The organism is Mesorhizobium sp. WSM4844 (assembly GCF_055811775.1).
Genome location: NZ_JBVVQB010000007.1, coordinates 112,732 through 168,986 on the forward strand (window position 1 = coordinate 112,732; position 56,255 = coordinate 168,986).

The following is a 56,255-nucleotide window of genomic DNA, read 5'->3' on the forward strand; positions in this document are numbered from 1 at the left end:
ACGTGCAGAGAAGCATGGCCGAGCTGACGCCCGAGGACCGGGCGGCGATCGCGGCCTATCTGAAGGCCGTCCCACCGCACCCCGACGGCTATCCCCCACGCAAGCCGGCGAATTAGTTAGCACCCGTCAGCCGGCTGGCTCTGGCCCATTCTCAGGCCGGCCAGCCTTCATCAGGTCGAGGATCTTATCAAGCCGGGCGACGACATCGCTGGTTTCCAGAAGCTGCTGCTTCTGTTCGATACTGATCGACAGCAGCGGCGCGAGCGTATCGGCTAGGACACCGGGATCGCCGATGGAGGGCAGGCCGAGTCGCGCCTTGGCCCTTCGTGGAAGCGAGGAAAAATCGATGTTGGCATAGCTCTGATATGTATCGAGAACCGCGCTCGAACGTGCTACCGCCTCCGCCGATTGGCGACGCTGCTCTTCGACTGGCGCGACCTCCGCCGCCAGAAAGTCGGCGTTGACCAGGTGAAGGATCGCGGCTCGCTGGAGGCCGGAGACCGAGACCTTGAGTACCCCATCCACCTGCGTCTGGCAGTTTATCACGCTAGCCGTGACACCCACCGGATAGAGAGAATCGAGGTTGCCGGGATCCTCGTCGGTCGCCTGCCTCTGTGCGACCACAAGAACGCGGCGGTCGCCTGCCATCGCGTGCTCCACCGCGCGCCGCGTTTTGTCGCGGCCCACGAAGACCGGAACAGTCATTTGCGGAAAGAGCACGAAATCCCGCATTGGAAAAATCGGCAGATCCGCGCCGGAGGACGGGGGCGGGCTGGCCTCGGGCGCCGGGTTTCTGGGCCCAGCTCCGACTGGTTGGCTCGCCTGAATCCTTGCAGCCAATACGTTCCAGTCGCGCAAGCCGAGGACCCTAGCAATGAGCTCGAGGCTTTCGCTGTGGGACAGCGAAACGGATTTGGCGCTCAGTGCTTCGGACAGCGTTTGCGCCATGGCTTTTGCATCGCGGAAATCGCGCATGGAATCATCCTTTGCTTCGAAGAACGGAAGACGTCAGAGCTTGCGTTACTGACCCGTTCGTTCGGGCAAAGGGAGCCTGAAGTGGCTCGATACATTCACCTTACCCGGGAGGGCGCAAGCAGCAGGTTGTATCCACCTGTTTGGAAGGTGCGCTGAAGGTCCGTTGTTGTCAATCCTGCCCGCGCTGCATTCCACGCTCCCGATTTACAGGTGGCGGTCGCCGAGGAAATCGAAGCCGGTTTCAAAGAAATGATTGTAGTTGCAGGTCATTTCCTCGCCGGGCGCGATGTCGCGCAGTGCATAAGTCTCGTCGGGCGAGGCGACGTCGCAATTCGGGTCATCGGCATGGTTCATGAAGCGGGCGTCGTCGGCTTCGAAGACGACGAAGTTCGGGTCGCGCCGATCGGGATAGGAATAGCGATCGAGATAGGCTCTGACCGGCCCGGTTTCGCGCTCATAGACCTCAACAGGGATGCGCCGGTCGTAATTGGGATGGAGCTTCCAGACCAGTGTGCCGCGGGGAATGTGGTTCTTGGCAAAGACACCGATGCCCTGGATGGGCGATTTGTCGAGATAGACGTCGACGAGCAACATTGCGGACCCTTGCCGTGACTGAATGATTTTTGGGTGGCGCGGCTGCGAGAAGCCGCGCATTGGCTAGCGCGCAGCTATGGCAATTGCGAGCGGAAAATCGACCTGACCTGACCCGGAATCGATTTTCCGCTGGTGGGGATGGTGCGCAAGATCAAGCTCCTACAGCGCCGTCTGTGCGTCCAACAGGGTCGGCGGCGCTGTGGTGGCAAGGTCGGCCTTGCCCGCCACCTTCAGCGCAAACGCATAGGTGAAGGCGATTTCCTCGAGCCGGGAAAACCGGCCGGATGCACCGGCATGACCGGAGTCCATGTTGATCTTGAACAGCACCGGATTGTCGCCGATCTTGCGGTCGCGCAGCCGCGCCACCCACTTGGCCGGCTCCCAATAGGTGACACGCGGGTCGGTGAGGCCGGCAAGCGCCAGGATCGGCGGATAGTCGAGCGCGGCGACATTGTCATAGGGCGAGTAGGCGGCGATCGTTCGGTAGTCCTCCTCCGAGGCGATCGGATTGCCCCATTCGGGCCATTCCGGCGGCGTCAGCGGCAGGGTCGCGTCGAGCATGGTGGTGAGCACGTCGACGAACGGAACCTCGGCGACAACACCGCCGAAGCATTCCGGCGCCATATTCGCGACGGCGCCCATCAGCAGGCCGCCGGCCGAGCCGCCCTGAGCGACGATGCGGTCATGTTGCGTATAGCGTTCGGCGACGAGGTGGTGGGCGACTGTGATGAAATCGGTGAACGTGTTCATTTTGTGCGCCCGCTTGCCGTCGTCGTACCAGCCATAGCCCTTGTCCTTGCCGCCGCGGACATGGGCAATCGCGTAGACGAAGCCGCGGTCGACCAGCGATAACAAATTGGTGTTAAAGGCGGCCGGGACCGTGATGCCGTAGGAGCCGTAGCCGTAAAGCAGGCAAGGCGCTGATCCGTCGAGCGGCGTGTCGCGATGGTGGATGAGCGAGATCGGCACCAGTTCGCCGCCGGCTGCGGGCGCCATCAGCCGCCGCGTCACGTAATCGTCCGGGTCGTGGCCGGACGGAACTTCCTGGGTCTTCAGCAGCACGCGCTCGCGGGTCCGCATGTTGTAGTCGAAGACCTGCGCCGGCGTTGTCATGGACGAGTAGGAAAAGCGCATGATCTCGGTATCGTATTCATAGGATCCCGACAGGCCGAGCGAGAAGGCTTCCTCATCGAAGGAGATGAGGTGTTCCTCGCCGCTGTTGCGGTCATGCACGACGATGCGCGGCAGGCCTTCCTTGCGTTCAAGCCTGACCATGTGGTCCTTGAAACCGATTACCGAAAGGATCAGCCGGCCCGCTTCGTGCGGCACCAGCTCCTGCCAGTTGGCGCGCACCGGGTCGCTCGCCGGCGCAGTCATGATCTTGAAATCCTTGGCGCCGTCGGCATTGGTGAGAATGAAGAAGACATCGCCGCCTTCTTCGAGGTCGTATTGCAGGCCGGTCTCGCGCGGCGCAACCAGCTTCGGTTCGGCGAACGGCTCGCTGGCGCTCATGATGCGATATTCCGAGGTCTCGTGGTCGTTGATGCCAACCATGATCCATTCGTTGGAGCGTGTGCCGCCGACATTCATGAAGAAGCCCGGATCGGTTTCTTCGTAGATCAGCCGGTCGTTCTCAGGACTGTCGCCAAGGGCATGGAACAGCACCTTGGAAGGACGGTGGTTGGCATCGAGGCGGGTGTAGAAAAATCCATCATTTCCGGCATCCCACACGCCGCCGCCACCGGTATCCGGAATCCTGTCGGCCAGATCGTTGCCGTCGGCGAGATCGCGGACGCGAAGCGTGTAGAATTCGGAACCCTTGTCGTCGAAGGCCCACAGAAGCTTGCGGTGGTCGGTCGAATGGTCGACACCGCCGAGGCGGAAATAGGCCTTGCCTTCGGCCTCGAGATCGCCGTCGAGCAGGATCTCTTGGTCGCCGCCCTCGCGCGGCGTGCGGAAATAACGCGGCTGCTCGCCGCCAAGCTTGAAAGATGACCCATAGGCGTACGGCCCATCCTTCATCGGCACGGACGAATCGTCCTCCTTGATGCGGCCCTTCATCTCCTTGAAAAGCTGCTTCCGCACCTGGGCGGTCTCGGCCATGAGCGCTGCCTGATAGGCGTTCTCGGCTTCGAGATGGGCGCGGATCTGCGCGTCGAGCAGCGACGGATCCCTGAACATCTCTTGCCAGTTTTCGGCTCTCAGCCAGGCATAGTCGTCCGTCCGCGTCACTCCATGGTGCACATCGAAGACCGGCCGCTTCTCTGGTTGCGGCGGGCTGGCAGTTGGAAATGCTGGGGTTCGGGTCATTGCGTCTCGCTGTGGAAGTTACTTGTATGGAGAATGAACACGCCGATCAGCGCAGGTTCAAGAGCCGGAGTATATGTTTGCGCCGGGCTCCAGAAGATGACCCGGAGGAGAGGGAAAATGAAGTTCCGTTTTCACGCTGCTGCGGCTTTCGCCGTCGCTTCGACAGTCTTGGCCTTTATCGGCCAATCTCATGCAACCGTGTTCGCAGCTTGGCAAGTGACCAACCTTCCGTTTGGCGACACGCTCAACGTGCGCAAGTATCCGGCGGGATCGTCCCAGAAGCAGGCGGCCTATCCCAACGGCGCCGTTTTGCAGATGACCGGGAGATGCACCGGCGGCATAAACCTGCTCGACATCGCCAAGCAGCCGGTTTGGAAGCAGGAACAGAAGATCCGCTATCGCTGGTGCGAAGTCTGGCACGATCCGGCACACAACGGCAATTTCGTCACCGGCTGGGTCTACGGAAAATACATAACCCCACATTGATGGACGGTGCCGGTCCGCAGGCTGATTTCTGGCTTGCTTGCAACAGCAAATCGCAACCTATGGTTTTGCGGACTCTAAAAACAACCAGATAGCCTGCACCACAACCAAGCATAGCCAAGCATTGAGATTTTTTTACTGGCTCTCATGGATGTAACGGCAGCTTGACTGGGCGTCCGCCGCCGCTGGTCTGCCCAGAAAATATCGCAAAGTTACAGAGTGCACGAAAGGTTGAAGCTGATCGTCGAATATTTTATTGCCATCGATGAATACAGCGCAAGAAGCGAATTGACTTACTTGGTTGAGTGGCTCATTAGGATGCTGCGACGCGAATCGCAGAGGCTCTTTCCTGCAAAAATTTCGCGCGATGCCCGACCTATCAAAAATAGGGCGCAGGTAGAAACAACTCACGTTGGGGCCAGGAAGCCATGGATATTATCGAAACACCTTCCAGAAATAGTGATGCGCTGATCGAATTGACGGCCGATGTCGTCGCCGCCTATGTCAGCAACAATCCGGTGCCGGTCGGCGAGCTGCCTAGCCTCATCGCCGATGTCCATGCCGCCCTTGGGCGCGTGGGCGGGGCCAGTGAACAGCCTCCTGCCGACAAGCAGAAGCCGGCAGTAAACCCGAAACGCTCCGTCCATGACGACTACATCGTCTGTCTTGAAGACGGCAAGAAGTTCAAGTCGCTGAAGCGTCACTTGATGACCCACTACGGTCTGACGCCCGACGAATATCGTGAAAAATGGGGCTTGGACGCAAGCTACCCGATGGTTGCTCCCAACTATGCTGCCGCCCGCTCACAGCTCGCCAAGAAGATGGGTCTCGGCCGCAAGCGCAAGGGGCGCTGATACCGGCTCTCTTCCCAACCTGGGTTAGATGATCAACGGCGCCTCCGGGCGCCGTTTTGGCCTTGGGGCGATGCGCGAGCAATCGATATGCGTCGCGACTTGTGCGGCTCCGATCATGTCGGGCCATCGCGCGCTGTTCGTCTGATCAGGCGGTCTGCTTCAAGGCCGCCTCTGCGTCGCGCTTGATGCGCTTGACCATGGAACGAAGACCATTGGCGCGTTGCGGCGACAGGTGCTCGTCGAGGCCAAGTGCCTTCAGCGTGGCTTCGGCGTCGGTTTTCTGGATCTCGCTGGCGAGTCGTCTGGAAAACAGCGCCAGCATGATAGCGACGAGGCCACGCACGATATGGGCGTCCGAATCGCCGGCGAAGGTGACGACTGGGTCGGGCCCCGGACCATACTCGGTGGTCAGCCAGACCTGGCTGACGCAGCCGGGCACCTTGTTGGCAGGGTTGCGTTCCTCATCGGGAAATGGCGGCAGGGCCTCGCCCAGTTCGATCACATAGCGATAGCGGTCTTCCCACTCGTCAAGCAGGGAGAAGTCGTCGCGGATCGTCTGGATCGTCGTAGTCATCACTCCGGATATAGTCATCCGGCGACGCCGCGTCACGGAAAAAGAGGAAAACACCATAGGCGTCAGAGCGTGGACGGTGACAGATGCGCTGAAAATATCTCAGTTTTTCGCCGGCAAATCGACTTTCGCCGGCAACACGATGTCTTCGGGCACGCTGCCGGTCGTTGTCGCCGTGTCGGGTTCGGCGGTCTTGTCGTCCAACATGGCGGCCGCGATCTTGGCTGTCTCCCTGGCCCGGGCGGTGATCGTGTGCATTGCGGACTTGCCGGTCTCGCAGACGTCGGGCTTGCGCTCGCATATGCCGGCAATGTCGCCGACCGCTTCGCGTGCCGCAAACAACGCCTGGATCGGCCCGACGCTTTGGTGGCCGGTCTCGTCGGAGCCGACATTCAGCGGCAGCGCCAGAAGCACCAGCGAAAACCAGAAAGCCATTCTGATCAGAAAGCCCATCTGTATGCCCTCATTCGTGACCGGATCATGCGTTCATGCGACATGACCTCTTTATGGATACGATAGTGGCATGGACGCGCAAAGGACGGCTTGCCCGGTCAGCGAAAATTTTCCTCAAATTTTAGGCAAATTCGAAACGAAGCATTTGCAATGGATTCGTCTCAAATCCAGGCGCTTTTCTTCACTTAAGGTTAACCATCTATCCAACTGTTTTCCTTATGTATTTCCCAGAAGTTCGGCTTACCGAGGGCGACTGTCAAAGGCGGGAGGGCGGTTCGCCCGGATAACGCTCCATTTACTATGGCCGCAATTGCCAAGGTTTGGCTGTGCCGGCCTCCCAATATCTGCCTCGGACCGGGCATTGATCGGTCCTGCCTTATCCATTCCTTAAACGCTGGATGCGAGTTTCAGATCGACAAAAGCATCTGCGAAGCAGGGCTGTTCACGACCAGGTGCGAGTGCGTTGAGTTGAGTTCGATAAGGGCCAGATACGTTGAGTTGCCCGGCGCGATGGCAGCCGGTTGCGAACGTATGGTTCATCCGTCGATCCTCGGACAGAACGACCGCCGGTGCCAGAGGCGGTTTATCGGTGTCATGCTGGCCGCTCCGTTCTTTGCCGCAGGCGCAGCAGTCACGCTGGTCACCTCGGGCATGGGCGTGGCCGTGACCATGGCTGCGATCTTTGCGACGTTCGGCCTCTGCTGGTTTGCCGCCTTGCTGGTGGCAGCATCGGGCAAGATGGCGTTCGCCGGCCAGGTCGCCCTGGTGATGGGCAGTCTTGCTCTTGCCGGTATCATTGCCGCGGCGGGCGGGATGGCCTCGCCGGTCGCCATGCTTGTCGTGGCGCTGCCGTTCGAAGCCTGGTGGATCGGCGCGTCTCGTCGCGCTGCACTCTGGGGTGCCCTATCCGCATGTGTCGCTATCCTGCTGCAGGCTTTTGCCGGTTCTGTCTTCCCGTTCGGTCCGGCCGAAATCGCCGCCTGGCATTGGCTGCTGCCGCTGGCCTGGGCGCTCACCCTCGTTCCCCGCGTCGCAGCGCTTGGCAGCGCGGCCGGCGCGCAGCTTGATCCGGCGACCGACGATCGGCTCGAGAACATCATCGACGCCGTTGTCCTGCGGGCCGGCCGGCATGGCGAGGTTCTGGATGCGTCGGCAAAGGCGCGCACGATCCTGAAGCTGCAGCCGGAGCTGCTGTTCGGTACCGGCCTGTTCGACCGCATCCATCTGTCCGATCGCGTCGCATACCTCAGCGCGCTGGCCGACATGCGCGATGGCGCGCCGGCGCGCCGGCTGGATCTTCGCGTCCGGCTGCCGCAAAACGGCAATGGCCCGACGGCGGACAATTACCGGCCGTTTTCGCTTGAATTGGCGCGCGGGGAAGAGCAGCAGGACGTCCTCACGTTCGTCCTGCGCGAAAACGACGAACTCGCCGGCTTGCGCGAAGAGCTTGCCGCTGCGAAAGAGGCGGCCGCGTCTGCCGAAGTGGCAAAGGGACGGTTTCTGGCGGTCGTCAGCCACGAGCTGCGCACGCCGTTGAACGCCATAATCGGTTTTTCCGACATGCTGCTGCATGAGATGTTCGGCACCTTCAAGGACCCGCGCCAGAAGGAATATGTTGGCCTGGTCAAGGAGTCCGGCCAGCATCTGCTTGCCGTCGTCACCTCGATACTCGACGTATCGAGGATCGAAGCCGGCGCCTATGCAACCGAGCCGGAACCATTCCGTTTCGTCGAAGCTGTCGAAATGTGCCAATCGATGATGCGCTTGCAGGCCGAGGCCAAGAACATCGATCTACAGACCCAGATCGCACCGGATGCAGGCGAGATAAACGCCGACCGTCGTGCCGTGCAGCAGATACTCATCAACCTCGTCTCCAACGCCATCAAGTTCACGCCCGATGGCGGCGATGTCGTCGTCGGCGCCAAGCGGATCGGCTCGCGACTGCATTTCTGGGTCAGGGACACCGGCATCGGCATCGCCGAGGAAGACTTTGCCAATCTCGGCAAGCCGTTCATGCAGATCCAGAACGACTATACGCGCCGCTTCGAGGGGACTGGGCTCGGCCTGTCGCTGGTGAAGGGTCTGGTGGCGCTTCACGAGGGCACGATGTCGATCGAAAGCATGCCGGGGGAGGGCACCACGGTCACGATCAGCTTGCCGGTGAACGGACCGAAAGGACGTTCGAAAGACAAGCCCGGCGTACTGCCGATGCCTGCAGCCAAGGCGGAGACGAAAGGGGACAGGCATGGCTCGCTCCGCAAAACAGCCTAAGGCGGTCAAGCGCCGCGGCAATGCCTTCCAACGCAGCGCGGTCGCCCTCGGCAGCCAGATTTCACGCAATCCGGTTCTGGTTGGCGGTTCGACCGCCTTCCTGGTGACGCTGTTCTACGTCTCGGCGAACGCTTTGTGGTATCAGCCTTTTCCTCATGCCGGCGCGTTTTTTGCGACCAGGAGCATGGAGGGCTTTCCTCGAGCCGGCGCCGACGAGCCTGAAACCACCATCAACATCGTGCGGCCGGAGCCGGCCCCGATCAAGAGCGATCCGATCGTCGAGCAGGTCCAGGGCATATTGAAAGATCTCGATTTCTATTCCGGCACCGTCGACGGTATTTCCGGCCCCAACACGCGTAAGGCTATCCAAGCCTATCAGCAGAAGGTCGGGCTCAACGCTTCCGGCGAGATCGACAGCATTCTGCTCGATCAACTGGGCGCCATGCCAACCGCCTCGACGGTCGTGCCACATCCGGCACCGCGTCCGGACGACATGGCCGCGATTCCCGTCTCGGCTTCGCCGGCAGATGCGCCGGCGCAGGCACCCGACGCCCGCATCATCAAGATCCAGGCCGGGTTGAAGGCATTCGGCAATGACGACATGCAGCTCGATGGCGTGGTCGGGGCCCGCACCAAGGCAGCGATCAAGGAGTTTCAGTCGCTGTTCGGGCTGCCCGAGACCGGCGAGCCCGACGAGGTCGTCTACGTCAAGATGCGCGAGATCGGCCTGACCAACTGATGGGCGCAGGCGCGCGGTTTTGGTTTCACCCAAACGCAAAGCGCTCTAAGTACCGTCCGATGTCGTCCGGAATCCTGCCATGCGCGTAACCACGGATCTGTGGGTGTCGGCCCTGTTGCGCCGGGTTTTCGGCGCCGGGGGTTTTGCCGCCGTGGTCAAGCGTGGCGCAACCGAGGCCGGCGCCGTCTTCGTGCTGGCGCGAGGCCGCATGGGCGAGATTGCCTTGTTTGGCCCGGCGCCGCAGACGAGCTACGATTCAGCCAAACCCGACGACCGTTACTTCAGTCTGCTCGGCGCCGGCGACGATGCCGCCGTCTTTGACGGGCGACTGGAGAGGGAGAAGAAATTCGACCCCGACATCTGGGTGGTCGAGATCGAGGCCGGCTCTGTTCCCGTCGAGGAGCTTATTTCCGTCAAGTCGCAATAGCGATATGCAGACAAAGGCTTAGAGCGTTCGCTTGAATCTCTTTTCAGGCGCGACGGCGGGTCAAACGCGACGCGCTTTAGGGCTGGCGGCAGCATTGTCGCTGTCCGCTTTGCGGACGTCGGCGTTTGCCGCGATCGGTCCGGCATTGCGAATGGCCTTCGACAGTGTCTCGGCTTTCCAGCCGCGTAGCCTGTCCAGCGCTGCGTCGCGATGCAGCAGCCGATAGCGGTCGAGGAAGATGCGGATGGCCTGCGGATGCGAGAACTCTGTGGGATAGACGGCGGCGGTGATCAGGAACGCCCTCTCTTCGCCGAGATCGAGCGCGCGCAGGGCAGCCAGCAGCGACGTGTAGTTCTGGTTCGCGATGAGCGACCGCGCCGTTGAAAAATCGATCGCGAGCGCGTCGGCCAGTGCTGTCTGGAAGAATGCGGCATTGCCGGTCAGCGCCGTCTCGCGCAGTTTGACATAGGTGTTAGCGCCGGCGAACGGATTGATCGTCGCGCCGCCGCTTTCGGCATCACGCATCATCGACCGCAGCCGGCGCCGTGCAGCCTCGGCGGCGGCGCCGGGCACCTGCTGGCTGCTATCGGCGACGACTTCGGCGCTTTCGGGCACCGCCTTGGCGTTCGCCTCAGGCTGCCGCACGCTCACCAGCGTCGGCTTTTCAAGCGCCCTGATCAGGTGGGCGATGGTCGGGTTCAGATCCTTGCGGCGCGCAATGGCGCGCGCATGCGGCAGGCCATGGCGGCCGATCAGCGCGATGAGGTCGATATCGCTGAGCGCGCGCGAGCGGATGAGCAGCGGCGCGGCAACGTCGACCGGCTCCTCGCAAAGCCGCCGGACCAGCGCAGCGGGCGCATATTCGCATTCGGAAAGGGCGGCGGCGACGTAGCGGCGCGATTCGACCGACACATCGGCGAAAAGCGGCAGCGTCAGATCCTCAAGTTGCGCGATCTCCCGGCGCGAAGGGCGGGTGAGCGAACAGAACGCCGACACCGTGGCGCGGAACAGCCTTTCGGCCTTTCCCGATTCAGCCCGTATAGCGATTTGCCTGAAATCCGCAGATGACACGAAGGATACGCCTGACACTCGACACAATCTTGACCATGCTCGACCGGGACTGTGTCGGTTTCGCATTTGCCACGGGTCAGGACTTCCTGACCTCAGAACAAAGATCAAATTAGCGGCGATCCGTTAGCGTTCCGTTAACCTACTGGCTCCTTAATCAGATTGGAGGCGTTGCGTTGTGCTCCGGGGCAACCGAGAGGAATGCACGAACCATGGGCATGGTACTGTCTTTCGTGCCGCGAACGGCGGCAACCAATCGAGCAGACCGAAACACCGGAGCGCCGGCGGCGGTGATCATTTTCCCCGGCGTCCGCTACGAGCAACCGCCACTGACGGGCGAGACGCGGCCAGGCGCCGGTCCGGACAAGCCGGGTTCGTCAAGGACGATGCCGGGGACGTCGGGGACGTTGCCTGTTCCGCATCATTAAAGCGCGTCGCGGCTGAATGGATTCGCCGCGCCCTGTTGGGCGCGCAAAGGACGCTCTATCTCCTTGAATGAGCGCCGCGGCGGCTCGCAAGGCATGGGCCGCAACGGGCGGCATGTTTCGGTTGACGTCAGTAGTCCTGCAGCTCGCAGGAACTCTGCTCGAGAAACCGCGACACGGTCGGCTTCCAGCTGTCGTCGGGCACGAAGGAGCGGATGACGAACATGCCTTCGTCGATCGGCGCTTCGACGAAGATTGCCCCTTGCAATTCCTCCGGGAGATCCTTGCGGATCTCGATCATCTGCGCCGGCGTCAATACGATACTGTCCAGCACCCTTCCGGTCGCGCTGTGGTCGTTGAAGGAGTAGATGTTATGGCCGCTGCGGTCATAGACCGATACGGACCAGAACGGGACGTTTCCCGGTGCCTTCACCCGAACCATCCCATCGGACAGATCGAAGCGGCAAGCCGCAGCATAAAACAGCGGATCGACCGACTTCACCACAGGCGTACCGCCGGCCTCAGCGTCCAGCCTGGTCATCCGATAAAGGTTGGAGGCCATGGCCAGCCGCGACCAGGCATTGCGTTCGGAAAATTCCGGGGCGAGCAGCAGCACGATGATGTGTACGATGCCGGCGCCAAGCAGGCCGAGCAGGATCGCGTGCAGCAGCCTACGCATTGCAGCCGACCTTCACGATCTGCGGCAGCGTGACATCCGAAAGGCCCGTGCTGCTGGCGATCGGCGTGTCGTAGAATGTCAGCACGAGATACATCCGGCCGAAGCCGTCGGAAAGCAGCCAGTTGCCGGGCGCGGGGCGGTTGCTGACGGAAATAAGCACGGAATTGTCGGGCTGGCGCAGCACCTGGTAGGACTGAAGTGCCGCAAGCCTTGGCTTGCCGGTCTCGACCACGCCGAGCGACCGATCGGCGGCATAGAGGGTCCAGAACCGGGCTGTGGGAAACCCGCCTTCGATTTCATAGGCGCATTGGCGTTTCAATAGTTCGCCATCGGAATCGCGTTCGGCGATAAACGACAGGCCTTCTGCCTGCCCGAGTGCAAGGACACCCTCGCGCGCCACGCGGGCTTTCGAGTAAGGATCCGCCGTCTGCGTGCCGATATCGGGAAACGCCGTCCATTGGCCGATCCTGATCGCGCCAATGCCATCCTGCGTCTTGAGAGCGTACCAGACGCTGCCGCCGCCGCCGCCGATGGCTATGGCAAGCGCGAGGAGCGTCAGGAATGCGTTCTTGAACATGAAGAGCCGCGGGCAAGAGGAGTGCCGCTCGGGGATATCGCGGGGCAGGGGGCCATGGCAAGCGGACCTCTGTGGAATTGCGGCGCGAGGGATGGCCTGGCCCGTCGTGCCGGCATCAAAGCGCCGACAGGGTCTCCGGTGTCGCAGGCGCCTGGAGGACGGGCGCCGACTGGAACAGCCTGGTGATGTCCCTGAGCGCCCGCGTCGTCTGGCTGGACAGCACCGGCGGCCGCTCGGCGGCAGTGTCGGCCGCTGCCTGCTCGGCATTCTTCTTTTCCGCTTCCTCGGCCTTGGCGGCGATCTCTTCGTCGACGAAGGGATGATCGAGGCCGGGGATCGGCTTGAGGTCGATATTCTGGTGCGCATAGACCATCAGCCGCTGCCAAACCATCGCCGGCAGCGAGCCGCCGGTCATGTTGTTGGTCGGGGTGAAGTCGTCATTGCCGAGCCACACGGCAGCCGTATAGTTGCCGGTAAAGCCGACATACCAGGCGTCACGGTAAGACTGCGTTGTGCCGGTCTTGCCGGCTGAAACGATATTGGGAAGCGCAGCGCGCCGCGCCGTGCCCATCACCGGCACCGCCGCCAGCATGGTGTTCATGGATTTCAGCGCCTGCTCCGAGAGCACACGGCGCGGCGGCGGCGCATCCTTGGCGAAATCGTAAACCACCTCGCCGGTACGGGTGACGAGCTGGGTGACGCCATGCCGGGAGCCGACAAAGCCGTTCTGGGCGAACACGCTAAAGCCTGTCGCCTGGTCCATCACGGTCATACCCGATGTGCCGAGCACCATCGTCTTGTGCGATTCGAGCGGCGATTCGACGCCCATGGCTTCCGCCATCGCCTTGATCGGCTTGATGCCGAGATGATTCTTGGCCAGCCGCACCGGCACGGTGTTGACCGATTTGGCCATCGCCGTGATCAGCGTGACCTTGCCGGCCCGTCCGTCATTGTAATTGTGCGGCGACCAGGCACCCCAGGAGATCGGCGCGCCGGAAACGACGGAGTCCGGCGTGAAGCCGTGCTCCATCGCCGTTGCGTACACGTAGGGTTTAAACGATGAGCCGCTCTGGCGCAGCGCCTTGGTGGCGCGGTTGAACTGGCTGGCACCGTAGTCGCGGCCGCCGACGATCGCCCTGACTGCGCCATTGGTTTCGATGACGACCATGGCGCCTTCGGTGACGTTGTATTCCTTGCCGAACTGGCGGAGATGGAACTCCATCGATTCTTCCGCCGCCTTCTGGATGTTGGCGTCGAAAGTGGTGTGGGCGACCAGCGAATGCTGGCCGGACTTCGCGGCGATCTTCTTGACCTCTTCGAATGCCCAGTCGAGGTAGTAATCCGGGCTCTTCTGCTCGCCGCGGTCGACGATTTCAGCCGGATGCAGCCGCGCCTGCAGCACCTGACCCTCGCTCATGAAGCCGCCTTCGACGAGATTCGACAGCACCACATTGGCCCGCGCCCTGGCAGCAGGCAGGTTGATGTGCGGCGCGTATTTGGTCGGTGCCTTGAACAGGCCGGCCAGCATCGCCGCTTCGGCGAGGTTCACATCCTTGACGCTTTTGCCAAAATAGAAATCGGCGGCCGCTTCGATGCCGAACGTGCCGCCGCCCATATAGACGCGGTCGAGATAGAGCTGCAGGATCTCCTTCTTCGACAGATTGGCCTCGAGCCATAGCGCCAGGAAGGCTTCCTTGACCTTCCGCTCCAACGTCCGTTCATTGGTCAGGAACAGGTTCTTGGCCAGCTGCTGGGTGATGCTCGAGCCGCCCTGCACCACGGAATTCGCCCGCACATTCGCGAAGATCGCGCGCGAAAGGCCGAGCGCGTCGATGCCGTAGTGATCGAAGAAACGCCGATCCTCGGTGGCCAGCACCGCCTTGATGACCTGGTCGGGCATCTCGTCGACCGGCACCGAATCGCGCTGGATGATGCCGCGCTGGCCGATCTCATTGCCGTAGCGGTCGAGGAAGGTGATGGCGAAATCGCCCTGGGCGCGCCAGTCGCCGGCGGTTTCCTGGAAGGCCGGCAAGGCGAGCGCCAGCATGACGACGATGCCGCCGGCGCCGAGCGTGAAACCTTCGCTCAACAGTTCGATGATGCCGCGGCGCCAGCCGGAGACGCGGAAGCGCCGGAAAAAAATGGTGGCCGCTTCCCAGAACCGGCGCGCCTTGAAGCCGGTCTCGTAGAGCGAGGAATCGAACCACGCATCCGCCGCCAGCAGTCTTGCGGCAATCGGACCCCTTCTCCTGCGTGTTTTCAAAGGACTGGCCATTCCAAGATCCGGCTGCGGCTACGCCTCCCACCGAGAAGCGGCACTCCTACCAGACTATTTGTCCATTTTGGCCTCGCTCACAAGGGTAAGGGGGGCTTTCGCGGTACAGTTTGTTGATACCAGGGTCGGGCCTGCCACCTCCGCCACCTCGCACTCACTTAACGCGCCGCGATAAAGCGCATGAAATGCGCCACGTCGGCATCGCTTGGCTCCTGGCCGGTGAAACTGCGCAGATAGGCGGCGAGATGACTGACCCTCGCCTCGACCGGTTCCTTGAGGTCGAGCACATAATAGCCGATCTGCATGTAGTAGAGCACACGGGCGCGGATGAAGGCATCCTCTTCGCCGTAGCCATGCCGTCGATACATGTCGCGGATCGCACCCAGTCGGTCATTGTCGGCCTGGTCGATGGCCCGGCGCACGTCCTCGGAGCGACGCGCCCATTCCCGGATGGCGAAGTCGAGCCTGGGATCGAACAGGCGCTCGTCCGCCCAGCATTCGAACACGTTCATGACCCCCATGATGATGCTTTCGGCCGGCCGCTGCGCGCGTTCGATGATCGACTTGGTGTTGGTGTCCCGCCAATGCGCAAGCAACTGGTCGAGCAGGTCCTGACGGCTCTCGAAATACCAGTAGAAGCTTGAGCGCGATACGCCGAGTTTCTGGCCAAGCGGCAGCACGCGCACGCTTGCGATGCCGTCTGAAATCAGTGTCTGGAGAGCAAGATTGATCCAGTCCAGGCGCGTCACCTTGGTGTTGCCGGACGCCGGCTCGTCCTGCGGAGAAATCATGATCATGGCCGCACAATAGGCATGAGGGCGAACTGCATACAACCGTACTAGACACATATGTACAGTGCAAGTATCCTGTCTGCCTCAACGAACTGGGCCGAGCGGCCAACGCGCGTCATCGCGGCTCCTGCCTACGATCCGCAACGCAGGGCAATACGGCAATGAGGAGTATCCGCCATGGTCGATGACGCCGCACGCAACCTCAGGCGCGAACGCAGGCGCGGACGAACCGGCGAGGCCGGCAGCGAGACCAGCCGCCGGCCGGACTATCGTTCGCTGAAGAACCCGTTTCTGCCGCAGCCGATCTTTTCGGCCGACCAGGTCGCCGCGATCCACGACACGGCGCTGCGCGTGCTCGAGCAACTCGGCGTCAAGGTGCTGCTGCCGGAGGCGCGCGCTATTCTTGCCCGTGCCGGCGCTTTGGTCGACGAGGACAGCCAGATGGTGCGCATCGGCCGCGACATCGTCGCGGCGGCGCTGGGCTCGGCGCCGAAATCGATCCGCGCCCATGCCGGTGACCGTGCCCGCGACCTGACGCTCGATCTCGGCTCGATGACGTTCCTGGCAGGATCCGGGGCGCCGAACGTCACCGATCTGGAGCACGGCCGGCGGCCCGGAACGCTTGCCGCTTTCGAGGATCTCATTCGCCTGGTGCAGCATTTCGACGTGCTGCACATGCTGGGACCTTGCATCGAGCCGCAGGACATCGACAACCGCTTCCGCCATTATGCCGTCAACCGCGCGCAGTTGACGCTGTCGGACAAACTGCCGTTCGTCTTCGCGCGCGGCACACCGCAGGTCGAGGACGGCTTCGAGATGCTGCGGCTGGCGCGCGGCCTGTCCGAGGACGAATTCCGTTCGGGCGCTCATTGCTACACCGTCATCAACACCAACTCGCCGCGTCAACTCGACATTCCGATGGCGCAAGGCATCATCGACTTTGCCAAGGCGGGGCAGGTGCTGATCATCACGCCCTTCTGCCTGGCCGGCGCCATGGCGCCGATCACCGTGGCCGGCGCGCTGACGCTGCAGCACGCCGAAGCGCTGGCCGGGCTGACGCTGGCCCAGATCGTGCGGCCGGGCGCGCCGGTTGTCTATGGCTCCTTCTCCTCCAATGTCGACATGAAGTCCGGAGCGCCGGCCTTCGGCACGCCGGAGCACGTCAAGGCGACGCTCGGCGCCGGTCAGCTTGCACGCTTCACCGGCCTTCCCTGGCGGTCCGGCGGCGGCAGTGCCGCCAACATTTCGGACGCGCAGGCAGCCCACGAAACGCAGTTCGCGCTGTGGGGTTCGGTGCTCGCCGGCGCGACGGTCTGCATCCATGCTGCCGGCTGGCTCGAAGGCGGGTTGAGCGTCTCGTTCGAGAAGCTGATCACCGATATCGAGGCGCTGCAGACCATCGCGGAACTCTGCGCGGCGACGCCCGGCGACGAGGCCGCGATCGGCTTCGAGGCTATCGCCGAAGTGCAGCCGGGCGGGCATTTCTTCTCGGCCGGGCACACAATGGCGCGCTACCGCACCGCATTCTACGAGCCGCTGGTCGCCGACTGGTCGAATTTCGGCAACTGGACGCAGGCCGGGTCAAGAACCGCCACGGAGCGCGCCACCGGCATCTGGAAACGGCTGCTGGCCGATTTTCGGCCGCCGGCTTGCGCCGCTGCCACATCAGGTGTTCTCGACGAATTCATTGCGCGGCGCACGGAAGAGGGTGGCGCAGCACCGGTCTCGTGATGTAGTTCAGCAAGCGCGCGTTACATGGGGCGCTTGTCGCCTGCCTTCTGCGGGTCGCGGCGGATCGTGCCGGCATCGGCTTTCCTGTGATTGTCGGCGGCGCGAGTCTGCGAATGCGATCGAAGCGGCTTTCCTCGGCCACTTTGGTCTTTACTACAGCATTTGGCTTCGGGACGAATGCAATCATGGATCGATCTCCTTGCCGACGGCTGCGCGCCGGAGGATGCCCCGGCGGCTGTCTTTCGGGCTCTCGTCAAGAGCACGTTCTCTCCGAGAGGTCGAAGATGTTAGGTGGCGAGAGCGACCGCACAGCTTTGCGCACCCAGCCTGTCGGGCGAGGTTTTTCCGGGCATGGTCGCCCAGCCGCCCGTCTCGATGAACTGCCGCTTCTTGTAGCTGTCAGTTATGGCCTTGAACTCGACAAGTTTGGCGGCCGCGTCGGGCGCCGTATTGAAGCGATCGACGCAGACCGCCGAGGCCAGTTCGCTGCGCGCCGTATCGCCGGCGGTGGCCGCCAGCGCGCGCGAGGTGCCGCCGGTCACCCAGCCGCCCCAGTTGAAACCGATGATCAGTGTGGCGACGACGGTTGCAGCGCATGCCCACAAAAGCGTGGATTTGGCCGGCTGGTAATCTTCCCATCGACGCGCGAGAGATGGCTTGCTGCTTTGTGTGGCCACGGACAGTTCCTTCCTGGTTGATGTTGGGATCGGTCGCCCGGCCTTGCTGGGGCCAGGCCTTGCAGGCCTATTTACGGGAGGGGTGGTCAGTAGCCGCCCATGCCGGCCGAAGGCGCAGTGTCTTTTGCCGGAATGTCGGTGATCATGGCTTCCGCGGTGATCAGCAGCGCCGCGATCGACCCGGCATCCTGCAACGCGGTCCGCACCACCTTTGCGGGATCGACGATGCCGGCCTTGATCATGTCGACATAGGTCTCGTTCTGGGCGTCGAAGCCCTGATTGTGATCCTTGCTGTCCGTGAGCCTGCCGACAACGATCGAACCTTCGACGCCGGAGTTCTCGGCGATCTGGCGGATTGGCGCTTCGAGCGCTCTCGACACGATCGAAATGCCCGCCGTCACATCGGCATTGGCTCCGGTCAGCCCGTTCAGCACGGCCTTGGCGCGCAGCAGCGCGACACCGCCGCCGGGAACGATGCCTTCTTCCACTGCCGCGCGCGTGGCGTTCAGCGCATCGTCGATGCGGTCCTTCTTTTCCTTGACCTCGGACTCGGTCGCGCCGCCGACGCGAATGACCGCGACGCCGCCGGCGAGCTTAGCCAGCCGCTCCTGCAGCTTCTCCTTGTCGTAGTCGGAAGTGGTTTCCTCGATCTGCCCCTTGATCTGCTGGACACGCGCCTGGATCGTGGCCTTCTCGCCGGCGCCGTCGATGATCGTCGTCGTGTCCTTTTCGATCAGCACGCGCTTGGCGCGGCCTAGCATGTCGATGGTGATGTTTTCGAGCTTGATGCCGAGGTCCTCCGAAATCACCTGGCCGGCGGTGAGCACCGCGATGTCCTCCAGCATCGACTTGCGGCGGTCACCGAAGCCCGGCGCCTTGACGGCCGCAACCTTGAGGCCGCCTCGCAATTTGTTGACGACCAGCGTCGCCAGCGCTTCGCCTTCGACGTCCTCGGAGATGATCAGCAGCGGCTTGCCGCTTTGCACCACGGCTTCGAGGATCGGCAGCATCGCCTGCAGATTGCCGAGCTTCTTTTCATGGATGAGGACGTAAGGGTCCTCCAGCTCGGCGCGCATCTTCTCGGCATTGGTGACGAAATAGGGCGAGAGATAGCCGCGGTCGAACTGCATGCCCTCGACGACGTCGAGTTCGGTGTCGGCGGTCTTGGCTTCCTCGACGGTGATGACGCCGTCATTGCCGACCTTGTCCATCGCCTTGGCGATCATGGCGCCGACGGTGGTGTCGCCATTGGCGGCAATGGTGCCGACCTGCGCGATTTCACCGGAAGATTTGACCTTCTTGGCGCGTGCCTGGATTTCCTTGACGACAGCGGTAACGGCAAGGTCGATGCCGCGCTTGAGGTCCATCGGGTTCATGCCGGCGGCAACGAATTTGGCGCCCTCGCGCAAGATGGAAGCGGCAAGCACCGTGGCGGTGGTGGTGCCGTCGCCGGCAAGGTCGTTGGTCTTCGACGCCACTTCGCGCACCATCTGCGCGCCCATGTTCTCGAACTTGTCGGAAAGCTCGATTTCCTTGGCTACCGCCACCCCGTCCTTGGTGATGCGCGGTGCGCCATAGGCCTTGTCAATGACGACGTTGCGGCCCTTGGGGCCGAGCGTCACCTTGACGGCGTTGTTGAGGATTTCGACACCACGCAGCATGCGGTCACGCGCATCGGTGGAGAATTTGATTTCCTTGGCAGACATCTTTTTTCCAGTTCGGTTGGTTGCGGCAGGGCGCTGTCAGCACCGCCTGAATCAAAAATTTGGAGCGTCCTTTGCGCGTCCAGACGCGCGGCGCTCCAATCAGGCGGCCTTCTTGGCAGCCCCGGTCTTCTCGATGATGCCCATCTCGCTCTTGTCGATGATGCCCATCTCGCTCTTGTCGATGATGCCCATCTCGCTCTTGTCGATGATGCCCATGATGTCGGCCTCCTTCATGATCAGAAGGTCCTCTCCGTCAATCTTGACCTCGGTGCCGGACCATTTGCCGAACAGGATGAGGTCGCCGGCCTTGACATCGAGCGCGATCAGCGCGCCGCTTTCGTCACGCGCGCCCGGCCCGACGGCGATCACTTCGCCTTCCTGCGGCTTTTCCTTGGCATTGTCGGGGATGATGATGCCGCCCTTGGATTTGGTGTCGCTTTCGGCGCGCCGAATGACGACGCGATCGTGGAGTGGCCGGAATTTCATGGAAACTTCTTTCTGGGGCCAGCTTAGGCGGCCGCTCCCTTCTATAGGCGCGTTAGCACTCGATAGATAGGAGTGCCAAAAAATATTCGTTGGCCGCCGTAAAACATTGAATAGTATTATTTTGCCTTTTCGCTTCAGAAATTTGCTCGATCAAAAATAGGTCAGAATTTGATTTTTCCACATCGAGTGACTATTTTAAGGGAGAAAATCATTTTCATCATTGCAGCCAAAAAGGAGGTTTTAATCGATGGCGGAAGTTAGCCAGAACATCATGGAAAAAGCCGAAGCGCGCTTCATGGAGAAGCAGAAGAAAACCGCGGAACGCAACCAGGCAACGGCCGAATATGTTTCAGAGGCCAAGGCCAGGACCATCAAGACGGCAAGATTGCGGGCGTTGCGGCTGGCCAAGGAAGAGGCCGACCGCGCCGCGGAGGCCCTCAATCCCGTCGCCCCCAAGAAAAAGCGGGCGTCGCGGGCGATCAAGAAAGCAGACGTTGCATCAACGGAGGTCAAGTCATGAGCCTGACATTTCCCAATCGAAGCCGCAGCTACGACGAGGCGGGCAAACGCATCCGCTTCGTCGGCCATGACGGCATGTTCCAGATTTCCTTCTCCGTCGCCACGGATGCCATCTCGAAGGCAGAGTCAGGGACACCAACTGCAGAAGCCACCTATCTCGCCGCCTTCGATACGGCTTCCAGCTCCATCCACGACGTCGCCAGGAATGCCTATGACCGAACCCGCAAAAGCATATATGTGCTGACCGCGGCCGATTTTCGTTAAATCCCGAACGTCATCGCGTTCAGGGCCAACGCGTCAGATCCGATCCAGGCGCACGAATGTGCCGAGTGAACGGCAGGATCAGGGCTTGCTCTCCGCCTTTGCCCGTCGCTTGACGTCTCGGCTGTTCAGCCGATCCGACCATCGCGTCTGCATCGCGCGTGTTCATGCCAACCAAGACCTGGTGCTTAAGCTCGACGGGCTGCGTTTCCGCCCCCGATCGATGAATGCGATTGGTCAGGCCTGCGTGATGTAGAACACTGCCGCCAGGACAAGGACCGTCCAAACGACGACGAACAGCTTCAAGGCTAGGCCTCCGTATGAAGACAGAACCTCCCGCATGCGGGACACAATGTTCTTAATGCTTTTCGACATGGTCGGCGCCGCCGCAACGACGACTGGCGTCTTGATCCCAAGCTTTCCGAAAACAGGCAGCAGCGATGGCTCGCGCACGAAAACAACCTCGAAGGTCTGGAGAAACAAACACTCCATAGCACCGTTTTTCAAACACCTTGCATGTCAAATGAAAGGTGTGGGTAGCCACCTGAGATCCCCCTGATCTGGCGCAGCAACCTCAACGCGGCTACGCTGCAAGCACGAATCGTTGACGGCACAAGGCCTGTTCAGCCGCGACGGGCGAGGGAGAATACAATGACCGCGCCGGCTGCCGCGTTGCAGAAGGCCTTGTTCCAGGCGCTGGACGCTGACGGTTCCCTGTCAGCGGCGCTGGGCGGCGCAAAACTATTCGACCATGTCCCGGAAAACATCCCGTTTCCCTATGTGACGTTCGGCCGGACCAGCGTCTATGATTGGGTAACAGGCAGGAAGAAAGACGCCGAGCAGCTTTTCACTCTGCATTTCTGGTCGAAATCCGAGGCCAGGAAAGAAATGCTCGACGTGATGGACATGGTCAGCGCCCGCCTCCAGGATGCGGCGCTCGCGCTCGACGAGCATCACCGCGTCAATCTCAGGCTCGAATTCACCGAGGTCCGTTACGACGAGGATCTTTCAGCCTGTCACGGGCTGCTGCGCTTTCGTGCCGTGACGGAAGAAAACGCCTGACGCGCTTTCAATAAGGCTGCAACACAGTCTAGACTGGCGCCTGGATTTGCCGGGTTGGGGCGGCCAAATCACCGGGGTTGGTTGTGTCGCATTTCAGGGGGTGAGACAGGCATGTGTTGCAGGCAATGTTCATATCACGTTCAGCACCGATGCGTTAGGACGCTGATCATGAAAACGCTTCGCTCCCACTTCCCAACCGCGACACTTGCTCTCTGCGCTGCCGGTCTGTTTGCGTCGCAGGCGACGGCGCTGCCGGTCGTCGTGCCCGAGCAGAACCGGCCGATCGTCCTGGCCGCCTCCGACTGCTACGCGATCGGTCAGCAGGTCGCCGAGCAGAATGGCGGCACGCTGGCCAAGGCGTCGCAGTCGACGCGCGGTGGCCAGCCGGTCTGCGTCATCGTCGTGCTGGTTCCGGGCAAGGATGGGCAGCGTCCGCGCCGCACGGAGATCGTCGTTCCGCTGAACTGATGCCTGCCGTATCCCAGGCGCTGGAATCGGCCTATATCTGACGTCCAGTTCCTCAACAGGCCGATTTTTCAACAGGCCGATTCTTCAACTGGGTATGATTCCCGCATGCGCGTACTCGTCGTCGAAGATGACAAGGATCTGAACCGGCAGATATCCGACGCGCTGGTCGATGCCGGCTATGTTGTCGACCGGGCTTTCGACGGTGAGGAAGGGCATTTCCTCGGCGACACCGAGCCCTATGACGCCGTGGTGCTCGACATCGGCTTGCCGCAGATGGACGGCATCAGCGTGGTCGAACGCTGGCGGCGCGGCGGCCGCAAGATGCCGGTCCTGATTCTGACGGCGCGCGATCGCTGGAGCGACAAGGTATCCGGCATCGACGCCGGCGCCGACGATTATGTCACCAAGCCGTTCCACATCGAAGAGGTGCTGGCCAGGGTCCGAGCGCTCATCCGGCGCGCGGCCGGCCATGCGTCGTCGGAGCTGACCTGCGGGCCGTTGCGGCTCGACACCAAAGCCTCCAAGGCCGATGTCGACGGCGTGCCGTTGAAGCTGACGTCGCACGAATTTCGCCTGCTTGCCTATCTGATGCACCATATGGGCGAGGTCGTGTCCCGAACCGAGTTGGTCGAGCACCTTTACGATCAGGATTTCGACCGCGATTCCAACACAATCGAGGTCTTTGTCGGGCGGCTTCGCAAGAAGATGGGCATCGACATGATAGAAACCGTTCGCGGCATGGGCTATCGAATGCGTGAGCCGGAGGCGTAAGGCGGAACCGCTCAGACAGACTGCAAGGACGCCGCTTTCACTGCGGTTCGGGCCGCGTTCGCTGGCGTTCCGGGTGATCGCCTTTTCCACGGTCTGGGCGATACTCACCCTGATTGTCATCTTCACGCTGATCACGACCCTTTATCGCCAGGCGAACGAGCGCGGTTTCGACAGCCTGCTGTCGGCGCATCTGTTCAATCTGATCGGCTCGGTCGGCGTGTCCGAAGGCGGTTCGCTGACCGGCGCTCCCGACCTGGGCGACCTTCGGTTCTCGGAGCCGAAGTCCGGCTGGTACTGGTCGGTGGAGCCTGCGTCGGAAGGCGTGAGTGGTGAGTTGCACTCCTCCTCGATGACCACGGCGATCCTGTCGCCAAGCGTCGCCGAAGTTCCGTTCAATGCCAGCTTCCAGCGCAGCTATACGACAGAAGGCATCGATGGCGAGGAACTGGAAGTGTTCGAGAGCGAATTCGTTCTCGACGCGAAAAATCGCGCAGCGCGCTTCCGCGTCATGGGCAACCGGACCGAGCTCGAGCAGGAGATAAGCGCCTTTCAGCGTCGCCTGCTGACCTATCTTTCGCTGTTCGGCGTCGGCATGATCGCCATCAACGCCATCGCCATCCTGCTGGGCCTGCAGCCATTGCGCCGGGTCAGGGACGCTCTCGCCATGGTGCGCGAAGGAACCGCGCAAAAGCTCGACGGTCGCTTCCCCGCCGAGATCGAGCCGCTCGCCAACGAGACCAACGCGTTGATCGAAAACAACAAGCGTATCGTCGAGCGCTCGCGGACGCAGGTCGGCAACCTCGCCCATTCGCTGAAGACGCCGCTGGCGGTGCTGATCAACGAGGGACGGGCGCTCGGCGGCGCCAAGGGCCAGCTCATAGCCGAACAGGCCGCGTCGATGCAGAAGCAGATCGACCATTATCTGCAGCGCGCCCGCGTTGCGGCGCAACGCGACAGCGTCGTCTACCGCACGCCGGTGGCGCCGCTGGTCCAGCGCATGGTGCGCGTGCTGCAAAAACTCAATCCGCAGACCGACCTCTCACTTTCGCTGCCGGCAGTCGATATCGTCTTTGCCGGCGAACGCGAGGATCTGGAAGAATTGCTTGGCAATTTGCTCGACAACGCCATGAAATGGGCAAAGAGCGCGGTCGCGGTATCGGTGGCGCCAATCTCCGCCAAGAAGACTGGCTCCGACAAGAAGAGTGGCGCCGGCAAGGAGGGTGCCGTCAACCTGTTCGAGATCAGCATCGAGGATGACGGCCCGGGCATTCCGGAAGACAAGGCACGCGAGGCGCTGAAGCGCGGACGGCGTCTCGACGAGACAAAGCCGGGCACCGGGCTTGGACTTGCCATTGTCGCCGACCTCGTCAACGAATACGGAGGCGTTCTGGCTCTGGAACAGTCCAGCATGGGCGGGTTGAAGGCGGTGGTTCGATTGCGGAGCCTTCACTAGGCCTATGCTTTTTGCTGGGCCAGTCGACATTGATCGACGGTGCGTGATATGGCGGCATGTCGACTGGTCCCGGAGCCGTCGGCCGCGGCCAAATTTCCGACAAACATCGACACTATGGCCACGCCGACTTCCCCGATGGCGCGGCCCCCAGCTTTAACTCAAGAGACCGGTTTTTGGCATGAAGATTCGCGTCGCGCTCGTCTCCGCACTGCTGGCCGTTTCCGGCTGCACGACGCTGGGCAGCAACCCTGGCCCCACGGTGGCGCCGCAGCCGGCCGCAACGCCGCCAAGTGAAGGCAAGATCGCGACGACGGTCATTTCCGCCATGGGCGGCGGCCTCGTCAGCGGATCGATCGGTACCGGCTTGAGCGGCCCCGAAAAGCGCAAGGCGCTGGAGGCGGAATACAGGGCGCTCGAGTACACGGCGAGCAGCCAGAAGGTGACGTGGAAGAGCGATCGGTCGGCGCATTACGGTGAAGTCGTGCCCGCCCAGCCCTATCGCGTCGGCTCGCAGGACTGCCGACAATACACCCATACGGTGTTTACCGGCGCCGCCGGCGCCACCGCGCGCGGAACCGCTTGCCGCAACGCCGATGGCAGCTGGACGCCGCTGACGTAACGACCGGCCGGATAATGCATGTCGCGCAAAAGCATGCCCTCGGGCCAAGCCCGGGCCTGATCCGAGGGTGTGCAGCGGTTTTGCGATGACGACGTGCATGAAAACAACTATCTAAAGCGCGTCGCTTAGGCCGGTCGAGCACGACGCGCTTTGGGTCCGGTTGACATCAATCAAGGACATGCGACGCATCTGCCGTCAAAGCGTCGCAGGACGCCTGTGTTGGCAGGGCAGGGCTCTGCCGTTATTGGAAGAAACATGCTGTTCTGGGTCATAGCCGCCATTCTCACGCTGGGTGCAAGCCTGGCGGTGCTGCTGCCGCTGGCCGCCGGCCCGAAGGGTGATTCGACGAGCAGCGATCATGACCTTGAAGTCTATCGCGACCAGCTGTCCGAGCTTGACCGCGACGTGGCGCGTGGCCTGATCCAGCCGGCGGAGGCCGAAGAGGCGCGTGCGGAGATCGCCCGTCGCATCCTTCGCCTGGACAATGCCGCCGACAAGGCAGCGGCGCGGCAACCGTCGATGGCGACCAGGCTGGTTGCGACGGCTGCGGTCCTGGCGGTCCCGCTGGTCAGCTGGGGCTTGTACAGCCAACTCGGCTCGCCCGATCTGCCGTCGCAGCCGCTCAGCGAGCGACTGGCCAAGAATCCCGCCGACAGTTCGGTCGACGAACTGGTGGCACGCGCCGAGGCCCACCTTGCCGCCAACCCGTCCGATGGCAGGGGTTGGGACGTGCTGGCGCCAATCTATCAGCGCATGCAGCGGTTCTCCGACGCGGTGACGGCGTACCGCAACGCCATTCGCCTCGACGGCGACAGCGCAACCCGCCAGGCCGGCCTCGGCGAGGCGATCGCCAGCGAAGCGGGCGGCATTGTCTCGGCCGATGCTCAGGCAGCCTTCGAGGCGGCGCTGAAGCTCGATCCGGCGAATCCGAAGGCCAGCTTTTATCTGGCGATGGGCATGGCGCAGGAAGGCCGCATCGAGGAGGCGACGATTGGCTGGCAGAAAATGCTCGCGGCCTTGCCACAGGACTCGCCCTGGCGCGGCGCCGTCGAGCAGGCACTGGCCGAATCCGCCAGGCGCAGCGTCGCTTCGGGAGTACCTGCAAAAGGCCCGAACGCCGGGGATGTCGATGCCGCCGCGTCGATGTCGCCGCAGGATAGGGAAGCGATGATCAACACCATGGTTGCGGGACTTGATGAAAAACTGCGGCAAAACCCGCGCGATGTGGAAGGATGGATGCAGCTTATTCGTTCCTATGTCGTGCTGGGCAAGGCCGATCAGGCGCGTGACGCGCTCAATCGCGGTATCGCCGTTTTTGGCCCCGATAGTGACGAAGCGAAGAAATTCACCGCCTTTGCCGTCTCGCTTGGCCTGACGGCGACGGAGTAAAAAATGACGCGCAAGCAGAAACGACTGTCGGTGATCACCGGAGGGTTGGCCTTCCTCGGTGCCGCCACCGGCCTGACCTTCTACGCGCTCGGCCAGAAGGCCTCCTACTTCTACATGCCCGCCGATCTGACCACCGCCAGCCTGCAGCCCGGGCAGCGTATCAGGCTCGGCGGCCTCGTCGAAAAAGGCACGATCGTGCGCGGTCAGGGGACCACCGTCGCCTTTTCGGTGACCGACAACCAGAAGCAGGTCAAGGTCACCTACACCGGCATTCTTCCCGACCTTTTCCGCGAGGAGCAGGGCGTCATCACTGAAGGCATTTTTCGCCCGGACGGCGTCTTCGTCGCCGACAGCGTGCTGGCCAAGCACGACGAGAACTATATGCCCAAGGAGGTGGCCGACGGCCTCAAGTCCAGAGGCGTGTGGCAGGAGACCAAAAAGTGACTAAGCAGGTTCCGCAAAAGCCTGCCCTCGGGCTTGACCCGAGGGTTCCCACGATTTTGCGGCAAGACCCTGCGGCAAAGCAAAAACCTGGCGGGCTTGGCCACAATGGTTGAAACCGGACATTTCGCGCTGGTCCTGGCGTTCGCGCTGTCTTTGGTACAGGCGCTGGTGCCGCTGTTCGGCGCGCGTATCAACAGCCAGAAGATGATGGCCGTCGGCGGTCCGGTCGCGGTGACCGGCTTCGCCTTGACCGCTCTGTCCTTCGCGGCGCTGGCGACGGCCTATGCGACGTCCGACTTTTCGGTGGCCAACGTCTGGGACAACTCGCATTCGCTGCAGCCGCTGATCTACAAGATCACCGGCACATGGGGCAATCACGAGGGCTCGATGCTGCTCTGGGTGCTGATCCTGAGCTTCTTCGGGGCGCTCGTCGCTGCTTTCGGCAGCAATCTTCCAGCGACCCTTCGAGCCAACGTGCTGGCCGTGCAAGGCGCGATCGGCGCCACCTTCTTGCTGTTCATCCTGGCGACGTCCAACCCGTTCGCCAGGCTCAATCCGGCGCCGATCGAGGGCCGCGATCTCAACCCGATCCTGCAGGATCTCGGCCTCGCCATCCATCCGCCGCTGCTCTATCTCGGCTATGTCGGCTTCTCGATCTGCTTTTCCTTCTCGGTCGCCGCCCTCATCGAAGGCCGCATCGACGCGTCCTGGGCGCGCTGGGTGCGGCCATGGACGCTGGTCGCGTGGATGTTCCTGACCGGCGGCATCGCCATGGGTTCCTACTGGGCCTATTACGAACTTGGCTGGGGCGGTTTCTGGTTCTGGGATCCGGTCGAGAACGCCTCGTTCATGCCTTGGCTGGCCGGCACCGCGCTGCTCCATTCGGCGATCGTCATGGAAAAGCGCTCGGCCCTGAAGATCTGGACGCTGTTGCTGGCGATCCTGACCTTCTCGCTGTCGCTGCTCGGCACCTTCCTGGTGCGCTCCGGCGTGCTCACCTCCGTCCACACCTTCGCCACCGATCCGACGCGCGGCGTGTTCATTCTCTGCATCCTGACACTGTTCATCGGCGGCTCACTGGCGTTGTTCGCCTTTCGCGCCTCGAGGTTGACGGCCGGCGGCCTGTTTCATCCGATCTCGCGCGAAGGGGCGCTGGTCCTTAACAATCTGTTCCTGACCACGGCCACCGCCACCGTGCTGATCGGCACGCTCTATCCGCTGGTCGTCGAGGCCGTTTCGGCCGACAAGATTTCGGTCGGCGCGCCGTTCTTCAACCTGACGTTCGGCCCGCTGATGGTGCCGCTCCTGGTCGCGGTTCCGTTCGGGCCGCTGCTGGCCTGGAAGCGCGGCGATATTTTCGCCATCGCCCAGCGGCTGATGGCGGCCTTCGCCGCCGCGCTTCTGGCCGTGCTGGTGACGGCCTTGTTCATCGACGGCTCGTCGGTGTTCGCTGCACTTGGCGTCGGCCTGGCTTTCTGGCTGATCTGCGGCGCGCTCACCGATATTGCCGTCAAGTCCGGCCTTGGCAGTGTCGCGCCCGGCGTCATGCTCAGGCGCTTCGCCGGCCTGCCGCGTTCGGTCTTCGGCACCGCGCTCGCCCATCTCGGTCTTGGGCTGACGACGCTGGGCATCGTCGGCACACTTTGCTTCGGCACCGAGAAGATACTGTCGATGCGTGCCGGCGAGACCGTGCAACTGTCCGGCCACACACTGCGCTTCGAAGGGCTCTATCCGGCCCAGGGGCCTAACTACAGCGAGGATCGCGGCCGCTTCGCCCTGCTCGGCGCTGATGGAAGCACCACCGCCGTGATCACCTCGTCCAAGCGCTCCTATCCGGTCCGGCAGATGACGACGACCGAGTCCGGTATCAAGACGATCGGTTTCAGCCAGCTCTACCTCTCGCTTGGCGATGAGGCGACCGACGGCTCCGTCGTGGTGCGGCTGTGGTGGAAGCCGCTGGTGACGCTGATCTGGGGCGGCGCCCTTGTCATGATGGCAGGTGCTGCGATGTCGCTGATGGACCGGCGGCTGCGCGTCGGCGCACCGTCGCGCCGCCGCAGATCGGCGGGCGCCATGCCTTCGGCGAGCCTGCCATGACCGCAAGAAAAACTTCACTGGCCTCCCTGATCCTGCTGCTGACGCTGTTGTTTGCTGGCGCCGCACTTGCGGTGAAGCCGGACGAGGTTTTAGCCGACCCGGCGCTCGAGGCGCGGGCGCGGACGCTTTCGGAAGAGCTGCGCTGCATGGTTTGCCAGAACCAGTCGATCGACGAATCCGATGCCGACCTTGCCCGCGACCTGCGCGTGCTGGTGCGCCAGCGCCTGGTCGCCGGCGATACCGACCGGCAGGTGATCGACTACATCGTTTCCCGCTACGGCGAGTTCGTGCTGTTGAAGCCGCGCTTCAGCCTGCGCAATGCGCTGTTGTGGGGCACGCCGGTCCTTCTGCTGCTTGCCGGCGGGATTTTCATCGTGCTGACCGCCCGGTCGCGCCGATCGGCGCCTGCGGCCATGCTCACCGCCGAGGAGAAGGCAGCGTTGGACAAGGTGCTGAATAACTAATTCGGCCATTCCTCCTGCGGCCAGCCCATGTCGCCAAGACCGCGGCCCGCATCACGATGTCTCGCGACCAGGTGACGAACCGCTTCACGCCTTGTCCGCGCGCCTGGCTTCCGACGCTTCGATGATGGCGTCGATTTCCGCCATGGCTTCGTCGTGCGGCACGACACGGCCGGCTGCCGCATCGGCCATGCCGCGTTTGATGCCTTCGATGATCTCAAGCTCGCGATCGACATAGGCCGATATCGCCTCGGCCGCGAGGAAGGATTTGCTGCGCCGCGTGTCGGCGGCGATCCGCTCCAGCTTCAGCTTGGTTTCGGACGAAACCCGAATCGTCATGGTGGCGCTTGCGGTCATGGTGAAAGCCTTGTGCTCAACTGTGTACAACATAGGGCAACGGTCGGGCGCAACCAAAGGGTTGGTGCCTGCAAACATTACCAAAGTTTCATGCACTGGAAATGGCGCCGTAATGTGCGCGCCTCTATTTCTCTTGCCCGAGGATGCCGACCGAAGCGCATCCCTTGAAAGAGGATACGAGACCCATGAATATTGCCCCCAATTCACATTCCCGCACCCGCAAACGCCTGATGGCTGCCGCCGCATCAGTGGCCATTGCCGGCGCGATCGGCTTCGGCGCGGTTGCCACCGGGACAGCCCCCGTCCTGGCCGAGGCCGTGCGTGTCGAGGCGCCTCAAGTCCCGAGCTTCGCCGACGTGGTCGAGCGCGTATCGCCGGCGGTCGTCAGTGTCCGCGTCAAAGCCAAGATAGAATCGACCGCCGACGATGGCTCCGATCTTCCCGACGCCTTCGGCAATCTCCCCGACGATCCGCAATTGCGCCGCTTCTTCAGGGAGTTCCGTGGCTTTGGCGATCAGGATGGCCGGGATGGAATGCGACGTTTCGGACGCGGTGACCGCCAGCCACGGCCGGTCGCTCAAGGGTCCGGCTTCTTCATCTCCGAGGATGGCTACCTCGTCACCAACAACCATGTCGTCGGAGAGGGCTCGTCCTTCACGGTGGTGATGCATGACGGCAAGGAACTCGACGCCAAGTTGGTCGGCACAGATCCGCGCACCGATCTCGCAGTGCTCAAGGTCGAAGGCGACGGCAAGTTCACCTATGTCGACTTCGCCGATGATTCAAAGGTTCGCGTCGGCGACTGGGTGGTGGCCGTCGGCAATCCGTTCGGCCTCGGCGGCACGGTCACCGCCGGCATCGTCTCGGCCCGTGGTCGCGACATCGGCGCCGGTCCTTATGATGACTTCATCCAGATCGATGCCTCGGTGAACCGCGGCAATTCGGGTGGCCCGACCTTCAACCTCAACGGCCAGGTCGTCGGCATCAACACCGCGATCTTCTCGCCGTCCGGCGGCAGCGTCGGCATTGCCTTCGACATTCCCGCCTCGACTGCAAAACAGGTCGTGCAGGATCTGATGAAGGACGGCACCGTCCAGCGCGGCTGGCTTGGCGTCGAGATCCAGCCGGTCACCTCCGAAATCGCCGAATCGCTCGGGCTGAAGTCCGATAAGGGCGCTCTCGTTTCCAGCGCCCAGGACGATGGTCCCGGCAAGGAGGCCGGCATATCGGCTGGTGACGTCATCACTCAGGTGGACGGCAAGGACGTCGCTTCGCCGAAGGAACTCGCCCGCCTGATCGGCGCCTACCCGCCCGGCAAGCCGGTCGACGTCACGCTGTGGCGTGACGGCAAGAGTGAAACGGTCAAGGTCGACCTCGGCACGCTGCCTTCGAGTGACAAGCAGGCTTCGGCCGACCAGCAGCCTTCGGCTCCGCCAAAGGCCGATACGCTGGCCGACCTCGGTCTCACCGTCACCAGGTCCGACGATGGCAAAGGGCTTGTGGTGACCGATGTCGATCCCGACAGCGATGCCGCCGATCGCGGCATCCAGCCCGGCGATGTCATCACCTCGGTCAATTCGACGGAGGTCAATGGCACCGAGGATGTCGCCAAGGCCATGGCCGACGCGGTGAAGTCGGGCCGCAAGGCGGTGCTGATGCAGATCACCCGCGACGACAGCAACCGCTTCGTCGCGCTGCCTGTCGCCAAGGGCTGACGTTCCAGACTTTTCCGATGCGGCGGTTTCAAACACCCCGAACCGTCGCATGGGAAAGCACGGGGCTTGAATACGTTAGTCAGTCATCGTGTTCCGGCCCAGCGGCAGCGGGCGCCCATCGCCCGCTGCCGCTCGAACAACAGAGCAGTCGCCCAAAGTGTGAAGCGGTTTTGGGATGACGACATGCTCAAACAACAAAGCATGTCGCCCAAATCCAAGGATGCCGGGTCTCGAGTCTAAAACATTACAAAACAAATACTTACCGCTCGTTCTTGAATCACTTTGTTGGCGATACACCTCGAGGCCATGATGTCTATGCCGGCCACTCATTCTTCCAGCGAAATCGCGTATAACGGTCCCATGAAGATTCTCGTCATAGAAGACGATCGCGAAGCGGCCGATTACCTCCAGAAAGCCTTTACCGAGGCCGGACATACCGCCCATGTCGCCGGCGACGGCGAAACCGGCTTCGCGCTCGCTGACTCCGGCGACTATGACGTGATGGTCGTCGACCGCATGCTGCCGCGCCGCGACGGCCTGTCGGTCATCGCCGGTCTTAGATCCCGAGGCAAGACTACGCCGGTGCTGATCCTGTCGGCGCTCGGCGAAGTCGACGACCGGGTCACCGGCTTGCGCGCCGGCGGCGACGACTATCTGACCAAGCCCTATGCCTTTTCCGAGCTTCTGGCCCGGGTCGAGGTGCTGAACCGCCGCGCCAGCGCCAGGGAGGCCGAAACCGTCTACCGGGTCGGCGACCTCGAACTCGACAGGCTGTCGCATTCGGTGCGGCGCGCGGCCCGCGAGATTACGCTGCAGCCGCGCGAATTCCGCCTGCTCGAATATCTGATGCGCCATGCCGGCCAGGTGGTGACGCGCACCATGCTGCTGGAAAATGTCTGGGACTATCATTTCGATCCGCAGACCAACGTCATCGACGTTCACGTCTCGCGGCTGCGCGGCAAGATCGAGAAGGGCTTCGACAAGCCGATCCTGCACACGGTTCGTGGCGCCGGCTATATGCTCAAGAGCGGCTAGCATGGCCCTTTCCATGCCGGCCATCATGAAGACGACGGCAGCGCGGCTTTCGGCGCTCTATCTCCTGCTGTTCGCCATCTGTGCGGTGCTGCTCGTCTTCTACATGACCTCGCTGTCGGCGCGCATGCTGACCGGCCAGACGCAGGAGACCATCAACGACGAGGTGCTCGGCCTCGCCCGGGTCTATCAGCGCGGCGGCTTGCCGCTGCTGGTGCGGGTGGTCGAGCAGCGCTCCCGCCAGCCCGGCGCCAACCTCTATTTGATCGCCGATGCCAACGGCCAGATCCTGACCGGCAACGTGCAGAGCCTGGAACCCGGCGTTCTCGTGGCCGAGGGCTGGACGACGGAGCCGTTTTCCTACCGGCGCTTTGGCGAGGGCGAGCTCGAGCGGCAACGCAACCCGATCGCCGACCCGAACGAACCCAGCCAGAGCGAAGTCCAGGTCGAAGGCGAGAAGGGCCACAACGCCATTGCCTTGGTGCTGCGCCTGCCGAACCAGATGATCATGCTGGTCGGCCGCGATCTCGGCGAGCCGGAGCGGTTCCGCGCCGTCATCCGTCGCGCCTTGACGTTGGCGCTCGGCATGATGGCGCTTGGCGGAATTTTGATCTGGTTCTTCGTCGGACGCGCGGCGCTGAAGCGCATCGACTCGGTGTCGCAGGCCAGTCGCCGCATCTTGGGCGGCGACCTTTCCGGCCGGCTGCCGGTCACCGGCGCCGGCGACGAGTTCGATCGGCTCTCCGAAAATCTCAATTCCATGCTGGCCAGGATCGCCACGCTGAATGAAGGGCTGAAGCAGGTCTCCGACAACATCGCCCACGATCTGAAGACACCGCTGACCAGGCTGCGCAACCGCGCCGAGGCGACGCTCTCCGGCAAGCACAACTCCGCCGCCTACCGGCAGGCGCTGGAAGCGACCATTGCCGAGTCCGACCATCTGATAAAGACCTTCAACGCCATCCTGATGATCTCAAGGCTGGAGGCGGGCTATTCCTCAGAAATCACCAGCCGGGTCGATCTGGCTGCTTCCGTGCGCGATGTCGTCGAGCTCTACGAGCCGGTGGCGGAGGAGGCGGGAGTGACACTCGAGACCTCTGTGCAGGATGGCTTCGCCGTTGAAGGCAATCGCGAGCTGATCGGCCAGGCGCTATCGAACATCGTCGACAACGCGATCAAATATTCGACCGACTCGACAGCCGAGCCGACCGTTCGCGTGGCGCTCGATCGCGTCGGCAGCGAAATCAGGCTTTCCGTCACCGACAACGGCCAGGGCATTCCCGACGATGCCGATCGCGCCAGGGCGACCGAGCGTTTCGTGCGGCTGGAGAAGAGCCGCTCGCAGCCGGGTTCCGGTCTCGGCCTCAGCCTCGCCAAGGCGATCATGACATTCCACAAAGGGCGGCTTGATCTCCTGCCCGCCAATCCTGGATTATCCGTCGTCATGAGTTTTCCCGAACGGGAGGATCGCTGATGGCGGTGAAGGCGGCTGCGGAACACACCAACTGGCTTCTGAAGCCGGCGGCAAGGCTCGTGCCTCTGGATCAGAACCGAGCCCGGCGGGAATTGTCGGAGATCGCTTCCGCAGCGCAGGAAGAGGAGCTTGCCGGGGTGGCGAAATTCCTGGCCGGCGAGGGCGCCGTCCAGGAGTTCCTCGCGGCAGTTTTCGACCTGTCGCCGTTCCTGCGCGACACGGTGCGCCGCCGCCCGCAGATCCTGGATGCGCTTTTCGATGAGACCGTCGAGGCGCGGCTGGCGTCGATCGGCGCCGCCATCGGCAAGGCCGCGCGGGCGGAAGCCATCTCTGAAAACGGCCTGATGATGGAGTTGCGGCAATGGAAAGCGGAAGCGCATGTCCTGATCGCGCTGGCCGATCTTGCAGGCGAGGCCGAAACTGCAATCACGGTACGGCGGCTGAGCGATCTTGCCGACGCCTGCACCCGCGCTGCCGTCGACTTCCTGCTTCGCGACGCGCACCGACAAGGCAAGCTCAAACTGCCGGATCTCGAGGATCCGGCGCGCCGGTCGGGCTGGATCCTGCTCGGCATGGGCAAGCTTGGCGCGCATGAGCTGAACTTCTCCTCCGACATCGACCTCGTCGTTTTCTTCGACCCGCAAGCGCCAGCAGTCGTCGATCCGCTCGATGCGACGGAGCTGTTTTCGCGCCTGACCCGCCGGCTGGTCCGCATGCTCCAGGACCGCACCGAACACGGCTATGTTTTTCGCACCGACCTCAGGCTTCGTCCCGACCCCGGTTCGACGCCGCTGGCGATCCCGGTCGAGGCGGCGCTGCGCTACTACGAGGCGCGGGGCCAGAACTGGGAGAGGGCCGCAATGATCAAGGCGCGTCCGGTGGCCGGCGATGTCGCCGCCGGCACTGCGTTCCTGAAGGAGCTCCAGCCCTACATCTGGCGCAAATACATGGACTATGCAGCGATCGCCGACGTTCATTCGATCAAGCGCCAGATCCACGCCCACAAGGGTCTTGGCGAGATCGCGGTGAAGGGCCACAACGTCAAGCTCGGCCGCGGCGGCATCCGCGAGATTGAGTTCTTCGTCCAGACCCAGCAGCTCATCGCCGGCGGCCGCTTCCCCGAACTGCGCGGCCGCGAGACGGTGCCGATGCTTGGCCAGCTTGCGGCACGCGGCTGGATCACTGCCGATGCGCGCGATACGCTCACAAGGCAGTACTGGCTCCTGCGCCGCGTCGAGCACGCCGTTCAGATGGTCGCCGACGAGCAGATCCACATACTGCCGGACGATGACGAAGGGCTCGAACGCATTGCCCGCCTGCTCGGTTTTGCCGATGCGGCGACCTTTGCCGAGGCGTTCCGCGCCGCACTCCATCAGGTCGAACGCCACTACGCAGCGCTTTTCGAGACCGCGCCCGAGCTTTCGGCGGGCATCGGCAATCTGGTCTTTACCGGCGATGTCGACGACCCCGATACGTTGCAGACCCTGCAGAGATTGGGATTCCAGCGGGCGAGCGACATCTGCCGCGTCATCCGCGGCTGGCATTTCGGCCGCTATCGCGTCACCCAGTCAGCCGAGGCGCGCGAGCGGTTGACCGAACTGACGCCGGCGCTGCTGCAATCCTTCGGCCAGACGCGCCGCGCGGACGAGGCGTTGATACGCTTCGACGAATTCCTTGCCGGTCTGCCCGCCGGCATTCAGCTGTTCTCGCTGCTCCACTCCAATCCGGCTCTGCTGAAGCTGCTGGCGACCATCATGGGCGCGGCGCCCCGGCTGGCTGCCATCATCACACGCCGGCCGCACGTGTTTGACGGCCTGCTCGATCCGGCCCTTTTGACCGAACTGCCGGACCGCGCCTATCTGTCCGGCCGTCTCGCCGCGTTCCTCGAAGGCGACAGGGCCTATGAGGACGTGCTCGACCGCTTGCGCATCTTTGCGTCCGAGCAAAAATTCCTGATCGGCGTCAGGCTGCTTGCCGGCTCGATCGATCCGGCGCGCGCCGGCCGTGCCTTTTCCGATCTGGCCGATCTCACCATCGATGCGGCGCTGCGAGCGGTCATCGCCGAGTTCGCGCTACGCCACGGTCGCATCGCCGGCGGCACGGTTGCGCTGCTCGGCATGGGCAAGCTCGGCAGCCGCGAATTGACGGCCGGCTCAGACGTCGACCTCATCCTGCTTTATGATCACGACGCCGATGCCGAAGAATCCGATGGCGACAAGCCGCTCGCCCCGTCGCACTATTACGCCAGGATGACGCAGCGGCTGATCGCCGCGGTGTCCGCGCCGACCGCCGAGGGCGTTCTCTACGAACTCGACCTTCGCTTGCGGCCGTCCGGCAACAAAGGGCCGGTGGCGACCCATGTCGATGCCTTCAAGAAGTACCAGCGCAAGGACGCCTGGACCTGGGAACATATGGCGCTGTCAAGGGCCCGCGCGATCGGCGGCGATCAAGCACTGTGCGCCGAGGTCGAGACCGAAGTGGCACAGGTGCTTGCCCTGCCGCGCGACAGCGCCAAGGTGATGGCCGAGGCGGCCGAGATGCGCGCGATGATCGAGAAGGAAAAACCGCCGCGCGATCTCTGGGACATCAAGCTGATTCCGGGTGGTCTCATCGATCTCGAATTCATCGCGCAGGTGGCGGTGATCACGGGAAAGGTCGAAGCCGGCCGCCGGGTCACCGGGACGGCGGACGTGCTGTCGAGGCTGGCGCCGGATTTCGCCGAGGCGCAGATCAGGCAGGAGCTTTGCGATGCCTATGCGCTCTATCTGGCGCTGACCCAGATGACGCGGCTCTGCCTCACCGGCGTATTCGAACGCGACGACGTTCCGCCGGGGCTTTCGGATCTGCTACTGGCGGTCACCGACCTGCCGGATTTCGGCGTGCTGGAAGCGCACCTCAAGGAGACGTCGCAAAATGTCAGGAAGGATTTTGGCTTTTTGCTTCGTGTGAATGAGTAGTGGGTAGTGAATGGTGAATGGTGAATGGTGAATGGTGAATGGTGAATGGAATTAGATATTCACTACTGACTATTTCACTATTCACTAGTCAGGCGGCGGCTCTGACCGGCTGCGTCGGCCTCTTGGTCGGAATGCGCACCGACACGATCGTGCCGGTGCCTTCGGTGGAGCGGATTTTCAAGGCGCCGCCCTGAAGCTCGGCCAACGAGCGTGAGATGGCAAGGCCAAGGCCGGAACCGGCATGGCTCTTGGAAAACTGGTTCTGCACCTGCTCGAACGGCCGCCCGAGCTTGCTCAGCGCCTCCTTCGGGATGCCGCAGCCATTGTCTTCGATCGTCAGGACCAGAGCGCTGGAGGTGTTGCGGGCCCTTACCGCAATGCGGCCGCCCTGGCCGGTGAATTTCACCGCATTCGACAGCAGGTTGATGATGATCTGCTTGATCGCCCGGCGGTCGGCGAACAGCGTCAGTGAGTCTGGGATGCGTGTTTCGACGGTGATCGACTTTTCCGCCGCCTGCAGCGAGATGACGCGCACCGTTTCCCGCATCAGCGGGCAGAGGTCGATTTCCTCCTGATCCATCGAGAACTGGCCGGCCTCGATCTTCGACATGTCGAGGATGTCGTTGATGACGCCCAGAAGATATTTGCCGCTGCCGTTGATGTCGGTGGCGTATTCCTCGTAGCGCGGCGAACCCAGGGGCCCGAACAGCGCCTGTTCCATCAGTTCGGAGAAGCCGATGATGGCGTTGAGCGGCGTGCGCAATTCATGCGACATGTTGGCCAGGAACTCGGATTTGGCCCGGTTCGCGGCCTCGGCGCGCTCGGTTTCCTTCATGTATTTGTGATTGAGCTCGACCAGTTCGCGCGACCGCTCTTCCTCTGCCCGGCGGGCAAGGCTGAGATCGTGGATCGTCGCCATCAGCCGGCGCTCGCTGTCGACCAGCTTCTCCTGGTGCAGCTTGATCTGGGTGATGTCGGAGCCGACCGAGACGGTGCCGCCGTCCCTGGTCCGCAATTCGTTCACCTGCAGCCAGCGGCCATCGGCAAGCTGCCGCTCGAAGGTCACGCCGCCTTGCTGCCCGTTGGTGTTGGCAAGCCGGCGCTCCGAAGCGAAGGCAAGCATGCGATCTTCAAGAACGGCGCGCGAGGCGCCCGGCATCACGTCGCGATCCGACAGGCCGTTGTCCTGCTGGTACTTGGAATTGCACATGATCAGGCGCTGGGCCGAATCCCAGAGCACGAAGGATTCGTTGATGTTTTCGATGGCCGTTCGCAGGCGAAGATCCGCGGCCTCGGAGCGCAGCGCCAAATGCCGCTGCTCGGTGACGTCGACGGCGATGCCGATCAACTGGATCTCCGGCGCTTCCGGGTCGATCACCTGCGCTCTTGCGCGCATCCACACCCATTGTCCGTCGGCGTGGCGCATCCGGAACACCTGGTCGATGTGGTCGATCTCACGTGCGACGATCCTGTTGGCGAGTTGGAACAGGTCGCCGTCCTCGGGATGGATGATCCCGTCGACCTCGCCGAACGACAGCATCGTGTCGCAGGGCTCATAGCCCAGCATGTCGTACATCGAACGCGACCAGTACATCTTGCCGCGCACCATGTCCCAGTCCCACAGGCCGCAGCGGCCGCGCACCAGCGCCATGTCGATGCGCTGGTGCGCTTCGAGATAGATGCGGTCGGCGGTCTGGGCGCGCGCCGCCTGGCCGAAATAGGCATAGAGGACGATGATCAGCACGCCGGCCGTCAGCACGAACAGCGTGACGTTGAGCGAAACGGTCTTGCGCCACGTGTCGAAGACCGCATCCTGCGGAACGAGCGCTGCGGCAGCACCATTCCTGCCATTTGCCAGGCTCACCGCGGCATACCAGTCCTGGCCGCCGATGCTGACCTCCATCACCCCGGCGCGGTCGCCGAACATGAACAGCGGTTGACCGCCCTGGGCGATGGCGTCGAGCGACCGCCCTTCCCAGCCCGTCGATTGCGGTGTCACGGCAACGATCTTGAACGCGCTGTCGGTGACCGCAAGCACGTGGCTTCGGCCCATGGCGCCCTGACGGCTGATGCCCTCCAACAGGTCCTGCGTCGCGCCAGGCGTCGAGGCCATGCTCGCATCGACGCTGATCGAACTGGCCAGTTGGCCCGCCGCGAGCGAGAGGATCGCCTTGGCGTCGCGTTCCACGTCGTCGCGCTCGTGCATCAGCGCCAGGAACCGCAGCGCCGCGATGACAATCAGGAAAATGATGATGAGGGCCGGTATCGATCGGCGCAGCAATGGCTCGGCTGCCAGGAGCCGTCGGTAGGCGGGTTCGGCGATCAGCCGCGCATTGCCGGCGAGACCGTCGCTTCCCGCCTCACGCTGCTCAAAACCCGTCCCTCCGGGCGCGCCCCACGCGTCCGCCTTCGCCATAAATGGCTCTCCCCGATTTTAAATCTGCTTGACGATCCGGCGACGCCGCACTTCCGAATCTTCAGCTAAAGAATCAAAGGTGATTCGGCTTGTCCATAGGCGCAGCGAAAAAAGATTAAAAATCGACTAAAATAATGGCTTTATGGGCGGGCATCCCTTCTCCCCTTGTGGGAGAAGGTGGCCGAGCGAAGCTCGGTCGGATGAGGGGTGCTCCAGCTTGGCACCGACAGCACTCCGTCCAACACCCCTCATCCGTCTCGGCGCTCCGCGCCGATCCACCTTCTCCCACAAGGGGGAGAAGGGAAGGACCATTACGCCAAGGTCCGCTCAATGATATCGCGCAAATCGGCCGACAGGTTCTCGGTATTGGCAATCGAAAGCAGCGCTTCCCTTGCCTTGCCCTGCCGGGCAGGTTCCAGCGAGCGCCATGATCTGAGTGCCGTTGCCAGCCTGGCGGCCAATTGCGGGTTGCGCTTTTCGACCTGCAGGACCGTTTCGACAAAAAACCGGTAGCCTTCGCCGTCGGCGCGATGGAAGCCGGTCTGGTTGGCGCTGGAAAACGTGCCGACGAGCGAGCGCACCCGGTTCGGGTTGGCCATTGAGAAGGCCGGGTGGCTGGTCAGGGCGCGCACCGCATGAATGGTTTGCGGGCCCGGCACGCTGGCCTGGATATGGAACCATTTGTCCATCACCAGCGGATCGGTCGCATATTTCGCTTCGAACTCCGCCAGCGCCTTGACCGTCTCGGGCGAACCGTTATTGCGCAGCGCAAGCACGCTCAATGCGGCGGCCCGGTCGGTCATGTTGGTCGCGGACTGGAAATGCCGGGCCGCAAGCGCCGCACCTCCAGGCAGCAGCGAAAGATAGTCGAGCAAGGTGTTGCGCAGCGCCCGGCGACCGGCGCTTGCCGCATCAGGACTGAAAGCGTCCTTGTCGGTCAGTCGATCGTAGAGGTCGGAGAATATCTCGCGATTCGCCTCGGCGATCGCGACCGTCAGCGCCTCGCGGGCCGAGAAAATGGCATCGGGGTCGATGTTCTTGCCGATGTCACGGGCGATATCGGCTTCGCTTGGAAGCGCCAGGGCCAGCGCCCGATAGGCCGGTTCGAGTGTCTCGTCGCCGGCTATTTTGCCGGCAAGCTCGATCAACCGCGATGCGAAACCGGGCTGCTTGCCGTCAAGGACCTGGCGGAAGGTGGATATCAGAGCCTCGGTCAAAAGCGTGTTGAACGCCTGCCAGCGCGAGAAGGTATCGTTGTCATGGCCAGCAAGGAAGAACTGATCGTCGGCCCTCTGCTCGACAGATAGCGTCACCGGCGCCGAGAAGCCGCGGTTGAGCGACATCGCCGGGCGCTCAGTGACGCCCGAGAAGCGCACCATGTGCCGGCGCTTGCGGATATGGATGACGCCGTCCTCGACGCTGGCGCCCTCGACGCCGCTATATTCTATCGCTTTGCCGTCGGTGCCGACCAGGCTGAAGGCCAGCGGAATATGCATCAGCCGCTTGCGGCTTTCGGACGGCGTTGGCGGTACCGACTGCTCGATCTCGAGCGTGAATTCCTGGGCCGCCGCATTGTGCGTCGAACTGATGGTCAGATTGGGCGTGCCGGCCTGATGGTACCACAGCGAAAATTGCGCGAGGTCGCGCCCGGACACATCCTCGAACACCTTGATGAAGTCCTCGATCGTCACAGCCTCGCCGTCATGGCGCTCGAAATAGAGATCCATGCCGGCCCGGAACGTCTCGGCGCCGAGAATGGTGCGGATCATGCGCACCACTTCCGAGCCCTTTTCGTAGACTGTCGCCGTGTAGAAATTGTTGATCTCGCGGTAGCGGCGCGGTCGCACCGGATGCGCCAGCGGTCCCTGGTCTTCGGGAAACTGATGTGCCTTGAGTGTGCGCACTTCGGCAATGCGTTTCACCGCTCGCGATCGCTGGTCGGCGGAGAATTCGTGATCGCGGAAAACCGTCAGCCCTTCCTTCAGGCAAAGCTGGAACCAGTCACGGCAAGTGATTCTGTTGCCAGTCCAATTGTGGAAATACTCGTGCGCGATGATCGCCTCGATATTGGCGAAATCGGCGTCCGTTGCGGTCTCCTGGTCGGCCAGCACATACTTGTCGTTGAAGATGTTGAGGCCCTTGTTCTCCATCGCGCCCATGTTGAAGTCGGACACGGCGACGATGTTGAAGACGTCGAGGTCGTATTCGCGGCCGAACGCCTCCTCGTCCCATTTCATCGACCGTTTCAGGGCGTCCATGGCGTAGCCGGCGAGCCGCTCCTTGCCCGGCTCGACAAAGATGCCGAGCTCGACTTGGCGGCCGGACAATGTGACGAAGCTGTCCGCGACCTTGCCGAGAGCCCCCGCCACAAGGGCGAACAGATAGGACGGCTTGGGGAAGGGGTCGTGCCAGACTGCATAGTGCCAGCCGTCGGCAAGTTCGCCGCTGCCAGCCGGGTTGCCGTTGGAAAGAAGTAGTGGCGCCTCGTGGTGCGGCGCCTCGATGCGCACCGTATAGACCGACAGGATATCCGGACGATCGAGAAAATAGGTGATGCGCCGAAAGCCCTCGGCCTCGCATTGCGTGCAATAGACGTTGCTGGAGCGATAGAGGCCCATCAGGGCTTCGTTGTGCGCCGGCGCCAGCTCGGTTTCGATCAGCAGCTGGAAACGGGCTGCCGTAGGCGGCGTGGTGATCGTCAACTGATCGGGCGTGGCGAAAAAATCGGCCGGCGCAAGTGTCTGGCCGTCGATTGCGATGCGGCCGAGCGTCAGGCCATCGCCGTCCAGCACCAGCGGCATTGACGCCGCGACGCCGTCACGGCGCTCGACCGTCAGCACGGCGATGACGCGCGTGGCTTCCGGCGACAGCCGGAAAGTCAGGCCGGTTTCCGGAATGAGATAGTCGGTGGGGCGATAGTCTTCGAGCTTGAAGACCTGGCCGGTGTCCGTGCGCATTTCCGTTGGTTTTCCTGTCGATTCCCGCAGCGGCAGGTGGGTCCGCTGGTCGAAGAAATGTGAAGCACGCGCTCTTTACACGAAACCGTCACTCGACAAAACTGGCGCAGCGCCTATTTCAGGCACTCGTTTTCCAATCATCGTCGCGAGGTATCCATGACCGTCGTCACACCGAAATTCGGCATGGGCGCCTCTGTGCTGCGTCGCGAGGACCAGGCCTTCCTAAAGGGTCTCGGTCGCTATACGGACGACATCCAGCCGGCCGGCCTCCTGCACGGCTATGTCCTGCGCTCGCCGGTGGCCAAGGCAAGCTTCACCCTCGGCTCGACCGAGGCGGCCAAGGCGGCATCTGGCGTCCATCTGGTGCTGACCGGTGCTGATCTTGCTCATCTCGGCAAGCTGAAATCCGGCGTCATGCAGAGGCAGCCCGACGGCACCAAGGCGCCGACCCGCGACATTCCGGTCCTTTGCCTCGACCGGGTCAATTATGTCGGCGACGCCGTCGCCTTCGTCGTCGCAGACAGCCGCGCGCTGGCGCAGGACGCGGCCGAACTGATCGAGGTCGATTATGAGGGCGAGGATGCCGCGTCCGGCACCGCCACGGCGCTTGACGAAGGCACGCCGCTGGTCTGGCCGGAACTCGGCTCCAACCGCGCCTTCAGCTACCACATCGGCGACAAGGCGAAGACCGCGGCGGCATTCGCCAGGGCGGCGCATGTCACCCGCATCGAATTCATCAACAACCGGCTGGTCTGCAACTACATGGAGCCGCGTTCGGCGATCGGCGAATGGAACACGCAGGAGAACCGCTTCGTGCTGACCACAGGCTCGCAGGGCGTGCATTCGATGCAGTACATCCTGGCCGACATATTCAAGATCAAGAAGAACCAGCTGCGCGTCATCACGCCGGATGTCGGCGGCGGCTTCGGGCCGAAAAGCTTCGTCTATCGCGAGCATCCGCTGGTGCTGGAGGCCGCCAGGCGCCTTGGCCGCCCGGTGAAATGGGCCGGCGACCGCACCGAGCATTTCCTCACCGATGCGCAAGGCCGCGACAATGTCGTGACCGCCGAGATGGCGATGGACAAGGACGGCCGCTTTCTCGGCATGAAGGTCGATCTCCTCGCCAATATCGGCGCCTATATCTCGCAATATGGCCCGTTCATCCCCTATATCGGCGTCACCATGTCAACCGGCGTCTACGACATCCAGGCGCTCGATGTTTCGGTGACCGGCCTCTACACCAACACTTGCCCGGTCGATGCCTACCGCGGCGCCGGCCGTCCGGAAGCGGCATTCCTGCTGGAAAAGCTCGTCGACGCCTGCGCCCACGATCTGGGCTTGCCAGTCGAAGAGATCCGCCGGCGCAATTTCATCAGGCCCGAGCAGTTCCCTTACCGCACGCAGACCGACCGCCTCTATGATACCGGTGAATTCGCAGGCCATATGGACCGCGCCATCGAACAAGCGGAGTGGCAGGCGTTCCCGGAGCGACTGGCGCAGTCGAAGGCGGAAGGCAAAATCCGCGGCATCGGCATGGCGACCTATATCGAGGCCTGTGCCTTTCCCGGCTCTGAACCGGCCTTTGTCGAATTGAACGGCGACGGCACGGTGACGCTGAAGATCGGCACCCAGACCAACGGGCAGGGGCATGCGACCGCCTATGCGCAGTTCCTCTCGGAAAAGCTTCATCTCGACATCGGCAAGATTCATGTCCGCCAGGGCGACACCGACGAGCTGAAGGCCGGCGGCGGCACCGGTGGCTCGCGCTCCATTCCGCTTGGCGGTGTGTCAGCTTCTCGCGCCGGCGAGGATCTGGCCATCAAGATCAGGCGCATCGCCGCCGATGAGCTGGAAGCCTCGGCCGACGATATCGAATTGTCCAACGGCGTTGCCCGCATCGTCGGCACCGACCGCACGATCGATTTTTCGAGCATCGCCAAGGCCGCCAGGAACCCGGACGATCTCAAGGGCTTTGGCGAGTTCGTGCAGGACGAATGCACCTATCCGAACGGCACCCACATCTGCGAGGTCGAGATCGATCCCGACACCGGCGTGACGGAAATTGTCCGCTATACGATCGTCGACGATTTCGGCGTCACCGTGAACCCTGTGCTGCTGGCCGGCCAGGTGCATGGCGGCGTCGTCCAGGGCATCGGCCAGGCGCTGACCGAGAACACGGTCTATGACGAGGACGGGCAGCTGTTGACGGCAAGCTTCATGGACTATGCCATGCCGCGCGCCGACGATTTGCCGTTCTTCCATTTCGAGACCCGCAACGTGCCCTCGACCACCAATGCGCTCGGCATCAAGGGGGCAGGCGAGGCGGGCACGATCGGAGCGACGCCGGCCGCCCTCAACGCGGTGACGGATGCGCTCTATCGCGCCTACGGCATCAGGCACATCGACATGCCGGCAACGCCGGCGCGCATCTGGGCGGCGATCCAGGAAGCAGCTGCCAAGTGAGCCCGACGGACCATCCCGGCGGGCACAACACGCTGACCGGGATCATGCTCAAGATCGTCTCGGTGGCGGTCTTCGTCGCCATGTCGTCCTGCATCAAGGCGGCGGGCACGGTGCCGGCGGGCCAGATCGTCTTCTTCCGCTCGTTCTTTGCCATCTTTCCGATCGTCGTCTTCCTGGCCTTCCAGGGAAAGCTTGGCACCGCGTTTTCGACCAAGCGCCCGCTCAACCACATTGCGCGTGGCGTTGTCGGCGTCTGCGCCATGGGGCTCGGCTTCTTCGCGCTGATTCGGCTGCCGCTGCCGGAAGCGATCGCGCTGAACTATGCACAGCCGCTGCTGGTGGTGGTGTTCAGTTCGATCTTTCTCGGCGAAGCGATCCGCGTCTATCGCTGGAGCGCGGTTGCGGTCGGACTGGTCGGGGTGCTGGTCATCTCATGGCCGGAACTGACGCTGCTGGGTTCGGGCGCAGCACTCGGCGATCAGGAGGTGCTCGGCGTCATCGCCGCACTGGTCGCGGCAGCGATCTCGGCCGTCGCCATGCTGCTGGTGCGCAACCTTGTCCAGAGCGAGCCGACGGCAACCATCGTGCTGTGGTTTTCGGTGACGGCGAGCCTCCTGGCGTTGCTGTCGCTGCCGTTCGGCTGGCAGGCGCTGACACCGGCGCAGGCGGGCCTGCTCATTGCTGCAGGCTTTTGCGGCGGGCTCGCTCAGATTTTGATGACCGCCGCCTATCGCCATGCCGAGGCCTCGGTCGTAGCGCCTTTCGAATACACGTCGATGCTGCTTGGCATCGTCGTCGGCTATCTCGCCTTCGGCGACGTCCCGACGGTTCATATGCTCATCGGCGGCGTGATCGTCGTTGCCGCCGGCATCTTCATCATCTGGCGCGAGCGCCAGCTTGGCCTCGAACGCGCCCGCACCCGCCAGGCGACCCCACCGCAAGGATGATCAGGACGGCTCGGCCCGCTCGTTCGCCAATCGCACCAGCACGGTCCTTGTCTGCTCATCGGCGGGGAAAAACGATTCGATCGCCAGTTCCGACAGCGTCACGTCGAGCGGCGTGCCGAACACGGTGATGGTGCTGATGAACGACAGCACGGCATCGCCATGCGCAAGCCGCAGCGGGTGCACGATCGCGTTCGGCTCGACCGGCAGCGGCCGTGCGCCGTTCAGGCCGGACGGATAGGTCCGAAGCTCGCGCTCCAGTTCGACCAGAACCGGGTCGCCTGAAGCGTCGTTCTGGTGTTTCAGCCGGTCGAGAAGATGCGCGCGCCATTCGGCCAGATTGACGATGCGCGGCGCGACGCCACCCGGGTGCAGGCTGAGCCGCAGCACGTTGACCGGCGGCTTCAGTAAGGAAGGCTCGGCGACGTTGGCGAGGAACGGGCCGATGGCGGCGTTTGCCGACACCAGGTTCCAGTGCCGGTCGACAGCCAGAGCCGGGAAGGGTTCGTGCCCCTTGAGCACGCTCTCGATCGCCGCCATCGCCGGCGCCAGCGAGGCATCGGTGAGCGGACGCTCGCTGAAGCTGGGGGCAAAGCCTGCGGCCAGCAGGAGCTGGTTGCGCTGCCTCAACGGGATCGACAGCTGCTCGGCCAGATGCAGCACCATGTCGCGCGAGGGTGCCGCGCGGCCGCTTTCCACGAAACTCAGATGCCGCTGCGAGATTTCGGCTTCCATGGCGAGATCGAGCTGGCTCATGCGCCGGCGCGTGCGCCATTCGCGAATGAGGATGCCGGCGGAAGTCTGGGTTGCGGTCATGGGCGCATGACTAGGCCGGCCGCAGATGCATTTCAATTACCGGGGAGGTTATAGGTGCCGCTCTTCCCTTCTCCCCTTGTGGGAGAAGGTGGCCGAGCGAAGCTCGGTCGGATGAGGGGTGTTCCAGCTTGGCGAACACCCTCATCCAAATCGAGAAGCTGGCGCACGGCGACAGAATCACCAGCGCCTCATTTCTTCCAACACCCCTCAACCGTCTTGGCGCTACGCGCCAATCCACCTTCTCCCACAAGGGGAGAAGGGAAGACGCCCACCTCAACCCAGCGCCCGAAGCTTCGCCTTCACTTCAAGGAAATCCCGCCACGCCAGCTTCTTGTGCGCGGGGGTTCGCAAGAGATACGCCGGATGAAGCGTTGGCATGGCGGGGATGGCAATGCCGGCGGCGGTCGTGTGGACGCGCCAGTTGCCGCGCAGCCGCAGGATGCCCTCTGTGGTGTTGAGAAGGGTGCTTGCCGAGGGGCCGCCCAAATTGACCAGCACCTTCGGATTGACCAGTTCGATCTGCCGTTCGATGAACGGCCGGCAGATCTCGGTCTCGTGCGGCGTCGGCGTGCGGTTGCCCGGCGGCCGCCAGGGAATCACATTGGCGATGTAGGCCGAGGTCCGGTCGAGGCCGATCGCGGCCAGCATCCGGTCGAGTAGCCGGCCCGAGCGGCCGACGAACGGCAATCCCTCGATGTCCTCGTCGCGCCCGGGTGCCTCGCCGACCAGCATCACCGCGGCATTCGGATTGCCATCGGCGAACACCAGGTTCTTGGCGGTGAATTTGAGGTTGCAGCCGTCGAATGCCGCCATGTGCTGGCGAAGTTCGTCCAGGGTTGCCGCCGTCGTCGCCAGGTGTCGCGCCAATGCCGCTTGCTGCTCGTCGGGCACTGTCGCCGTACCGGACGGCGCACGCACCGCCGGCGCCGCAGCTTGCCTTTCGCCCATTCCGGCGCGTGACAGGCTTGTCGAGCGTGGCAGCGCTGCGTTCTCACCGGTTGGCGGCGTAACTGTCGCTGGCCCCCGCTCAGGCGGCTTTGACGCAGCCTCGGCAAACCTGTTCAGCGGCTCCTCTTCGAGCGCTTCATCGACGCCGGCGCCGGCGTAGAAGGCCAGCAGCTCCGCAATATCAGGTCGGTTGTCTCGGGAAACGGCAGTCATGCTTTCACATTCAGTCGCGCGGCAGGAATTTGCAACATCGTGATTGGCGCGATGCTTCATGATTTCGTCATCCAGGGCCTCAGCGACGTCGCTTCGCTCCTGCTTCGCCCCTGCTTCGCCCTGGATGACGAAGTGGTTCAGCTCGACGGTATACGCGGATCCTGCACCAGATAGAACGTCCAGCGTGGTGTGTAGTCGGTGATCAGGTAATCGAATTTTGCCGTCTTCAACGGGTCGATCTTGCCGCTCTTGAACAGCAGCCGGTCATAGGGTTCGAAGTCGCGATCGAAATCGGCAAAGCTGCTCGACCAGATGTTGTCAGGCGTCTTGTTGCGCTGGTCGAACGACAGGCCGTCGCCGAACACGCTCGGCCGGTGGAGTATCTCCTGGAGCTCGAACTGGAACTCGACCCAGGCCTGGCCGCTGTTGTTGAGCACGTCGATGCGCATATACATGAGGCCGTTGGCAAATTGGCCCGCAGTGCCGAAGGGGTGGATCGGCTTCGTCGTGCGGATCGTCAGTGTCACTGGTGTCGCCGAATTCAGCTCTTCGGTGATGACAAGCGGGTCCTCCTTTGTCCCGATGCCCGAGGCGCTGGTGATGCGGAAGCCGCCCAGCTCGTCGGAAAAGGAGTAGGCTCCGGCCACCCAGACCCTTTGCGGCTCGGCGCGGGCGCCAACGGACGCCAGCGGCAAAAGGGCCAAAACGAGCGCCCGGCAAATCCGTCCGGGCGACGAAAAAAAGCGCGTCGATGAAAAGCCGGATGGCCCGTATGTGCGCATGGTGCGAAGTATGGCCGATAAGCAAGCCGTCGAACAATTAAAAAAAATCAGGGCAACGGCTCTCTTTGGACCCGGATCGATGTTGGTGGACCCGCAAATCGCGATTTTGTAGTACGATGCGCGGCCTTTTTGACGAAATCGGCATTGTCACGTCAGCGCCGGTTTCGCGTCGCGAATTGATGCGCTATGCAGCGGATAAGCCAGCAAGATGCGCAAATGCGCTCGCATGACCCCAAAAAGTGAAATCACTTTTTGGAAAGGATCATGCGAAAATAAAAGTTGCCAGAGTGTCCTTTGCGCGTCCAATGGGCGCGCGGCACTCTGGCCAGTGAGGGGTTGATGAGCGAGATCGAACGCGAAAGCATGGAATTCGACGTGGTCATCGTCGGCGCCGGGCCGGCCGGCCTCGCTGCCGCGATCCGTCTCAAGCAGGTCAATCCCGAGCTTTCCGTCGTCGTCCTGGAAAAGGGCGGCGAAGTCGGCGCTCACATCCTGTCCGGCGCCGTCGTCGATCCGATCGGCATCGACCGGCTGCTGCCGGGCTGGCGTGACGAAGAGGGACATCCCTTCAAGACGCCGGTCACCGCAGACCATTTCCTGGTCCTCGGCCCCGCCGGTTCGTTCCGTCTGCCCAATTTCCTGATGCCGCCGCTGATGAACAACCACGGCAACTACATCGTTTCGCTCGGCAATGTCTGCCGCTGGCTGGCGACCAAGGCCGAGGCGCTGGGCGTCGAGATCTATCCGGGCTTTGCCGCCGTGGACCTCATTTACAGCGACGAGGGCGCGGTCACCGGCGTTGTCACCGGCGATATGGGCGTCGAGAAGGACGGCACGCACGGCCCGGGGTTCGCGCCGGGCATGGCGCTGATGGGCAAATATGTGCTGATCGGCGAGGGCGCGCGCGGCTCGCTGGCCAAGCAGTTGATCGCCAAGTATCATCTTTCCGACGGCCGCGAGCCCGGCAAATACGGCATCGGTCTCAAGGAGCTCTGGCAGGTCAAGCCGGAGAACCATCGGCCGGGCCTTGTCCAGCACTCCTTCGGCTGGCCGCTCGACATGAAGACCGGCGGCGGCTCCTTCCTCTACCATCTGGAGGACAACCAGGTGGCGGTCGGCTTTGTCGTCCACCTCAACTACAAGAACCCCTATCTGTCTCCGTTCGACGAGTTCCAGCGCTTCAAGACCCACCCGGCGATCAGGGCCACATTCGAGGGCGGCAAGCGGCTCGGCTATGGCGCCCGTGCCATCACAGAGGGCGGCTGGCAGTCGGTGCCGAAACTGTCCTTCCCCGGCGGCGCGCTGATCGGTTGTGCTGCCGGCTTCGTCAACGTGCCGCGCATCAAGGGCTCGCACAATGCCGTGCTCTCCGGAATGCTGGCGGCCGAGCATGTCGCCGAGGCGATCGGCGCCGACCTCGCCAATGACGAACTGGCTTCCTACGAGGCGGCATGGCGGGCAACTGACATCGGCAAGGATTTGAAGAAGGTGCGCAACGTCAAGCCGTTGTGGTCGCGCTTCGGCACCGTCGTCGGCGTCGGCATCGGCGGTCTCGACATGTGGCTGAATTCGCTGTTCGGGTTCTCGCCCTTTGGCACGCTGAAGCACGGCAAGGCCGATTATGCGACGCTGGAGCCGGCCGCCAGGCATAAGAAGATCGCCTATCCGAAGCCGGATGGCGTGCTCACCTTCGACCGCCTGTCCTCGGTGTTCCTGTCCAATACCAACCACGAGGAAAACGAGCCTGTCCACCTGCTGGTCGCGGATATGGACCTGCAGCAGCGTTCCGAACACGATGTCTATGCCGGGCCATCGACACGCTACTGCCCGGCCAGTGTCTACGAATGGGTCGACAAGGATGGCAACGCCGCCGCCGATCCCGAGGCGAAGGACGTGCGCTTCGTCATCAACGCGCAGAACTGCGTCCACTGCAAGACCTGCGACATCAAGGATCCGAACCGAAACATTACCTGGGTGCCGCCACAAGGTGGAGAGGGACCAGTCTACCAAAACATGTAGCCCAGCAAGCCAGAACGGCCCGGCGGCCGTCTCGCCCGCCGATCAAATGAAGGCGCGTGAAGGCCTATTATATGTGCGGCGTCTAAAAGAAGTTGAAGCGGGGCGGCGCCTGTGGTTCCATTCTTTCTGACCCGGGAGATGACCATGCGCCTGGCGGTTCTGACGTGCCTTGCGGCGATTGGCGGCTTGTGCGGCTTCGCACCGTCGGCATTGGCTGACACGAAGGTGCTGGTCAAGACCCGGACCTACGACATCACTGGAACCACGGGCGCCGCCCTGATCGAGGCCATGGACCGCAACGGTCCGAAGCGGCACGGCTTCATGACGCACGCCATCGCGCTGGCCGCCTATACCGTAGATTGGGACCTTGACGTCACGAGGGAGGGTGGTGTCTGCCGTCTGCGGCAGGCCAATGGCACGCTCGATCTCACCTACACCTTGCCGCGTTTGGCCTCGGCCGCGACGCCGGCACTGCAGAAGCGCTGGAAGCGGTTTTTCGCGGGCGTTCGTGCGCACGAGCATAACCATGGCCGCATCGCCAGGGCAATGATGCGGGCGACCGAAAGATCGATCACTGGACTGGAGTTCGCCGACAACTTGTTTTGCAGCAAGACGCACCGCGAGGCGAGGCGCCGGATCAAGGCCGTCTATGCCGAATACGAGGCGAAACAGAACGCCTTCGACGCGCGCGAGCATCGCGACGGCGGCCATGTCGAGCACCTCATCAGGGCGCTGTTGCGCAAGCAGTAACTCAGCTTTGGGTCCTGCCGTTTTGTCTCACCGATGCCGTCGCGGTTTCGTGTTCATCGACCGGCTTCTTCTGTTCCGGCCTGAGCGAGAACTCCACCATCAGCGGAAGATGGTCGGAGCCGGCGTTATCCAGCCTCGACACCGAATGGATGAGAACTGCGCCCTTGCTGAAAACAAGGTCGATCGGCAGTCCGGCGAAGCGCAGGAATTCCGGCAGCTTGATAGGGAGCCAGGTCGGCCCCGGCGAAGGCGCCACGGTCAGCTTGCCAAGACCTGCGACGCGCCGGACGGCGGCGCTCCACGGCGCTGCATTGCAGTCGCATGCCAAGATCGATGTCTCGCCAAGCGAGGCGAACTCCCCCGACAATCCGCCGATCTGTCGTGACTGGTTGCGCGGCCATGGCCAGGTGAGGTGCATGGCGGCGACGTCGACGTCGGTTCCGCCGAAATCGACCGTCGCGATGGCCATCGCGCCGCGGCCATCGCAGTGCGGTTGCGTGCCGGCGGCAAACGGCCGTCTGGACAGCAGCGCAACGCCGAAAACGCCATTGGGGTAGGGGCAGAGGATCCGGTAAGGGTAGGCGCTGGCAAGATGGCCAAGTTTGGCCTCCCACATGTCGGACACCTCGTCGAGGGTGATCACATCAGGCTGGGTTCGGCCGATCAGCGACAGGACTTTTTCAGGCGTTGAATTGTTGAACCGCAGGTTCATCTGCAGCAGGCGGTAGACCGCCTTGTCACCGGGATGGACTGCCTGATCGCCGGGGTAAACGGGCTGATCGCCGGCCTCGACTTCGTAGGCTGCCTGGACCGGCCACAGGCGGGGCACCGACAGGGCGTTCGACGTGGTGGCAAAGGCAGCCACCGCAAGGAGCAGCGCCGTGGCCGCCTGCAGGCGAAACGAGGTCGCCAGCAGCGGCAGCGCGCAAAGCGCCATCAGCACGGCAAGATGAACGCGGAAATGAGCGAAGGAATCGAAGGCCGGATGCAGCGTTCCGAAAAACCCGGCCACCAGCGCGACCGAGATGACGAGCATTGCGACGAATGCCATCGAAGCCATCATGTCTCGAACGGGTGCCATCTCCTTTGCTTATCGGCAGAAATGCGGCCAATCAAGATGGTGAAATGCCCTGCCGCGCTGTTACCATACTCCGATCGATGAAAGCCGCCGTTCCTACTGGAACGCCGTCTCCGAAAAACTTCTGAGCTTGCGCGAATGCAACCGTTCCATCGGCATCTCGGCCAGCTTTTCCATCGCCCTGATGCCGATGGTCAAATGCTGTGCCACTTGCCGCTTGTAGAACTCGGTCGCCATGCCGGGCAGCTTCAATTCGCCATGCAGCGGTTTGTCGGAGACGCAAAGCAGCGTACCGTAGGGTACGCGGAAGCGGAAGCCATTGGCGGCGATGGTCGCCGACTCCATGTCGAGCGCGATCGCCCGTGACTGCGACAGCCGCTGCACTGGCCCACGCTGGTCGCGCAACTCCCAGTTGCGGTTGTCGATGGTAGCGACTGTGCCGGTGCGCATGATACGCTTGAGGTCATAGCCGGAAAGGCCGGTGACTTCGGCGACCGCCTCCTGCAGCGCCACCTGGATTTCGGCCAGCGGCGGGATCGGCACCCAGACCGGAAGATCGTCGTCCAGAACATGGTCTTCCCGCACATAGGCGTGCGCCAGCACATAGTCGCCCAGCGCCTGGGTGTTGCGCAGGCCGGCGCAATGGCCGAGCATCACCCAGGCATGCGGCCTGAGCACCGCTATGTGGTCGGTGATCGTCTTGGCGTTGGAGGGGCCGACGCCGATATTGACCATGGTGATGCCGCCATGGTTCGGCTTCTTCAGATGGTAGGCCGGCATCTGCGGCAGGCGCGGCGGCGCCACGCCATGGCTGGGCGCGTTTTGCCCAGCCTTGGTGACGACGTTTCCCGGCTCGACGAATTCGACGTATCCGCCGCCGCCTTTCGCCATCAGATCGTGCGCACGGGCGACGAATTCGTCGATGTAGAACTGGTAATTGGTGAACAGCACGAAATTCTGGAAATGCTGCGGACTGGTCGCCGTGTAGTGCGACATCCGGTGCAGTGAGTAGTCGATGCGTTGCGCCGTGAACGCCGCCAACGGCCTGGCTTCGCCTAACGCCACTTCGAACGTGCCGTTGGCGATCTGGTCGTCGGTGCCGTCGAGATCCGGCACGTCGAACAGGTCACGGATCGGCCGCCTGATGCGCTCGGCTGCCGCGCCGTCGACATGCGAGCCTTCCAGGAACGCGAAATGCAGCGGGATGGGCGTCGTCGATTCCGAAACCGTGACCGGAACGCCGTGATTGCGCATGATCAGGCGAAGCTGTTCGATGAGATAGCGTTCGAACAGGGCGGGCTGGGTTATGGTGGTCGAGAAATGCCCGGGCGTCGGCATATGGCCGTAAGCCTGCCGCGAGTCGATCTGGGTGAACGAAGTCGTGGTGACACCGACCTCCGGATAAAACGCCCGGTAGCGCTTGTTGTTGTCGCCGCCCGCGGCGAGCGCCGTAAACGAATCGCGCAGGAATTTGGTGTTGCGGTCGTAGAGGGCCTGCAAGGCCGCGACGGCCTTTGCTGCATCATTGAAGATCTGCCGGCCAAACGGCTCCGGCATCACGACTGAGTCTATGGCTTGGGGATAGATTCGCTTTTCCATGACCCAATATAGAGGCTTGGCGATGCGGTTGGGAGGGGGCCGAAGGATCGTTTTTTATTTTGCATGGTTTCGATGAAGGCCGATTGCCTAGCCGCGCCGCAGGCTGATCAGCAGCACAAAGCCGACGCCGGTCTTCTTCAGCGCCGGCGCTTCGATTGTCGAGCCGGCATCGGCGCGCATCGTCGGCACGGCCAGAACCGGGGCGGCAAGAACCGTCAGGATGAGCGCCGCCCGTGGCAGGACCCGAAGGGTTTTCAGGACGTTGGCGACGATGCGGTTCATGGCTTTGCTTTTCTCCTCTCGAAGTCTTTGTCGGTTCAGGGGCGAAAATGGTTCACGCAACCGAACCGGCAGGAATTGGCCTGGTCCCAGTTGCGGGCCGAGCGCCCCTCGGCAACGAGGATGGCGAACGACATGCCGAACAGGCTCATCAGCAGGCAGACGATGGTGAAGCGGCGGGCGAACATGGCGTGGTGTCTCCTTCGACACGCACGAGAATGCCCTGATGCAACTGAACCGGTTCTGATGCCGGCGTTCATCTGCGGTTCAAATTTGGACTGTTAGGGCGCAGAAGGCGCAGCCTGCGCGATCGATCGATGTTCCCAAACACAGAGGCGCGAACAAAAACGGGGCCTTTGCGGCCCCGTTTTTCATTGTGCGGCAGTCGAAACGATCAGAGCTTGTGCCAGGTCTGGCTCCTGCAGATCAGCCCGCCGAGCACGCAGCCGCTCATCTTGAGCGAAGCGCCTGAGACCGAGGCCTTGCCCGAATAGGTCTTGTCGGTCTCCGGGTCGGTTATCGTACCCGTATATTTGTTGGCGCCGGACACCTTGAACGAACCGATGTGCTTGCCGGCAAACTTGCCGGATTTGAGCGTGATGGAAAATGCGTCGCCACCGCCCGTGATGGCGGCGGTCGAACCGGCTTGCGTTTTCCAATTGCCTTCGATCGGGTCGGCCCAAGCGGTGCCGGCCATGATCAATGTGGCCGCGAGGGCCATGCTGATTTTGCGAAACATGTTTCTCCTCCCTGTGGGCATCCGGACGAACGTTCCGCCCCGCCAGTCTGCCTCTTACGCAAACGTAAGCTAATCCACCTCCCGGCAAAACAAAAGCGGTGCCGCTGCGGAAGACTTCGGGATTTTTCCCGGCCGCCTGAAGCGGTCTGATCGGCGAGAAATGAAACACCGGGCATGCTGGCTTTGTCTTCCGTGGTTAGCGGAGTCTTGATTTGCGCCTCGCAAATTTTCATCAATTTTAGTCCAAACCGGCGCAATTGCTGGCTTTGCATCGTTAATGAATTTCCGCGTTTACCTCTTGTTTTAGCTTTGTTTTCCTCAAATTAAGCACGCCGTTTAACGACGGATTCAAGCCTTCGGTTCATTCTCGAAAGCATCGAAAGAGCAGCCGCCCCAAGGGTTTCCAAGGGACAGAACGAGGCAGCTCTCGGGAGCCTGACAGGGGCTAGAACAGGGGATTGAAATGGCACGTTTTGAAATGCCTGAAGCCGGCTTCGGCGCCATGGGGGCAACTGCCCAGGCCGACATTCTTTTCGAACTGGGCATGATGTATGCGACCGGCCGCGATTGCGAGACCGATGTCGTCGCCGCCCACAAATGGTTCAACATCGCTGCGATCAAGGGCTCGGTGCGCGCCGCGGAACTGCGCTCGGAATTGTCGGCCGCCATGTCGAAAGTCGAGATCGCCAGGGCGCTGCGCGAAGCCCGCGAATGGATGACGATGCACTAAGTCTCACCCTGAGCTCATCAGGTCCGGAGCTCATCAGACACTGAGATCACCGACAGGGACGCTTCAAGGCCGCGCGAAGACGGCCGGACCGGCAAGAACAAGGCCGCGCAAGACGGCCGGACCAACAATGACAAGAACGCCGCAGGCCGGATACAGCCAAGCTGCGCGACGGACAGGGAAGGCGAGCGGTTTCGGGGCGCGCGTGAGAGCGTTCGGGATTGTTCGATCGACAAAAGCCGCGACCGGCCGGAACAAGGCCGGCGCGGCTTTTCGCGTTTTCGGACCATGGTCCCAAAAAGTGGAAACTGGTCTTTGGAAGAGGATCATGGTCAAACAGTCGGACCATGATCC

52 protein-coding genes (1 of these 52 running past the window's edge) are annotated in these 56,255 nt (G+C 62.8%); 27 read left to right on the top strand and 25 right to left on the bottom strand.

Annotation, left to right across the window (positions count from 1 at the left end; translation table 11 throughout):
* Positions 1–116, top strand: partial view of a c-type cytochrome gene (locus AC0L2A_RS08895; RefSeq protein WP_473608417.1) — the 3' end only. 832 nt of this gene lie to the left of the window's left edge; only the last 116 of its 948 coding nucleotides appear in the window; the start codon falls outside the window, past its left edge; it ends in the stop codon at positions 114–116.
* Positions 117–126: 10 nt separating this feature from the next.
* On the opposite strand, the gene AC0L2A_RS08900 is transcribed toward AC0L2A_RS08895, so the two are convergent.
* The 3 genes from AC0L2A_RS08900 to AC0L2A_RS08910 all read right to left on the bottom strand — a co-directional run bounded on the left by AC0L2A_RS08900 (position 127) and on the right by AC0L2A_RS08910 (position 3,879).
* Positions 127–975 carry an LON peptidase substrate-binding domain-containing protein gene (locus tag AC0L2A_RS08900; protein ID WP_473608418.1) on the bottom strand — a complete coding sequence of 283 codons (849 nt, stop codon included), beginning with the start codon at positions 973–975 and terminating at the stop codon, positions 127–129.
* A 204-nt stretch (positions 976–1,179) separates the two neighbouring features.
* Positions 1,180–1,569, bottom strand: coding sequence for an SET domain-containing protein (locus tag AC0L2A_RS08905; RefSeq protein WP_091590843.1), 390 nt, complete (start codon positions 1,567–1,569; stop codon positions 1,180–1,182).
* Positions 1,570–1,728: 159 nt separating this feature from the next.
* Positions 1,729–3,879 (bottom strand): S9 family peptidase, encoded by a 2,151-nt coding sequence (locus tag AC0L2A_RS08910; protein ID WP_473608419.1) that lies wholly within the window; start codon positions 3,877–3,879, stop codon positions 1,729–1,731.
* 117 nt (positions 3,880–3,996) lie between these two features.
* Between AC0L2A_RS08910 and AC0L2A_RS08915 the strand changes: the two genes are divergently transcribed.
* Positions 3,997–4,365: an SH3 domain-containing protein gene (locus AC0L2A_RS08915; protein WP_473494121.1), complete on the top strand. Its 369-nt coding sequence runs from the start codon at positions 3,997–3,999 to the stop codon at positions 4,363–4,365.
* A 425-nt stretch (positions 4,366–4,790) separates the two neighbouring features.
* Positions 4,791–5,216, top strand: a complete 426-nt coding sequence (locus AC0L2A_RS08920) for a Ros/MucR family transcriptional regulator (protein ID WP_023800837.1) — start codon at positions 4,791–4,793, stop codon at positions 5,214–5,216.
* Positions 5,217–5,361: 145 nt separating this feature from the next.
* On the opposite strand, the gene AC0L2A_RS08925 is transcribed toward AC0L2A_RS08920, so the two are convergent.
* Positions 5,362–5,790, bottom strand: a complete 429-nt coding sequence (locus AC0L2A_RS08925) for a SufE family protein (protein ID WP_091590844.1) — start codon at positions 5,788–5,790, stop codon at positions 5,362–5,364.
* A gap of 99 nt (positions 5,791–5,889) precedes the next feature.
* Complete coding sequence (locus AC0L2A_RS08930; protein WP_023800834.1) at positions 5,890–6,240, bottom strand: DUF5330 domain-containing protein; 351 nt, start codon at positions 6,238–6,240, stop codon at positions 5,890–5,892.
* Positions 6,241–6,771: 531 nt separating this feature from the next.
* Here AC0L2A_RS08930 and AC0L2A_RS08935 point away from each other — a divergent pair.
* From AC0L2A_RS08935 to AC0L2A_RS08945, 3 genes are all read left to right on the top strand, one after another.
* Positions 6,772–8,511 carry a PAS domain-containing sensor histidine kinase gene (locus AC0L2A_RS08935; RefSeq protein WP_473608421.1) on the top strand — a complete coding sequence of 580 codons (1,740 nt, stop codon included), beginning with the start codon at positions 6,772–6,774 and terminating at the stop codon, positions 8,509–8,511.
* The gene (locus AC0L2A_RS08940; protein ID WP_473608422.1) at positions 8,486–9,250 is read left to right on the top strand and encodes a peptidoglycan-binding domain-containing protein; all 765 of its coding nucleotides are present in this window, start codon (positions 8,486–8,488) and stop codon (positions 9,248–9,250) included. The genes AC0L2A_RS08935 and AC0L2A_RS08940 overlap by 26 nt, the downstream gene beginning before the upstream one ends.
* A 79-nt stretch (positions 9,251–9,329) precedes the next feature.
* Entirely contained in the window at positions 9,330–9,677 is a 348-nt protein-coding gene (locus AC0L2A_RS08945; RefSeq protein WP_091590364.1) for a DUF1491 family protein, read from the top strand.
* A gap of 60 nt (positions 9,678–9,737) precedes the next feature.
* Here AC0L2A_RS08945 and AC0L2A_RS08950 read toward each other — a convergent pair whose 3' ends face one another.
* From AC0L2A_RS08950 to AC0L2A_RS08970, 5 genes are all read right to left on the bottom strand, one after another.
* Entirely contained in the window at positions 9,738–10,748 is a 1,011-nt protein-coding gene (locus AC0L2A_RS08950) for a hypothetical protein (protein ID WP_167366300.1), read from the bottom strand.
* 552 nt (positions 10,749–11,300) lie between these two features.
* Complete coding sequence (locus tag AC0L2A_RS08955) at positions 11,301–11,849, bottom strand: DUF1254 domain-containing protein (RefSeq protein ID WP_027152781.1); 549 nt, start codon at positions 11,847–11,849, stop codon at positions 11,301–11,303.
* Positions 11,842–12,426, bottom strand: a complete 585-nt coding sequence (locus tag AC0L2A_RS08960) for a DUF1214 domain-containing protein (protein ID WP_091590369.1) — start codon at positions 12,424–12,426, stop codon at positions 11,842–11,844. The genes AC0L2A_RS08955 and AC0L2A_RS08960 overlap by 8 nt, the downstream gene beginning before the upstream one ends.
* Positions 12,427–12,541: 115 nt before the next feature.
* Positions 12,542–14,701 carry a transglycosylase domain-containing protein gene (locus AC0L2A_RS08965; protein ID WP_027152779.1) on the bottom strand — a complete coding sequence of 720 codons (2,160 nt, stop codon included), beginning with the start codon at positions 14,699–14,701 and terminating at the stop codon, positions 12,542–12,544.
* A gap of 158 nt (positions 14,702–14,859) precedes the next feature.
* A complete protein-coding gene (locus AC0L2A_RS08970; RefSeq protein WP_473608424.1) occupies positions 14,860–15,498 on the bottom strand; it encodes a TetR/AcrR family transcriptional regulator in 639 nt (212 codons plus the stop codon).
* Between the two features lie 171 nt (positions 15,499–15,669).
* Here AC0L2A_RS08970 and AC0L2A_RS08975 point away from each other — a divergent pair, with 171 nt between their 5' ends.
* Positions 15,670–17,223, top strand: coding sequence for a trimethylamine methyltransferase family protein (locus AC0L2A_RS08975; RefSeq protein ID WP_473608425.1), 1,554 nt, complete (start codon positions 15,670–15,672; stop codon positions 17,221–17,223).
* A 287-nt stretch (positions 17,224–17,510) separates the two neighbouring features.
* On the opposite strand, the gene AC0L2A_RS08980 is transcribed toward AC0L2A_RS08975, so the two are convergent.
* The 3 genes from AC0L2A_RS08980 to AC0L2A_RS08990 all read right to left on the bottom strand — a co-directional run bounded on the left by AC0L2A_RS08980 (position 17,511) and on the right by AC0L2A_RS08990 (position 20,092).
* Positions 17,511–17,900, bottom strand: coding sequence for a hypothetical protein (locus AC0L2A_RS08980; RefSeq protein ID WP_473608427.1), 390 nt, complete (start codon positions 17,898–17,900; stop codon positions 17,511–17,513).
* Between the two features lie 86 nt (positions 17,901–17,986).
* Complete coding sequence (gene groL, locus AC0L2A_RS08985) at positions 17,987–19,606, bottom strand: chaperonin GroEL (RefSeq protein WP_236371803.1); 1,620 nt, start codon at positions 19,604–19,606, stop codon at positions 17,987–17,989.
* Between the two features lie 99 nt (positions 19,607–19,705).
* Complete coding sequence (locus tag AC0L2A_RS08990) at positions 19,706–20,092, bottom strand: co-chaperone GroES (RefSeq protein ID WP_473608428.1); 387 nt, start codon at positions 20,090–20,092, stop codon at positions 19,706–19,708.
* Between the two features lie 247 nt (positions 20,093–20,339).
* Here AC0L2A_RS08990 and AC0L2A_RS08995 point away from each other — a divergent pair, with 247 nt between their 5' ends.
* Together AC0L2A_RS08995 and AC0L2A_RS09000 are read left to right on the top strand one after the other, a co-directional pair.
* Positions 20,340–20,612 carry a hypothetical protein gene (locus AC0L2A_RS08995; protein ID WP_027152776.1) on the top strand — a complete coding sequence of 91 codons (273 nt, stop codon included), beginning with the start codon at positions 20,340–20,342 and terminating at the stop codon, positions 20,610–20,612.
* Complete coding sequence (locus AC0L2A_RS09000) at positions 20,609–20,875, top strand: DUF1488 family protein (RefSeq protein WP_027152775.1); 267 nt, start codon at positions 20,609–20,611, stop codon at positions 20,873–20,875. The genes AC0L2A_RS08995 and AC0L2A_RS09000 overlap by 4 nt, the downstream gene beginning before the upstream one ends.
* Positions 20,876–21,109: 234 nt before the next feature.
* Here AC0L2A_RS09000 and AC0L2A_RS09005 read toward each other — a convergent pair whose 3' ends face one another.
* Positions 21,110–21,355 (bottom strand): hypothetical protein, encoded by a 246-nt coding sequence (locus tag AC0L2A_RS09005; RefSeq protein ID WP_236371796.1) that lies wholly within the window; start codon positions 21,353–21,355, stop codon positions 21,110–21,112.
* Between the two features lie 168 nt (positions 21,356–21,523).
* Here AC0L2A_RS09005 and AC0L2A_RS09010 point away from each other — a divergent pair, with 168 nt between their 5' ends.
* The 9 genes from AC0L2A_RS09010 to AC0L2A_RS09050 all read left to right on the top strand — a co-directional run bounded on the left by AC0L2A_RS09010 (position 21,524) and on the right by AC0L2A_RS09050 (position 29,639).
* Positions 21,524–21,934, top strand: a complete 411-nt coding sequence (locus AC0L2A_RS09010; protein ID WP_128247459.1) for a DUF3168 domain-containing protein — start codon at positions 21,524–21,526, stop codon at positions 21,932–21,934.
* Positions 21,935–22,102: 168 nt separating this feature from the next.
* Positions 22,103–22,402, top strand: a complete 300-nt coding sequence (locus AC0L2A_RS09015; RefSeq protein WP_023800821.1) for a hypothetical protein — start codon at positions 22,103–22,105, stop codon at positions 22,400–22,402.
* Between the two features lie 105 nt (positions 22,403–22,507).
* Entirely contained in the window at positions 22,508–23,173 is a 666-nt protein-coding gene (locus AC0L2A_RS09020; protein ID WP_023800820.1) for a response regulator transcription factor, read from the top strand.
* Positions 23,157–24,626: an ATP-binding protein gene (locus AC0L2A_RS09025; RefSeq protein WP_473608429.1), complete on the top strand. Its 1,470-nt coding sequence runs from the start codon at positions 23,157–23,159 to the stop codon at positions 24,624–24,626. Before AC0L2A_RS09020 ends, AC0L2A_RS09025 begins: the two co-directional genes overlap by 17 nt.
* A gap of 178 nt (positions 24,627–24,804) precedes the next feature.
* On the top strand, positions 24,805–25,245 hold the full coding sequence (locus AC0L2A_RS09030; RefSeq protein ID WP_236371790.1) for a hypothetical protein: 441 nt from the start codon (positions 24,805–24,807) through the stop codon (positions 25,243–25,245).
* 255 nt (positions 25,246–25,500) lie between these two features.
* Positions 25,501–26,634 carry a c-type cytochrome biogenesis protein CcmI gene (ccmI, locus tag AC0L2A_RS09035; RefSeq protein ID WP_473608431.1) on the top strand — a complete coding sequence of 378 codons (1,134 nt, stop codon included), beginning with the start codon at positions 25,501–25,503 and terminating at the stop codon, positions 26,632–26,634.
* Positions 26,635–26,637: 3 nt separating this feature from the next.
* Positions 26,638–27,078: a cytochrome c maturation protein CcmE gene (ccmE, locus tag AC0L2A_RS09040; protein ID WP_473608432.1), complete on the top strand. Its 441-nt coding sequence runs from the start codon at positions 26,638–26,640 to the stop codon at positions 27,076–27,078.
* A gap of 105 nt (positions 27,079–27,183) precedes the next feature.
* Positions 27,184–29,175, top strand: a complete 1,992-nt coding sequence (locus AC0L2A_RS09045; RefSeq protein WP_473608433.1) for a heme lyase CcmF/NrfE family subunit — start codon at positions 27,184–27,186, stop codon at positions 29,173–29,175.
* The gene (locus AC0L2A_RS09050; protein WP_128247453.1) at positions 29,172–29,639 is read left to right on the top strand and encodes a cytochrome c-type biogenesis protein; all 468 of its coding nucleotides are present in this window, start codon (positions 29,172–29,174) and stop codon (positions 29,637–29,639) included. The genes AC0L2A_RS09045 and AC0L2A_RS09050 overlap by 4 nt, the downstream gene beginning before the upstream one ends.
* Positions 29,640–29,723: 84 nt before the next feature.
* Here AC0L2A_RS09050 and AC0L2A_RS09055 read toward each other — a convergent pair whose 3' ends face one another.
* Positions 29,724–29,993, bottom strand: a complete 270-nt coding sequence (locus AC0L2A_RS09055) for a CopG family ribbon-helix-helix protein (RefSeq protein WP_091590846.1) — start codon at positions 29,991–29,993, stop codon at positions 29,724–29,726.
* A 185-nt stretch (positions 29,994–30,178) separates the two neighbouring features.
* Between AC0L2A_RS09055 and AC0L2A_RS09060 the strand changes: the two genes are divergently transcribed.
* From AC0L2A_RS09060 to AC0L2A_RS09075, 4 genes are all read left to right on the top strand, one after another.
* Positions 30,179–31,708 carry a Do family serine endopeptidase gene (locus AC0L2A_RS09060; RefSeq protein ID WP_473608435.1) on the top strand — a complete coding sequence of 510 codons (1,530 nt, stop codon included), beginning with the start codon at positions 30,179–30,181 and terminating at the stop codon, positions 31,706–31,708.
* A 360-nt stretch (positions 31,709–32,068) separates the two neighbouring features.
* Entirely contained in the window at positions 32,069–32,743 is a 675-nt protein-coding gene (locus tag AC0L2A_RS09065) for a response regulator transcription factor (protein ID WP_023800810.1), read from the top strand.
* Position 32,744: 1 nt separating this feature from the next.
* Complete coding sequence (locus tag AC0L2A_RS09070) at positions 32,745–34,214, top strand: sensor histidine kinase (RefSeq protein WP_473608436.1); 1,470 nt, start codon at positions 32,745–32,747, stop codon at positions 34,212–34,214.
* Positions 34,214–37,171 carry a bifunctional [glutamine synthetase] adenylyltransferase/[glutamine synthetase]-adenylyl-L-tyrosine phosphorylase gene (locus AC0L2A_RS09075; RefSeq protein ID WP_473608437.1) on the top strand — a complete coding sequence of 986 codons (2,958 nt, stop codon included), beginning with the start codon at positions 34,214–34,216 and terminating at the stop codon, positions 37,169–37,171. Before AC0L2A_RS09070 ends, AC0L2A_RS09075 begins: the two co-directional genes overlap by 1 nt.
* Before the next feature lie 88 nt (positions 37,172–37,259).
* Here the strand turns inward: AC0L2A_RS09075 and AC0L2A_RS09080 are convergent, their stop codons facing one another.
* Both AC0L2A_RS09080 and pepN read right to left on the bottom strand, forming a co-directional pair.
* On the bottom strand, positions 37,260–39,587 hold the full coding sequence (locus AC0L2A_RS09080; RefSeq protein WP_473608439.1) for a PAS domain-containing sensor histidine kinase: 2,328 nt from the start codon (positions 39,585–39,587) through the stop codon (positions 37,260–37,262).
* 311 nt (positions 39,588–39,898) lie between these two features.
* Positions 39,899–42,544 carry an aminopeptidase N gene (gene pepN, locus AC0L2A_RS09085; RefSeq protein WP_473608440.1) on the bottom strand — a complete coding sequence of 882 codons (2,646 nt, stop codon included), beginning with the start codon at positions 42,542–42,544 and terminating at the stop codon, positions 39,899–39,901.
* A 156-nt stretch (positions 42,545–42,700) separates the two neighbouring features.
* Between pepN and AC0L2A_RS09090 the strand changes: the two genes are divergently transcribed.
* Both AC0L2A_RS09090 and AC0L2A_RS09095 read left to right on the top strand, forming a co-directional pair.
* Positions 42,701–45,007, top strand: a complete 2,307-nt coding sequence (locus AC0L2A_RS09090; RefSeq protein WP_473608441.1) for a xanthine dehydrogenase family protein molybdopterin-binding subunit — start codon at positions 42,701–42,703, stop codon at positions 45,005–45,007.
* 44 nt (positions 45,008–45,051) lie between these two features.
* Complete coding sequence (locus AC0L2A_RS09095; protein ID WP_128172792.1) at positions 45,052–45,954, top strand: DMT family transporter; 903 nt, start codon at positions 45,052–45,054, stop codon at positions 45,952–45,954.
* Here AC0L2A_RS09095 and AC0L2A_RS09100 read toward each other — a convergent pair whose 3' ends face one another.
* From AC0L2A_RS09100 to AC0L2A_RS09110, 3 genes are all read right to left on the bottom strand, one after another.
* Positions 45,955–46,767, bottom strand: coding sequence for a helix-turn-helix domain-containing protein (locus tag AC0L2A_RS09100; protein WP_473608443.1), 813 nt, complete (start codon positions 46,765–46,767; stop codon positions 45,955–45,957).
* A 273-nt stretch (positions 46,768–47,040) separates the two neighbouring features.
* Positions 47,041–47,928, bottom strand: a complete 888-nt coding sequence (locus AC0L2A_RS09105) for a uracil-DNA glycosylase (protein WP_473608444.1) — start codon at positions 47,926–47,928, stop codon at positions 47,041–47,043.
* 137 nt (positions 47,929–48,065) lie between these two features.
* Positions 48,066–48,710, bottom strand: coding sequence for a hypothetical protein (locus AC0L2A_RS09110; RefSeq protein ID WP_287228827.1), 645 nt, complete (start codon positions 48,708–48,710; stop codon positions 48,066–48,068).
* A 339-nt stretch (positions 48,711–49,049) separates the two neighbouring features.
* Here AC0L2A_RS09110 and AC0L2A_RS09115 point away from each other — a divergent pair, with 339 nt between their 5' ends.
* Both AC0L2A_RS09115 and AC0L2A_RS09120 read left to right on the top strand, forming a co-directional pair.
* Positions 49,050–50,729, top strand: coding sequence for an electron transfer flavoprotein-ubiquinone oxidoreductase (locus AC0L2A_RS09115; RefSeq protein ID WP_473608446.1), 1,680 nt, complete (start codon positions 49,050–49,052; stop codon positions 50,727–50,729).
* Positions 50,730–50,873: 144 nt separating this feature from the next.
* Complete coding sequence (locus AC0L2A_RS09120) at positions 50,874–51,479, top strand: DUF922 domain-containing protein (protein WP_023800798.1); 606 nt, start codon at positions 50,874–50,876, stop codon at positions 51,477–51,479.
* 1 nt (position 51,480) lies between these two features.
* Here AC0L2A_RS09120 and AC0L2A_RS09125 read toward each other — a convergent pair whose 3' ends face one another.
* The 5 genes from AC0L2A_RS09125 to AC0L2A_RS09145 form a co-directional block, all read right to left on the bottom strand.
* Positions 51,481–52,530 carry an endonuclease/exonuclease/phosphatase family protein gene (locus tag AC0L2A_RS09125; protein WP_473608447.1) on the bottom strand — a complete coding sequence of 350 codons (1,050 nt, stop codon included), beginning with the start codon at positions 52,528–52,530 and terminating at the stop codon, positions 51,481–51,483.
* 123 nt (positions 52,531–52,653) lie between these two features.
* Positions 52,654–54,114, bottom strand: coding sequence for an AMP nucleosidase (locus AC0L2A_RS09130; protein ID WP_245277730.1), 1,461 nt, complete (start codon positions 54,112–54,114; stop codon positions 52,654–52,656).
* Positions 54,115–54,243: 129 nt separating this feature from the next.
* Positions 54,244–54,438, bottom strand: a complete 195-nt coding sequence (locus tag AC0L2A_RS09135; protein ID WP_128168071.1) for a hypothetical protein — start codon at positions 54,436–54,438, stop codon at positions 54,244–54,246.
* A 35-nt stretch (positions 54,439–54,473) separates the two neighbouring features.
* Positions 54,474–54,623, bottom strand: a complete 150-nt coding sequence (locus tag AC0L2A_RS09140; RefSeq protein ID WP_287258542.1) for a hypothetical protein — start codon at positions 54,621–54,623, stop codon at positions 54,474–54,476.
* Positions 54,624–54,829: 206 nt separating this feature from the next.
* Positions 54,830–55,174: a DUF2147 domain-containing protein gene (locus AC0L2A_RS09145; RefSeq protein ID WP_473494151.1), complete on the bottom strand. Its 345-nt coding sequence runs from the start codon at positions 55,172–55,174 to the stop codon at positions 54,830–54,832.
* Positions 55,175–55,637: 463 nt separating this feature from the next.
* On the opposite strand from AC0L2A_RS09145, the gene AC0L2A_RS09150 reads away from it, so the two are divergent.
* Positions 55,638–55,904 carry an SEL1-like repeat protein gene (locus AC0L2A_RS09150; RefSeq protein WP_027152750.1) on the top strand — a complete coding sequence of 89 codons (267 nt, stop codon included), beginning with the start codon at positions 55,638–55,640 and terminating at the stop codon, positions 55,902–55,904.
* Positions 55,905–56,255: the final 351 nt, after the last annotated feature.

Coding starts and splice junctions, on each gene's coding strand:
- AC0L2A_RS09100 (WP_473608443.1), bottom strand. CDS start 46,767: ATGACCGCAACCCAGACTTCCGCCGGCATCCTCATTCGCGAATGGCGC.
- AC0L2A_RS09115 (WP_473608446.1), top strand. CDS start 49,050: ATGAGCGAGATCGAACGCGAAAGCATGGAATTCGACGTGGTCATCGTC.
- AC0L2A_RS08940 (WP_473608422.1), top strand. CDS start 8,486: ATGGCTCGCTCCGCAAAACAGCCTAAGGCGGTCAAGCGCCGCGGCAAT.
- AC0L2A_RS08900 (WP_473608418.1), bottom strand. CDS start 975: ATGCGCGATTTCCGCGATGCAAAAGCCATGGCGCAAACGCTGTCCGAA.
- AC0L2A_RS09145 (WP_473494151.1), bottom strand. CDS start 55,174: ATGTTTCGCAAAATCAGCATGGCCCTCGCGGCCACATTGATCATGGCC.
- AC0L2A_RS09050 (WP_128247453.1), top strand. CDS start 29,172: ATGACCGCAAGAAAAACTTCACTGGCCTCCCTGATCCTGCTGCTGACG.
- pepN (WP_473608440.1), bottom strand. CDS start 42,544: ATGCGCACGGACACCGGCCAGGTCTTCAAGCTCGAAGACTATCGCCCC.
- AC0L2A_RS09045 (WP_473608433.1), top strand. CDS start 27,184: ATGGTTGAAACCGGACATTTCGCGCTGGTCCTGGCGTTCGCGCTGTCT.
- AC0L2A_RS08920 (WP_023800837.1), top strand. CDS start 4,791: ATGGATATTATCGAAACACCTTCCAGAAATAGTGATGCGCTGATCGAA.
- AC0L2A_RS08955 (WP_027152781.1), bottom strand. CDS start 11,849: ATGCGTAGGCTGCTGCACGCGATCCTGCTCGGCCTGCTTGGCGCCGGC.
- AC0L2A_RS09095 (WP_128172792.1), top strand. CDS start 45,052: ATGCTCAAGATCGTCTCGGTGGCGGTCTTCGTCGCCATGTCGTCCTGC.
- groL (WP_236371803.1), bottom strand. CDS start 19,606: ATGTCTGCCAAGGAAATCAAATTCTCCACCGATGCGCGTGACCGCATG.
- AC0L2A_RS09150 (WP_027152750.1), top strand. CDS start 55,638: ATGGCACGTTTTGAAATGCCTGAAGCCGGCTTCGGCGCCATGGGGGCA.
- AC0L2A_RS08965 (WP_027152779.1), bottom strand. CDS start 14,701: ATGGCCAGTCCTTTGAAAACACGCAGGAGAAGGGGTCCGATTGCCGCA.
- AC0L2A_RS08910 (WP_473608419.1), bottom strand. CDS start 3,879: ATGACCCGAACCCCAGCATTTCCAACTGCCAGCCCGCCGCAACCAGAG.
- AC0L2A_RS08935 (WP_473608421.1), top strand. CDS start 6,772: ATGGTTCATCCGTCGATCCTCGGACAGAACGACCGCCGGTGCCAGAGG.
- AC0L2A_RS08970 (WP_473608424.1), bottom strand. CDS start 15,498: ATGATCATGATTTCTCCGCAGGACGAGCCGGCGTCCGGCAACACCAAG.
- AC0L2A_RS09105 (WP_473608444.1), bottom strand. CDS start 47,928: ATGACTGCCGTTTCCCGAGACAACCGACCTGATATTGCGGAGCTGCTG.
- ccmI (WP_473608431.1), top strand. CDS start 25,501: ATGCTGTTCTGGGTCATAGCCGCCATTCTCACGCTGGGTGCAAGCCTG.
- AC0L2A_RS09135 (WP_128168071.1), bottom strand. CDS start 54,438: ATGAACCGCATCGTCGCCAACGTCCTGAAAACCCTTCGGGTCCTGCCA.
- AC0L2A_RS09070 (WP_473608436.1), top strand. CDS start 32,745: ATGGCCCTTTCCATGCCGGCCATCATGAAGACGACGGCAGCGCGGCTT.
- AC0L2A_RS08975 (WP_473608425.1), top strand. CDS start 15,670: ATGGTCGATGACGCCGCACGCAACCTCAGGCGCGAACGCAGGCGCGGA.
- AC0L2A_RS09015 (WP_023800821.1), top strand. CDS start 22,103: ATGAAAACGCTTCGCTCCCACTTCCCAACCGCGACACTTGCTCTCTGC.
- AC0L2A_RS08930 (WP_023800834.1), bottom strand. CDS start 6,240: ATGGGCTTTCTGATCAGAATGGCTTTCTGGTTTTCGCTGGTGCTTCTG.
- AC0L2A_RS09110 (WP_287228827.1), bottom strand. CDS start 48,710: ATGCGCACATACGGGCCATCCGGCTTTTCATCGACGCGCTTTTTTTCG.
- ccmE (WP_473608432.1), top strand. CDS start 26,638: ATGACGCGCAAGCAGAAACGACTGTCGGTGATCACCGGAGGGTTGGCC.
- AC0L2A_RS09120 (WP_023800798.1), top strand. CDS start 50,874: ATGCGCCTGGCGGTTCTGACGTGCCTTGCGGCGATTGGCGGCTTGTGC.
- AC0L2A_RS09075 (WP_473608437.1), top strand. CDS start 34,214: ATGGCGGTGAAGGCGGCTGCGGAACACACCAACTGGCTTCTGAAGCCG.
- AC0L2A_RS09055 (WP_091590846.1), bottom strand. CDS start 29,993: ATGACCGCAAGCGCCACCATGACGATTCGGGTTTCGTCCGAAACCAAG.
- AC0L2A_RS09060 (WP_473608435.1), top strand. CDS start 30,179: ATGAATATTGCCCCCAATTCACATTCCCGCACCCGCAAACGCCTGATG.
- AC0L2A_RS08925 (WP_091590844.1), bottom strand. CDS start 5,790: ATGACTACGACGATCCAGACGATCCGCGACGACTTCTCCCTGCTTGAC.
- AC0L2A_RS08915 (WP_473494121.1), top strand. CDS start 3,997: ATGAAGTTCCGTTTTCACGCTGCTGCGGCTTTCGCCGTCGCTTCGACA.
- AC0L2A_RS09020 (WP_023800820.1), top strand. CDS start 22,508: ATGCGCGTACTCGTCGTCGAAGATGACAAGGATCTGAACCGGCAGATA.
- AC0L2A_RS08905 (WP_091590843.1), bottom strand. CDS start 1,569: ATGTTGCTCGTCGACGTCTATCTCGACAAATCGCCCATCCAGGGCATC.
- AC0L2A_RS09010 (WP_128247459.1), top strand. CDS start 21,524: ATGACCGCGCCGGCTGCCGCGTTGCAGAAGGCCTTGTTCCAGGCGCTG.
- AC0L2A_RS09090 (WP_473608441.1), top strand. CDS start 42,701: ATGACCGTCGTCACACCGAAATTCGGCATGGGCGCCTCTGTGCTGCGT.
- AC0L2A_RS09125 (WP_473608447.1), bottom strand. CDS start 52,530: ATGGCATTCGTCGCAATGCTCGTCATCTCGGTCGCGCTGGTGGCCGGG.
- AC0L2A_RS08945 (WP_091590364.1), top strand. CDS start 9,330: ATGCGCGTAACCACGGATCTGTGGGTGTCGGCCCTGTTGCGCCGGGTT.
- AC0L2A_RS09080 (WP_473608439.1), bottom strand. CDS start 39,587: ATGGCGAAGGCGGACGCGTGGGGCGCGCCCGGAGGGACGGGTTTTGAG.
- AC0L2A_RS09140 (WP_287258542.1), bottom strand. CDS start 54,623: ATGTTCGCCCGCCGCTTCACCATCGTCTGCCTGCTGATGAGCCTGTTC.
- AC0L2A_RS09030 (WP_236371790.1), top strand. CDS start 24,805: ATGAAGATTCGCGTCGCGCTCGTCTCCGCACTGCTGGCCGTTTCCGGC.
- AC0L2A_RS09130 (WP_245277730.1), bottom strand. CDS start 54,114: ATGCCGGAGCCGTTTGGCCGGCAGATCTTCAATGATGCAGCAAAGGCC.
- AC0L2A_RS08960 (WP_091590369.1), bottom strand. CDS start 12,426: ATGTTCAAGAACGCATTCCTGACGCTCCTCGCGCTTGCCATAGCCATC.
- AC0L2A_RS09065 (WP_023800810.1), top strand. CDS start 32,069: ATGAAGATTCTCGTCATAGAAGACGATCGCGAAGCGGCCGATTACCTC.
- AC0L2A_RS09000 (WP_027152775.1), top strand. CDS start 20,609: ATGAGCCTGACATTTCCCAATCGAAGCCGCAGCTACGACGAGGCGGGC.
- AC0L2A_RS08995 (WP_027152776.1), top strand. CDS start 20,340: ATGGCGGAAGTTAGCCAGAACATCATGGAAAAAGCCGAAGCGCGCTTC.
- AC0L2A_RS08990 (WP_473608428.1), bottom strand. CDS start 20,092: ATGAAATTCCGGCCACTCCACGATCGCGTCGTCATTCGGCGCGCCGAA.